At 69.9% G+C, this 54842-nt stretch carries 60 protein-coding genes and 1 tRNA gene (2 of these 61 cut by a window edge); 21 read left to right on the top strand and 40 right to left on the bottom strand.

The genetic code is table 11. The annotated features are described in order from the left end of the window. Nucleotides 1–2946: the 5' portion of a metallophosphoesterase gene (locus BLS25_RS09630; protein WP_074695353.1), read on the bottom strand. The gene continues 1503 nt to the left of window position 1, outside the view; 2946 of the gene's 4449 nt are visible here — the first part of the coding sequence; it begins with the start codon at nucleotides 2944–2946; its stop codon lies off the left edge, out of view. A gap of 168 nt (nucleotides 2947–3114) precedes the next feature. On the opposite strand from BLS25_RS09630, the gene BLS25_RS09625 reads away from it, so the two are divergent. Continuing rightward, a complete protein-coding gene (locus tag BLS25_RS09625) occupies nucleotides 3115–3546 on the top strand; it encodes a MarR family winged helix-turn-helix transcriptional regulator (protein ID WP_056224067.1) in 432 nt (143 codons plus the stop codon). 13 nt (nucleotides 3547–3559) lie between these two features. Here BLS25_RS09625 and BLS25_RS09620 read toward each other — a convergent pair whose 3' ends face one another. Further along, nucleotides 3560–5056: an L-serine ammonia-lyase, iron-sulfur-dependent, subunit alpha gene (locus tag BLS25_RS09620; protein ID WP_074695351.1), complete on the bottom strand. Its 1497-nt coding sequence runs from the start codon at nucleotides 5054–5056 to the stop codon at nucleotides 3560–3562. Nucleotides 5057–5207: 151 nt separating this feature from the next. On the opposite strand from BLS25_RS09620, the gene BLS25_RS09615 reads away from it, so the two are divergent. Further along, nucleotides 5208–5280: transfer RNA gene (locus BLS25_RS09615), tRNA-Arg, on the top strand. Nucleotides 5281–5377: 97 nt separating this feature from the next. Continuing rightward, entirely contained in the window at nucleotides 5378–5653 is a 276-nt protein-coding gene (locus tag BLS25_RS09610) for a hypothetical protein (protein WP_081349768.1), read from the top strand. 5 nt (nucleotides 5654–5658) lie between these two features. On the opposite strand, the gene BLS25_RS09605 is transcribed toward BLS25_RS09610, so the two are convergent. Further along, nucleotides 5659–6102 carry a hypothetical protein gene (locus BLS25_RS09605; protein ID WP_143017899.1) on the bottom strand — a complete coding sequence of 148 codons (444 nt, stop codon included), beginning with the start codon at nucleotides 6100–6102 and terminating at the stop codon, nucleotides 5659–5661. A 137-nt stretch (nucleotides 6103–6239) separates the two neighbouring features. Between BLS25_RS09605 and BLS25_RS09600 the strand changes: the two genes are divergently transcribed. Beyond that, nucleotides 6240–7094: a tyrosine-type recombinase/integrase gene (locus BLS25_RS09600; protein ID WP_074695345.1), complete on the top strand. Its 855-nt coding sequence runs from the start codon at nucleotides 6240–6242 to the stop codon at nucleotides 7092–7094. 12 nt (nucleotides 7095–7106) lie between these two features. Beyond that, complete coding sequence (locus BLS25_RS09595; protein WP_074695343.1) at nucleotides 7107–7301, top strand: hypothetical protein; 195 nt, start codon at nucleotides 7107–7109, stop codon at nucleotides 7299–7301. Between the two features lie 51 nt (nucleotides 7302–7352). Here the strand turns inward: BLS25_RS09595 and BLS25_RS09590 are convergent, their stop codons facing one another. The 19 genes from BLS25_RS09590 to BLS25_RS09500 form a co-directional block, all read right to left on the bottom strand. Then, nucleotides 7353–7709: a hypothetical protein gene (locus BLS25_RS09590; protein WP_074695341.1), complete on the bottom strand. Its 357-nt coding sequence runs from the start codon at nucleotides 7707–7709 to the stop codon at nucleotides 7353–7355. 41 nt (nucleotides 7710–7750) lie between these two features. Continuing rightward, nucleotides 7751–8467 (bottom strand): hypothetical protein, encoded by a 717-nt coding sequence (locus BLS25_RS09585; RefSeq protein WP_074695339.1) that lies wholly within the window; start codon nucleotides 8465–8467, stop codon nucleotides 7751–7753. Continuing rightward, on the bottom strand, nucleotides 8464–9348 hold the full coding sequence (locus BLS25_RS09580; protein ID WP_074695337.1) for a hypothetical protein: 885 nt from the start codon (nucleotides 9346–9348) through the stop codon (nucleotides 8464–8466). The genes BLS25_RS09585 and BLS25_RS09580 overlap by 4 nt, the downstream gene beginning before the upstream one ends. Next, nucleotides 9348–11045 (bottom strand): hypothetical protein, encoded by a 1698-nt coding sequence (locus BLS25_RS09575; RefSeq protein ID WP_074695335.1) that lies wholly within the window; start codon nucleotides 11043–11045, stop codon nucleotides 9348–9350. Before BLS25_RS09575 ends, BLS25_RS09580 begins: the two co-directional genes overlap by 1 nt. Continuing rightward, nucleotides 11042–11389, bottom strand: a complete 348-nt coding sequence (locus BLS25_RS09570) for a hypothetical protein (RefSeq protein ID WP_074695332.1) — start codon at nucleotides 11387–11389, stop codon at nucleotides 11042–11044. The genes BLS25_RS09575 and BLS25_RS09570 overlap by 4 nt, the downstream gene beginning before the upstream one ends. Next, entirely contained in the window at nucleotides 11389–12660 is a 1272-nt protein-coding gene (locus BLS25_RS09565; RefSeq protein ID WP_074695330.1) for a hypothetical protein, read from the bottom strand. Before BLS25_RS09565 ends, BLS25_RS09570 begins: the two co-directional genes overlap by 1 nt. Nucleotide 12661: 1 nt before the next feature. Continuing rightward, nucleotides 12662–13150, bottom strand: a complete 489-nt coding sequence (locus tag BLS25_RS09560) for a hypothetical protein (RefSeq protein ID WP_074695328.1) — start codon at nucleotides 13148–13150, stop codon at nucleotides 12662–12664. A 3-nt stretch (nucleotides 13151–13153) separates the two neighbouring features. After that, complete coding sequence (locus BLS25_RS09555; RefSeq protein WP_074695326.1) at nucleotides 13154–13555, bottom strand: hypothetical protein; 402 nt, start codon at nucleotides 13553–13555, stop codon at nucleotides 13154–13156. 5 nt (nucleotides 13556–13560) lie between these two features. Next, on the bottom strand, nucleotides 13561–13938 hold the full coding sequence (locus BLS25_RS09550) for a hypothetical protein (protein ID WP_074695324.1): 378 nt from the start codon (nucleotides 13936–13938) through the stop codon (nucleotides 13561–13563). Next, nucleotides 13931–14290, bottom strand: coding sequence for a phage gp6-like head-tail connector protein (locus BLS25_RS09545; RefSeq protein ID WP_074695322.1), 360 nt, complete (start codon nucleotides 14288–14290; stop codon nucleotides 13931–13933). Before BLS25_RS09545 ends, BLS25_RS09550 begins: the two co-directional genes overlap by 8 nt. An 18-nt stretch (nucleotides 14291–14308) precedes the next feature. Further along, nucleotides 14309–16066 carry a hypothetical protein gene (locus BLS25_RS09540; protein WP_074695320.1) on the bottom strand — a complete coding sequence of 586 codons (1758 nt, stop codon included), beginning with the start codon at nucleotides 16064–16066 and terminating at the stop codon, nucleotides 14309–14311. Further along, nucleotides 16066–16335, bottom strand: a complete 270-nt coding sequence (locus BLS25_RS09535) for an Acb2/Tad1 domain-containing protein (protein WP_074695318.1) — start codon at nucleotides 16333–16335, stop codon at nucleotides 16066–16068. Before BLS25_RS09535 ends, BLS25_RS09540 begins: the two co-directional genes overlap by 1 nt. Nucleotides 16336–16338: 3 nt before the next feature. Beyond that, nucleotides 16339–17406, bottom strand: a complete 1068-nt coding sequence (locus tag BLS25_RS09530) for a hypothetical protein (protein WP_074695316.1) — start codon at nucleotides 17404–17406, stop codon at nucleotides 16339–16341. Nucleotides 17407–17661: 255 nt separating this feature from the next. Further along, complete coding sequence (locus BLS25_RS09520) at nucleotides 17662–19287, bottom strand: hypothetical protein (RefSeq protein ID WP_074695312.1); 1626 nt, start codon at nucleotides 19285–19287, stop codon at nucleotides 17662–17664. A gap of 89 nt (nucleotides 19288–19376) precedes the next feature. After that, the gene (locus BLS25_RS09515; protein ID WP_074695310.1) at nucleotides 19377–19718 is read right to left on the bottom strand and encodes a hypothetical protein; all 342 of its coding nucleotides are present in this window, start codon (nucleotides 19716–19718) and stop codon (nucleotides 19377–19379) included. Continuing rightward, nucleotides 19715–19882, bottom strand: coding sequence for a hypothetical protein (locus BLS25_RS16920; RefSeq protein ID WP_176786348.1), 168 nt, complete (start codon nucleotides 19880–19882; stop codon nucleotides 19715–19717). The genes BLS25_RS09515 and BLS25_RS16920 overlap by 4 nt, the downstream gene beginning before the upstream one ends. Nucleotides 19883–19951: 69 nt before the next feature. After that, on the bottom strand, nucleotides 19952–20224 hold the full coding sequence (locus BLS25_RS09510) for a hypothetical protein (RefSeq protein WP_074695308.1): 273 nt from the start codon (nucleotides 20222–20224) through the stop codon (nucleotides 19952–19954). After that, nucleotides 20221–20403 (bottom strand): hypothetical protein, encoded by a 183-nt coding sequence (locus tag BLS25_RS09505; RefSeq protein WP_074695306.1) that lies wholly within the window; start codon nucleotides 20401–20403, stop codon nucleotides 20221–20223. The genes BLS25_RS09510 and BLS25_RS09505 overlap by 4 nt, the downstream gene beginning before the upstream one ends. A 130-nt stretch (nucleotides 20404–20533) precedes the next feature. Next, nucleotides 20534–21004, bottom strand: coding sequence for a helix-turn-helix domain-containing protein (locus BLS25_RS09500; protein ID WP_074695304.1), 471 nt, complete (start codon nucleotides 21002–21004; stop codon nucleotides 20534–20536). Between the two features lie 110 nt (nucleotides 21005–21114). Between BLS25_RS09500 and BLS25_RS09495 the strand changes: the two genes are divergently transcribed. Then, a complete protein-coding gene (locus BLS25_RS09495; protein WP_143017897.1) occupies nucleotides 21115–21417 on the top strand; it encodes a helix-turn-helix domain-containing protein in 303 nt (100 codons plus the stop codon). 117 nt (nucleotides 21418–21534) lie between these two features. On the opposite strand, the gene BLS25_RS09490 is transcribed toward BLS25_RS09495, so the two are convergent. Further along, the gene (locus BLS25_RS09490) at nucleotides 21535–22167 is read right to left on the bottom strand and encodes an asparagine synthase (protein ID WP_074695300.1); all 633 of its coding nucleotides are present in this window, start codon (nucleotides 22165–22167) and stop codon (nucleotides 21535–21537) included. 43 nt (nucleotides 22168–22210) lie between these two features. Continuing rightward, nucleotides 22211–22639, bottom strand: coding sequence for a YdeI/OmpD-associated family protein (locus BLS25_RS09485; RefSeq protein ID WP_056224227.1), 429 nt, complete (start codon nucleotides 22637–22639; stop codon nucleotides 22211–22213). Between the two features lie 252 nt (nucleotides 22640–22891). On the opposite strand from BLS25_RS09485, the gene BLS25_RS09480 reads away from it, so the two are divergent. From BLS25_RS09480 to BLS25_RS09465, 4 genes are all read left to right on the top strand, one after another. Further along, the gene (locus BLS25_RS09480) at nucleotides 22892–23302 is read left to right on the top strand and encodes a DUF4383 domain-containing protein (RefSeq protein WP_056224073.1); all 411 of its coding nucleotides are present in this window, start codon (nucleotides 22892–22894) and stop codon (nucleotides 23300–23302) included. Between the two features lie 2 nt (nucleotides 23303–23304). Continuing rightward, nucleotides 23305–23835, top strand: a complete 531-nt coding sequence (locus BLS25_RS09475) for a hypothetical protein (protein WP_074695298.1) — start codon at nucleotides 23305–23307, stop codon at nucleotides 23833–23835. 136 nt (nucleotides 23836–23971) lie between these two features. Then, a complete protein-coding gene (locus BLS25_RS09470; RefSeq protein WP_143017925.1) occupies nucleotides 23972–24814 on the top strand; it encodes an oxygenase MpaB family protein in 843 nt (280 codons plus the stop codon). Continuing rightward, entirely contained in the window at nucleotides 24811–25368 is a 558-nt protein-coding gene (locus tag BLS25_RS09465; RefSeq protein WP_056224077.1) for a DnaJ family domain-containing protein, read from the top strand. The genes BLS25_RS09470 and BLS25_RS09465 overlap by 4 nt, the downstream gene beginning before the upstream one ends. A gap of 24 nt (nucleotides 25369–25392) precedes the next feature. On the opposite strand, the gene BLS25_RS09460 is transcribed toward BLS25_RS09465, so the two are convergent. Both BLS25_RS09460 and BLS25_RS09455 read right to left on the bottom strand, forming a co-directional pair. After that, entirely contained in the window at nucleotides 25393–26226 is an 834-nt protein-coding gene (locus BLS25_RS09460; protein ID WP_081349766.1) for an HpcH/HpaI aldolase/citrate lyase family protein, read from the bottom strand. Continuing rightward, entirely contained in the window at nucleotides 26223–27677 is a 1455-nt protein-coding gene (locus BLS25_RS09455) for a cation:dicarboxylate symporter family transporter (protein ID WP_056224079.1), read from the bottom strand. Before BLS25_RS09455 ends, BLS25_RS09460 begins: the two co-directional genes overlap by 4 nt. Nucleotides 27678–27813: 136 nt before the next feature. On the opposite strand from BLS25_RS09455, the gene BLS25_RS09450 reads away from it, so the two are divergent. Continuing rightward, nucleotides 27814–29418 carry an ATP-binding protein gene (locus BLS25_RS09450; protein ID WP_074695296.1) on the top strand — a complete coding sequence of 535 codons (1605 nt, stop codon included), beginning with the start codon at nucleotides 27814–27816 and terminating at the stop codon, nucleotides 29416–29418. Next, complete coding sequence (locus BLS25_RS09445; RefSeq protein WP_074695294.1) at nucleotides 29415–30098, top strand: response regulator; 684 nt, start codon at nucleotides 29415–29417, stop codon at nucleotides 30096–30098. Before BLS25_RS09450 ends, BLS25_RS09445 begins: the two co-directional genes overlap by 4 nt. Before the next feature lie 27 nt (nucleotides 30099–30125). Here BLS25_RS09445 and ald read toward each other — a convergent pair whose 3' ends face one another. After that, nucleotides 30126–31211, bottom strand: a complete 1086-nt coding sequence (gene ald, locus BLS25_RS09440; protein WP_056224086.1) for an alanine dehydrogenase — start codon at nucleotides 31209–31211, stop codon at nucleotides 30126–30128. A 155-nt stretch (nucleotides 31212–31366) separates the two neighbouring features. On the opposite strand from ald, the gene BLS25_RS09435 reads away from it, so the two are divergent. After that, nucleotides 31367–31840 carry an Lrp/AsnC family transcriptional regulator gene (locus tag BLS25_RS09435; protein WP_056224088.1) on the top strand — a complete coding sequence of 158 codons (474 nt, stop codon included), beginning with the start codon at nucleotides 31367–31369 and terminating at the stop codon, nucleotides 31838–31840. 67 nt (nucleotides 31841–31907) lie between these two features. Here the strand turns inward: BLS25_RS09435 and BLS25_RS09430 are convergent, their stop codons facing one another. Continuing rightward, nucleotides 31908–32780, bottom strand: a complete 873-nt coding sequence (locus BLS25_RS09430; RefSeq protein WP_256335564.1) for an NAD(P)H-binding protein — start codon at nucleotides 32778–32780, stop codon at nucleotides 31908–31910. A 79-nt stretch (nucleotides 32781–32859) separates the two neighbouring features. Between BLS25_RS09430 and BLS25_RS09425 the strand changes: the two genes are divergently transcribed. Further along, nucleotides 32860–33582 carry a TetR/AcrR family transcriptional regulator gene (locus tag BLS25_RS09425; RefSeq protein WP_074695292.1) on the top strand — a complete coding sequence of 241 codons (723 nt, stop codon included), beginning with the start codon at nucleotides 32860–32862 and terminating at the stop codon, nucleotides 33580–33582. Between the two features lie 33 nt (nucleotides 33583–33615). On the opposite strand, the gene mmuM is transcribed toward BLS25_RS09425, so the two are convergent. The 3 genes from mmuM to BLS25_RS09410 form a co-directional block, all read right to left on the bottom strand. Beyond that, the gene (gene mmuM, locus BLS25_RS09420; RefSeq protein WP_074695290.1) at nucleotides 33616–34470 is read right to left on the bottom strand and encodes a homocysteine S-methyltransferase; all 855 of its coding nucleotides are present in this window, start codon (nucleotides 34468–34470) and stop codon (nucleotides 33616–33618) included. Continuing rightward, entirely contained in the window at nucleotides 34467–34973 is a 507-nt protein-coding gene (locus BLS25_RS09415) for a MarR family winged helix-turn-helix transcriptional regulator (RefSeq protein ID WP_074695288.1), read from the bottom strand. The genes mmuM and BLS25_RS09415 overlap by 4 nt, the downstream gene beginning before the upstream one ends. Nucleotides 34974–35130: 157 nt before the next feature. Further along, nucleotides 35131–36132 carry a LacI family DNA-binding transcriptional regulator gene (locus BLS25_RS09410; protein WP_074695286.1) on the bottom strand — a complete coding sequence of 334 codons (1002 nt, stop codon included), beginning with the start codon at nucleotides 36130–36132 and terminating at the stop codon, nucleotides 35131–35133. Nucleotides 36133–36306: 174 nt separating this feature from the next. On the opposite strand from BLS25_RS09410, the gene BLS25_RS09405 reads away from it, so the two are divergent. Genes BLS25_RS09405 through BLS25_RS09390 form a run of 4 tightly spaced genes read left to right on the top strand, consistent with a single transcriptional unit; the run spans nucleotide 36307 to nucleotide 41864 of the window. Further along, nucleotides 36307–37593, top strand: a complete 1287-nt coding sequence (locus tag BLS25_RS09405; RefSeq protein ID WP_074695284.1) for an extracellular solute-binding protein — start codon at nucleotides 36307–36309, stop codon at nucleotides 37591–37593. An 11-nt stretch (nucleotides 37594–37604) separates the two neighbouring features. Then, on the top strand, nucleotides 37605–38621 hold the full coding sequence (locus BLS25_RS09400) for a carbohydrate ABC transporter permease (RefSeq protein WP_074695282.1): 1017 nt from the start codon (nucleotides 37605–37607) through the stop codon (nucleotides 38619–38621). After that, nucleotides 38618–39502 carry a carbohydrate ABC transporter permease gene (locus BLS25_RS09395; protein ID WP_056224103.1) on the top strand — a complete coding sequence of 295 codons (885 nt, stop codon included), beginning with the start codon at nucleotides 38618–38620 and terminating at the stop codon, nucleotides 39500–39502. The genes BLS25_RS09400 and BLS25_RS09395 overlap by 4 nt, the downstream gene beginning before the upstream one ends. A 7-nt stretch (nucleotides 39503–39509) precedes the next feature. Beyond that, complete coding sequence (locus BLS25_RS09390; protein ID WP_074695280.1) at nucleotides 39510–41864, top strand: beta-xylosidase/alpha-l-arabinosidase; 2355 nt, start codon at nucleotides 39510–39512, stop codon at nucleotides 41862–41864. A gap of 86 nt (nucleotides 41865–41950) precedes the next feature. On the opposite strand, the gene BLS25_RS09385 is transcribed toward BLS25_RS09390, so the two are convergent. Together BLS25_RS09385 and BLS25_RS17275 are read right to left on the bottom strand one after the other, a co-directional pair. Further along, nucleotides 41951–42733, bottom strand: a complete 783-nt coding sequence (locus BLS25_RS09385; RefSeq protein WP_074695278.1) for an alpha/beta fold hydrolase — start codon at nucleotides 42731–42733, stop codon at nucleotides 41951–41953. A 308-nt stretch (nucleotides 42734–43041) separates the two neighbouring features. Then, nucleotides 43042–43533, bottom strand: a complete 492-nt coding sequence (locus BLS25_RS17275; RefSeq protein ID WP_176786347.1) for an amidohydrolase family protein — start codon at nucleotides 43531–43533, stop codon at nucleotides 43042–43044. On the opposite strand from BLS25_RS17275, the gene BLS25_RS09375 reads away from it, so the two are divergent. Further along, entirely contained in the window at nucleotides 43522–45099 is a 1578-nt protein-coding gene (locus tag BLS25_RS09375) for a deoxyguanosinetriphosphate triphosphohydrolase family protein (protein ID WP_081349764.1), read from the top strand. The two genes, BLS25_RS17275 and BLS25_RS09375, sit on opposite strands and share 12 nt — an antisense overlap. 185 nt (nucleotides 45100–45284) lie before the next feature. Continuing rightward, complete coding sequence (locus tag BLS25_RS09370; RefSeq protein WP_074695276.1) at nucleotides 45285–45884, top strand: hypothetical protein; 600 nt, start codon at nucleotides 45285–45287, stop codon at nucleotides 45882–45884. Nucleotides 45885–45975: 91 nt separating this feature from the next. On the opposite strand, the gene BLS25_RS09365 is transcribed toward BLS25_RS09370, so the two are convergent. The 5 genes from BLS25_RS09365 to BLS25_RS09345 form a co-directional block, all read right to left on the bottom strand. After that, a complete protein-coding gene (locus tag BLS25_RS09365; protein WP_074695781.1) occupies nucleotides 45976–47043 on the bottom strand; it encodes an SDR family oxidoreductase in 1068 nt (355 codons plus the stop codon). Between the two features lie 533 nt (nucleotides 47044–47576). Continuing rightward, the gene (araA, locus tag BLS25_RS09360) at nucleotides 47577–49088 is read right to left on the bottom strand and encodes an L-arabinose isomerase (RefSeq protein WP_074695274.1); all 1512 of its coding nucleotides are present in this window, start codon (nucleotides 49086–49088) and stop codon (nucleotides 47577–47579) included. A 17-nt stretch (nucleotides 49089–49105) separates the two neighbouring features. Further along, the gene (locus BLS25_RS09355; protein ID WP_074695272.1) at nucleotides 49106–50689 is read right to left on the bottom strand and encodes a xylulokinase; all 1584 of its coding nucleotides are present in this window, start codon (nucleotides 50687–50689) and stop codon (nucleotides 49106–49108) included. Further along, entirely contained in the window at nucleotides 50686–51402 is a 717-nt protein-coding gene (locus BLS25_RS09350) for an L-ribulose-5-phosphate 4-epimerase (RefSeq protein ID WP_074695270.1), read from the bottom strand. The genes BLS25_RS09355 and BLS25_RS09350 overlap by 4 nt, the downstream gene beginning before the upstream one ends. Nucleotides 51403–51592: 190 nt before the next feature. Continuing rightward, complete coding sequence (locus BLS25_RS09345; RefSeq protein WP_074695268.1) at nucleotides 51593–52561, bottom strand: LacI family DNA-binding transcriptional regulator; 969 nt, start codon at nucleotides 52559–52561, stop codon at nucleotides 51593–51595. Nucleotides 52562–52627: 66 nt separating this feature from the next. On the opposite strand from BLS25_RS09345, the gene BLS25_RS09340 reads away from it, so the two are divergent. Continuing rightward, nucleotides 52628–53365 carry a hypothetical protein gene (locus BLS25_RS09340; protein ID WP_081349762.1) on the top strand — a complete coding sequence of 246 codons (738 nt, stop codon included), beginning with the start codon at nucleotides 52628–52630 and terminating at the stop codon, nucleotides 53363–53365. Nucleotides 53366–53438: 73 nt separating this feature from the next. Here BLS25_RS09340 and BLS25_RS16915 read toward each other — a convergent pair whose 3' ends face one another. Together BLS25_RS16915 and xylB are read right to left on the bottom strand one after the other, a co-directional pair. Further along, the gene (locus BLS25_RS16915; RefSeq protein ID WP_176786346.1) at nucleotides 53439–53588 is read right to left on the bottom strand and encodes a hypothetical protein; all 150 of its coding nucleotides are present in this window, start codon (nucleotides 53586–53588) and stop codon (nucleotides 53439–53441) included. A 143-nt stretch (nucleotides 53589–53731) separates the two neighbouring features. Next, nucleotides 53732–54842 carry the 3' portion of a xylulokinase gene (gene xylB / locus BLS25_RS09335; RefSeq protein ID WP_074695266.1) on the bottom strand. 284 nt of this gene lie beyond the right edge of the window, so only the last 1111 of its 1395 coding nucleotides appear in the window; its start codon lies off the right edge, out of view; the stop codon is at nucleotides 53732–53734.

The following is a 54842-nucleotide window of genomic DNA, read 5'->3' as shown; positions in this document are numbered from 1 at the left end:
GTCGACCGGAACGACTCCGTCGAGCTCGAAGGCCTCGTCGGCGTTCCGGGTGACGTGTCGGTCGACTTCATCCCAGCCCGAACCGTCGCGACGCTGCACCGACAGCACGACCGTCGCCCCGGCGTTCGCTCGTCCCGACCACGTCGATCGCACGTCGGCGCCCGCGTCCGCGGCATCCACGCCCACCTCGAAGAGCTGGTACGGGAACGCCTCGGTGCTCGAGACGTCGTCGCTCAGACCGTCGACGGCGGCGAAGGTCTCGACCTGAGCGCGCGACAGCGTCTGCGGCTCCGAGCGATCGACCGAGGCGGCGTCGGCCACCGTGCCCGATCGCACCGCCACATCGCCGTCGGCCAGATCGAGTCGGCGACCTTCGAGGAAGGCGACGTCGAGCGCGTCCCCCTGCGGGTCCTCGACCTTCGCCTGCAGGGTGACCTCGCCGGCCGCGACCTCGGCGCCGTCGGCGGGGGTGAGCAGCCCCGCGGCCGGCTGCTCCGCGTAGGTTTCGAAGACGGCCGACCAGGTGGTGGTGTTGCCGACCCCGTCGGTCGCGACGATCTCGAGCCGGTGGTCGCCGGCCTCGAGGTCGAGCGACGACGTCTTCAGGGGAAGGGTGATCTCGCGGCCGTCGAGTCGAGCGACGGTCGAGGCGACCCCCGACCCGGCGTCGACGATCTGCGCGTCGATGTCGATCGGGCCGCGGTAAGCGGTGCCGTCGACGATGCGCGAGGTCACCACGGGCGCGGTGTTGTCGACGCGTACTGTGCGCGTGACCGTCTCGTCGCCGTCGGTGGCCGAGACGACCGCGTCGCCGTCAGCGCGGGAGGTGGTGTCCCAGGTGTGCGACACCGCCGAGTACGCGTCGTCGGGGATCGCGAAGCGTGCGTCGAAGAAGTCGAGCTTCCCGGCGCTGTCGCCCATCCTGAGCACCGCGGCCGGGTCGTCGTAACCCGCCGGGGTCAGGGTGCGACCGTCGGGGAGCACGAGACGCAGCCCCCGGATCTCGAAGTCGTCGTTGTTCTCGTCGGGGTCGATCTCGGGGGCCTTCTTCGTTCCGGCCCAGACACTCACGGTGAGGTCGTCGACCTCCGACAGGTAGCTCAGCGGCACGGGGGTCGAGATGGTCTCCCACCCTTCGGTGCCCTTGTCGAAGATCGTCAGCACGTCGTCCGCGATGCGCACGCCGTTCTTGAAGTAGTAGTTGACGTTCGTCGCCTCGAAGACGAAGGTGGGTCGCCCCTCGAGGCTGGGTGCCGTCGCGACCGCCGCCCCGTCGATGCTCAGACTCAGCGGACTCGGATACGCGTTCCCGGATGCCACGATCTCGGTCGTACCGTTGACGAAACGACCGTCGTCCACGTTGAGACGCACGGGGTCGTCGGAGGTGCCGGCGACGTCGACGCGGCGCTCCGTCGAAGTCTGAACGTTCGTGCCGTCGGTCGCCGTGACCGTGTAGGCGTACCAGTGCTTTCCGGTGAGGTCGACGGCCTTCACCGTGTGCCGGAAGACTCCGTCGCCCGCGTCGGTGAGGTTGACCCGCAACGCGGTGGTGTCGACGTCGTTGCGCAGTTCGAGCGTCGCCGTGCGGACCTCGTGGTCGTCGCTGATGGCGAGGTCGATGACGAAGTCGTCGCCGGGGGCGATCTGCGCCGCCGTTCGATCGGTGATCGTGGGCGCCGTCGTGTCGACGGGGGTGGCGACGGGGGCCGAACCCACCTGGTCGGGCTGGACGGTACCGGGGGTGGCGGGGGCCAGATCGACGAGGCGCTGCCGGGTCGCGTCTTCGGTCGCCGCGTAGCGGATCCCCTTGTCGGCCTGGGTGTCGTCGCGCCCGTCGAGGTTGTAGAAGGCGGCGCTGACCGGGTGGCCGGTGTTGGTGGACACCTGGATGCCGCGAGGACTGCTGTTCGCCATTCCCGCCGACGAGATCTCGACCAAGGACCGCCCGGCGACCAGGTCGGTGCCGAACTGGCGGTTGAAGTCGGCCGCGGTCAAGGCGTCGTTCGCGCCGTTCTTGATCCAGAACACGAGGGACCCGCGCCCCGGGATGACGACGTCGGAGGGAACGGCCGGCCACCGGCTGACCGTGCCCTCGACCGGGTAGAGGTAGTCGATCGCGTAGTCGGAGAAGTCGATGGGGGCGTCGGTGGCGTTGAAGACCTCGATGAACTCGTAGCCATCGGACCCGCCCACGTTCGCGGAGTCCGGAAGCAACTCGGTCACCTGCAGGGGCGCCCCCGCGGGCAGCGTCTCGCCGGGCGAGGTCGGCTCGGGGCTCGGCTCGGGCGACGGATCACCCCCCGGGCGCGTGACGGCCTCGGGCAGCACGGTCCCGGGCGAGGGAGCCGCGTTCACCGCGAGCACGTCCATCCGCTGCGCGGCGGGGTCCGACGGCAGCCGGAAGTGCGCGGCGAGGTCAACGCCGAACGCCCCGGTCGGGGCGTGCGACCATGACGAGAGCTCGCCGTGGTCGAGGACGCGGATCCCGCGGTTGCCCCCGTTCGCGAGCCCGGCCTGACCGGTGAGGCGGGCCACCTGCACGCCCTCGTCGACGCCGTGGCGCGCGCGGAACTCTTCGACCGTCCGGGCTGAGGTGTCGACCGCGCCCGAGGTGTAGCTCACCCACAGCAACGCCGTCTCACCCTTCGCGAGTGTGAGCGGCTCGGCGGTGAGGGCGACGTCGCGCGAGCGGTCGGCCGAATCGGCGTACGAATACGCGAAGGAGATCCCGGATGCCGCCAGGTCGACGGGCGCGTTCGAGACGTTGTGGATCTCGACGTATTCGAAGTCATCGGCACCGGTGTTGTCGGCGAGGATCTCGGTGACCACGATCTCGGCCGGTCCGGGCGCGGCGTGCGCGGCCGGGACGGCGAGGATCGGGACCGTGCCGGCGACGAGCATCGTCGACAGCGTTGCGGAAAGGAAACGGGTACGCGGAGAACGCATGGCGGAGCCACCTTCGTCTGGGGGGACACTCCGACCATAGGAAGCTCACCGTCCGCTCACATGAACGGCGACGGGAACGAAGATGACCGGCAGGTGACTCGTCCGTCCACCCGCGTGTGCTACCCGCGCGCGGGGCGCGAGGGACGCTGTCGGCCCTACGCTGAACCTATGACCGATCGCCGTCTCGCCGTGCAGGCCTGGGAGAGCCTTTTCCGCGCCCAGCACGAGGTCTTCGAGGACATCCGGTCGGATTTCGACAGCACCGAGCTGACCCAGGCGGAGTACGACGTGCTGCTCACCGTCACGCGCGCCCCGCGCATGACGGCACGCCTGCGCGATGTCACGGGCAACATGCTCATCAGCCAGCCGAGCGTGTCGCGCCTGGTCGAGCGCATGGTGTCACGGGGCCTGCTGACCAAATGCGCCGACCCCGAAGACGGCCGCGGCTCCCTCGTCACGGCCACCGAGAACGGCGCCGTGACGTTCCGCCGTATCGCCGCGGCGCACGGCCGGTCGATCGCCGAGCGCATGGCCCGGCTCGACGACGACGAACTCGCTCAGCTGCACTCCCTCACCGCGAAGCTGCGCGCGCAGGACTGATCGTCGGGTGCCCTCAGCACTCGATGACGTTCACCGCGAGACCGCCCTCGCTGGTCTCCTTGTACTTCGTCGACATGTCGATCCCCGTCTGACGCATCGTCTCGACGACGGCATCCAACGAGACGTAGTGGGAACCGTCGCCGCGCAGAGCGAGTCGGGCAGCCGTCACCGCGGTCGATGCCGCGATCGCGTTCCGCTCGATGCAGGGGATCTGCACGAGCCCACCGACGGGGTCGCACGTGAGACCGAGGTGATGTTCCATGGCGATCTCGGCGGCGTTCTCGATCTGCCGATTGGTCCCGCCCATGACCGCGGTCAGGCCGCCCGCCGCCATCGCGCACGCGGACCCGACCTCTGCCTGGCAGCCGCCCTCGGCGCCGGATATCGACGCATTCGCTTTGAAGAGCGAGCCGAGAGCCGTCGCGGTGAGGAGGAACCGGCGGATGCCGCGTCGACGGTTCGCCTCGGCCACGTCGCCGTCGTCCCACTCCGCGACCTCGCCGCGCGTCACCGCGTGACCGTCGTAGCCGAGCAGGGCGCTTCCGACGAGCTCGCCGTAGGGCGTGACGGCGTTGCCGGCTCCGAGACCCGAGTCAGCCAGGAAGCGCCACCAGTACATGGCGACCGCGGGGAGGATCCCCGCGGCACCGTTCGTGGGGGCGGTGACGACACGACCGCCGGCGGCATTCTCCTCGTTGACGGCGAGCGCGAACGCCCCGAGCCACTCCCCCGGGAGCTCGCGGTGCCCCTCGGCTTCGATGGCGTCCAGCTGCCCTCGGATGACCGCGGCCCGTCGCTTCACCTTCAGGATGCCGGGCAGCACGCCGTCGTTCTCGAGTCCGGCGTTCACGCACGCCGCCATGGCATCCCAGATGCGATCCAAGCCCGCCGCGATCTCTTCGTCGGAGCGCAGGGCCGCCTCGTTCAGCCGTGCGGCCTCGGCGATCGTGATGCCGCGCTCGTCGCACAGCTCGATCAGGGTCGCCGCGTCATCGAAGTCGAGAGGAACCGGCGCCGCCGCCACGCGCGCGGGCTCTCCTTCTCGCCGGATGAATCCCCCGCCGATCGAATAGAACGTGTCCTCCGCGATCACGGACCCCTCGCCGTCGCGCGCGACGAGCGTCATCGCGTTCGGGTGGCCGGGCAGGCGCGTGCGCGGCTCGAGCGCGATGTCGGCCTTCGCGAACGGGATCTCGTGTCGACCCGCGAGAGCGAGGCTCCGCCCCTCGGGCCAGTCGGACCACGCCCGCCGCACGGCATCCGGATCCACGGTCTCGGGGTCGAGGCCCTGCAGGCCCGCCACGACCGCGTCGGGGGTGCCGTGACCGATGCCGGTCGCTCCGAGGGAGCCGTACAGGGCGCACGAAACGGATGCCACCCGCTCGAGGACACCGTCGTCCTCGACTCGCGCGACGAACTGGAGGGCGGCCTTCATGGGGCCGACGGTGTGGGAGCTCGAGGGTCCGATCCCGATGGAGAACAGCTCGAACGCGGAGGTGTATGCGCTCATCCCGCCAGCGTACGTCCCCACCCCGACTCGACACCCTCCCGTCACCGACGCGCCACGCCCGGGATGCACGCCGTTCGGAGCCGATTAGACGTCTCCCATCGTCCCGGCTATGCTGGACCACGGCCTGCGCGCCGTTTCGCGCGGAGGCCCTGCGCCCGTAGCTCAATGGATAGAGCATCTGACTACGGATCAGAAGGTTAGGGGTTCGAGTCCCTTCGGGCGCACGTACTGTGTTGAGACAGTCGATGACCTCTTTGAGGACATCATGGGGTGTCAGGGTTTCCCTGACACCCTTTTCTCGTTCCCGTGCGAGGTGGCACGGTGACCCGTCGCAAGCGCGTTGAGCGCGAGACAGACGAATTTCTCGAAGCCGTCAACCGGATGATCCGACGCGCAGGCGTCCGAACCGCCGAAGCCGATGAGATCGAGCTGCGGCAACTCGTGGCCATGCGCGACACGCTCGAAGCGGCCATCGTGACTGCCGTGCGAGGCCAGCACGCGCGCCGCGGTTCGTGGGCCTACATCGGCATGGCGCTCGGGATCAAGCGACAGACAGCCCAGGAGCGCTACGCCGTACGAGAGAAGGTCATAGCTTGAGCAGTTCAAGCCCCGCGATTGACGAGGTGGTTCAGAAGCCCTCGCCGCACGTCGGCCGCAGACACCTCATAGCGGCTCTCGCTCTCTCGAGTTTGGATGGACGCCACGCGCCGCCTGCGGTCGTACCACATGAGGGTCAGCTCTTCACCCCGCTGAAAGCCGTTCACCATAGTGCGGTCATCGCGCTGCCAGTCAGAGCGCACGGGTCTGAATTCTTTACCGTCGGCGATCCGCGCAGAAACCCTCGGCGAGACGAATTGGCTGATCTGAACATCCCACGCGGTTCGCCACCCGCGGTAGGTAAGGGTCCAGTCCTCGTCACGCACATGCTCCAGTACCCACACCGCGCGGTTTCGCCGCGCGAAGTACCAAGTCACCGACGAGGTCACCAACAGCAGGATGACCTGACCGACGATGTCGGAGGCCAAACTTCCCCACCATTCCTCCACGCCTGGAGCCTATCTGGAGCGTGCCGTCGCCAGCGTGCCGTTATTCGACCGTGATGCAGACGAAGCCGCACGCAATCGAACACATGTTCTACTTTCCTGACTCGCCAATGTCAGACACAGGAATTACAGGGGGACCGGTGCGAGTCACTGAGGAGTGGGGGGACGCTATCGAAGCGTTTCTCTTGGGGCAGGTTGCAGCGGGCAAGGCGGCGTCGTCGCGAAAGTCGTGGGCGCAACACCTGGGGCACCTGGCGAAGAACGTCTACACCGGCCCGTGGGCCGTCACGACGGACGATGTCGCCGGATACATGGCGTCGATGAACTGGGCTCAAGAGACGCGCCGCGGTCGTCGGAACACGTTCGAGGCGTTCTACGCCTGGGCGGTCGCCACGGGTCGCACGCCGTCGAGTCCGGTCGATCACATTGCGCGCGTGAAGCCGTCCGACCCTCGCCCGAGGCCGGTGCCGGATTCGATCTACCTGGCGGCGCTCGCGCGCGCCGACGAGGACGAGCGGCTATGGATCGACCTGGCAGCGGAGCACGGCCTACGCCGCGCCGAGGTGGCCGTGATCGGGTCCCGCGACATCGTGCCGACGTTGCTCGGGCATGACCTGATCGTCCACAGCAAGGGAGGCAAGGTGCGCGAGGTGCCGCTGACTCGGGCCATGGCGGAGGCGCTGCTGGCGCGCGCCGAGGAGCAGGGTAAGGGCTACCTGTTCCGCGGCGAGGACGACGGCCACGTGTCCCCGCAGTGGGTTGGCAAGCGCGTCGCGAGGCTACTCGGCGACCCGTGGACCATGCATAAGCTGCGCCACCGTGCCGCTACGCGGTTCTGGGTCGCTGCCGAGGGTGACGCCTACGTGGTCGCCGACCTAATGGGCTGGGCGAATATCAACATGGTGAAGGTGTACGTCTATCTGCCGAACGATCGCAAGCGAGCCATCGTGGAGGGCGCGTCGAGAGTCGGCGCACGCCTGGCCCCGGTGACATGAAAGGATGCGCGCATGAGCAATGAGGACTACCTAGGGGCAATCGTCGTGTGGCTGATCGGCGTAGCAGTGTCGCTTGCCGCTCTCTACTGGATCGTTCGCGCGGCCATCGTGAGCGGCATGCGAGCACACGCCGTCGCCGTCGCGGATGGCACGGTGGATGCGGCGATCAAGGAGGCGAACCGCCGCAACGGCAAGCTCTCGGCGTAGCACCGAGGACGACGAAAGGGTGTCAGGGATAGCCTGACACCCTTTCTTGCGTCACGCGGTGGGCGGGAGCTGCTTGGCCAGTTCGACCTTCTCGACGTGGAGCGCCGCGATCTGCGCGTCCTTCTCCGCGATGATGCGGTCCCGCATGGCCAGGTTGCCGTTGGTCTGCCGCTGGACGACCTCGACCCGATCACCGAGCTTGCCGAGTCCGTAGATCGTGGTAATTGCCACAGTCAGGATGCCAGCGAAGGTCACGATGGTCTGAATGAAAGTGGCCGAGGCGTCGGGCCGGAACAGGTGCAGGAGCACCACGCCGACCACGCCGAGGACGACAATGAGGGCGATGGCGCCGAACGCGAGGTTCTTGGACAGCACGGGCTCTGCGGGCTTGGGGGTGGGATCGGTCATGACGTCCTTTCGGTCGCGCCGGGATCGGCGAGTGGTGAGGCTCACGGCTGAACCGAGATATCGGTGAAGCCGTCGAGGGACTGCGGGGGCTGGTTGATGAGCTCGCGGAATCCGAGGGCTCGGCGAATGTCGAGCTGTTCGCCGTTCCACAGGCGGGCCTTGGTGTTGTTGTCGAAGTCGACGGCCCAGTAGACCTGCCCGCCGGCACCGTCCGGGACGCTGTAGGTCACGGTCTTGTTGGCCTCTTCGCGGGCGTTCTGGCGGAGCGCGTCGAGGAAGGCGGCGGTCATGAGCTTCTGCAGTTCGGTGGGGTCCAACATGTCGTACCAGTCCTTCGGTGTGAGGGGTTCGGTTCCCGCGGTCGCGGGGGTGTTTCGGTGGTTGTCACGGCTGGGGAATCGCTCGAGGTGCCAGCGCTCTTTCAGCTCGCCGCCGCGGTAGACGGTCCAGTACCAGCCGTGGTCGTTCCAGGTCGGCATCTGGTCGGGTCGGGTGTCGTCGGTATCGACGGCGTTGCCCTCGCAGTGGACGGACTGATCCGCGGGGAGTGCGATGGGCGCCCATGGTCCGGTGCCGTTGAGGTAGCGGAGGTATCGGGCGTAGTTGGCATTAGCTTGCTCGGGCGAGCGCCAGGCCTCGTTCACGTCAGCGGGTCGCCCGAACGCGGCATCCACGCGGCGGAGGGATGCTGCGGCGTCGGGGGCGAGGCGTCCGCGTCCGTAGCCGATGTCTACGGCGTCCTCGAATGCGAGGGTCATGCGCCCTGCTCCAGTTGTGCGATGCGTTGGTGGGCCAGGTCGAGGCCAACGAGGGCGTTGGCGAGCTGCTCGTGAAGCTGTGCCGTCTGGGCGAGCAGGAGACCGATGAAGTCGATGGAGTCGGGCACCTGCTCCCCCGTGTCGTCCACGTCGCGGTAGACGACGAAACGGTCTTGGTCGGGGTGCTGTGACATCTGCTCGGCGATGTAGCCGTAGTGCCACTTGCCGTCGCCGGGCATGATGCCGTCGGAGCGCATCTGGTAGCGCTGGAGAGCGGGCCAGATGTCGCCGAGAGCTTCGGGCTCGAAGGCGCTGATGTACTTCTTGTAGCGCTGCGAGGACGAACCTCGGCAGAGTCGCCCGTCACCGTTGATGTAGGCGACCTGCCAGCTCGCGGTGGCTGCGGTGGAGTTCGGGAGGAACAGGTTCCCTGTCATCGTGTCCCCGCCCTTGGCCACACGTCCGTCCGCGTTGCTGCTCGCGTTGCTGGCGGCGGTCAGGGCGGCGTCCGTGTCGCCCTTGGATGCCAGGGTGATGTCCGTCTGGTCCACGCGAACGACGGGGCGGGCGGCGCCGTCGCTGTAGTACATGCCGAGTTGGTGCGCGGGGTTGGTTTCAATCTGTGCGACGGCGAACGGCTGCGCCAGGGCGTTGATGGATGCTCGCTTTCCGACCTCGCTGGCAGGTGCCACGTCGAGGTTGGCGCGCGCCTGCGCGGCGGTGGTCGCGCCGGTTCCGCCCTTGCTGACGGGCGTGACGGTGGCCGTCCGCTGGGCGATGTAGTCGCGGGTCTTGTTGATCTCTTCGTACCCGAGGCGGCGGTCTGCGGTGCCGGGCACCACGTCCATTCCTGCCGCGAGGGCGTCGTCTCCGGTGGCCATTAGATTGCCTCTCCTGTCCAGGACCCGCCCGTGGGCTGGTCGGTCCATTTGCTACCGGAGGGGATGAGGACCCATGCGGCGGCGGGGGTGTCGGTGGTGCGGGTGGTCACGGTCATTTCGTCGCGGTCGAAGCTGAAATCGACGCGGCTGGTCTGGCCGGTTTGGATGGGGGCGCCTTCGAGGACGACGGTGATGGCCTGTTCGGCTTGCGCTCGCCAGTCGGCGACGGCGGCGGCGGTGACCTCGCGCCCGCGGCCTTGCGCCCGCCTGACGGCGTATTGGCTGAATCCGGGGCCGGGGTAGGGCATCTCCCGTTCGAAGGTGCGGAGGCGGCTGTAGCCCGCCATGGCGTAGGTGTCGCGGCGTTCTTGCCGGTCGCCGTTTCGATCGGTCCACCGGTAGACGGTGACGGCGGCGTCGAACCAGGATTCCCCGTCGCGGGAAATGCTGTCGTCGGCGTCGATGAGGTTGACGCCGTGGCGGATGGCGAGGGCGCCGGGGGCGGCGTATCCCTCCGCTCGAAGCGACCATGTGCGGGTCTCGTCGCACACGAGGCGCAGACCGAGGGCTTGCACGAGCGAGGCCAGGAGGCGGAGCCCGGACTGTCCGGCTTTCCACAGGAGGGCTTCGGGGTCGCGGCTGATGAGCGCGCGGCGGCGGGTGATGCTCAGCCCAGCGGCGCCGTTCCAGGTGTAGAGGTAGCCGGTGGTGCCTGGTGTGTTGCCGTCGAAGTAGGCAAGGTCGGTGGGATCGCCGGTGTACTCGCTGAGTCGGAAGTCAGACCAGAGGACGGACTGGTCGTTGTTGAAGCCGTGGTAGGCGCGGACGATGATGTGCGTGGTTCCGATGGGGAACCCGACGCGCATCGACACGTCGGCGGTGGTGTTCGCGGCGGAGGTTCCGTAGGCGTCGGCGAGGGGCCAGTAGGTGACGCCGCCGTTGGTGCTGTAGAACACGCGGAGGCGTCCCGCGTTAGCAGACGGCAGGGCGATGCCGGTGGTGCGCTGGCGGGCGCGCAGGAGGTAGTTCCGTCCGGCCATGCCGGGGGCCGCGAAGGCGGTGTCGATGTAGGAGTCGGTGTTGGCCGTGCCACGGAGGTTGAATGCGGTCTGGTTACTGTTCGCGGCCCAGGCCTGGACAGTGGCGCGGGTGAAGGTGTTGAGGTTGGTTGCATTCCATCCGGTGAGGTCAACCGCGGCGGCGGGGTTGATCATCTCGTTCGTGGCGTCGGCGTAGACGGAGACGGCCTGGTCGGGCCCTGCGGCGAGTGTCGCGCCGGGGATGGCCTTTCCCAAGACGTAGGCGACTATCGAGCGAAGGGAGCCCTGGCGGGTGAACAGTGCCTCATCGTCGGCGAGCGGTGCGTGGTCGAGCACGAGAGCTTCGTCTGACGAGACGGGGAGCCCAATGGTCCCGTCGCGGAACGCGATCACACGGTCCCGGAGCGTGAGGTTGAACACGCGAGTTTGCGTCACGCCGTCGATGACGCTGGTGGCCGTGATGAGGATGCGCGGCGGCGGGGAGGTACGGACGTCGAGCGCGGCGAGCGTGACGGTTCCCGGCATGGCGACCTGAATGGTTCCAGTGACGAACGGCGCGCGCGAGGTGTCGAGGGTCACTCCTCCACCGCGGATCGACAGGTCTCGGTTGGGAGTTCCGACGACGACGGCGGTGTAGGTGTGGGTGGAGACGGTCACGGGACCTCCTCGAAGTCCACGCGCACGGCGTAGCGACCGTCGCCGGCGACCTCGCGTCCGTGGCGGCGGACGACGAATCGCATGTTCACGGTGGTTCGCTCGGTGTGGGTGAGGGTCCACACGGCGGCGGCGCCGAGACTCACGCGGGCGGCGTTGGCGAGGGCGTCGGTGGCGAAGTCGAGTGTCATGGTGCCCTTGCGCATTCCTGCCGGGCGCAATGTGATGTCGTCTTCGGTGCGTCCGAGGATGTCGTGAAGGATCGACCCGCCGTCTTGGTCGGCGGTGTAGTTCGAGAGGGCCGCGGGGGTGAGCGTGGCGACGGAGCTGGCGATGGTTGCGGGCATTAGTACCACGTGGTCCCGCCTGCGCCACCGGGCGCTACAGCCGTGCGGACGTTGCCGATCTTGTCGCCGGGCTTCCAGTTGCGCCAGGCGGAGTCGTCGATGTTGACGCGCACCATGGCGGTGCGGGCTTGGGTGGCGGCGTTGATGTCGCCCTTGAACCGGGACACGTCGTCGGTTGCTCGCCCGGTGTCGGCGTCGATGACAACCTGCTTTCCGTCCGGCAGCTCGTAGAGCTTGTTGCCGAACTGATCGGTGGCGGTCTCGGCGAGGCCCGCTTTGCGGATGGCCTCCTGGTAGTAGCCGCTCACCACGTCGTTCGCGATTTCGGTCTTGCGGGCGTTCTCCTCGGTGACGGCGTTGATGTCGCCCCACCGATCGCTCACCTTCTCCAGGCCCTTCACGGCAAGTTCGGAGTCGGCGGCGTTGCGGAGGATGTTGGCGAGTCCGTCGCCCGCGCCGCTCTTGGACTGAGCCTCATCGAGTAGCGCGTTGATGCGCTCCTGGACGCGCTGCTGCTGTTCGAGGTCGCCCGCGTTGGCGCGGATCACGTCGCCCACGTCCATGCCGAGGGTGTTGGCGTCCTCCTGGATTTGCTTCCACTCGTCGGCGCGCTCGGTGTTGAACATGAGGTCCTGCGCCTCGGCGATGTACTGAGAAACGTCGAGGTAGCGGCGACCCTCCTGGGCGGCCTCCTGGTAGGCACCGGCGAGCCGGTCGCGGAGCCGGTCGGCCTGTTCGCCCTGTTTCTCCAGCTCGGAAGTGACGAGGCCGAGGCCCACGGCTCCCGCGGCGAGAGCTGCGGCACCGGCGATGCCCGCGGGACCGGCGCTCGCGAGGGTGGCAGCGAGCCCGCCGAGGGTGTCCTGGCCGACCTGGCCGAGGTCGCTCATGTCGCCGCGGATGCTAGAGACTGCCTCGCCGAGGTTCGACCCGATTTCCTGGGTGACCTCTTGCGCGCCCTCGCGGACCTTGCCGAATCCGGCGCGCCCGGAGTCGCCCACGGAATCGGCGCCTTCCTTGGCCTCGCGGTAGGCGCGCTTGAAGTCCTTCTCGATGGCCTTAGCGGTGCGGTCGGTCTCGTCGGCGAGCTTGGCAGTCTGGCGCTGCGCGTCCCGAAGGTCGTTCTCGAGCTGGTCGGGTCCGCGAACCTCGGCGAGGTTTTTTAGCGCCTTCTCAGCGTCCTTCACCGGCTCGATGACGCCGGACTTGATGCCCTTTTCGAAGGCCCCGGTCTCCGACGCAATCGGAATTTCGATGGGGTTGCGGGCCACGTCAAAGCCTCTCGATCTTCTCGTAGACGGTTCGGTAAGCGGTCTGAATCCACAGGGATGCCACACGGGCGATGACCTTGGCGGCGGCGGGGTAGGCGACCTTGCCCCCGCGGCGGGGAGGCCCGAAGGTGGGGCCGAGGCGGCGCTTGTACGGCTTGCCCGCGCGGCTGCGGGTGAGGATTTTTTGGTCGGCGTTGGCACCGAACTCGGTGGCCTTGGCGATGGCTGAAACGGGCGTCCCGGAGGACAGGCGGCCAACTCCACCGGCTCGGAGCGTGACGTTGGATTGGGTGACGCCGACCGTGCCGGACTTGGCGAGGGCGAATTGTCGGCGGTCCTCGGCGTTGTCGTTCAGCTCCTCGCGCCACATGTCCACGGCGGGTCCCTTGGTGCGGGTGCCGATCTCTCGCTTCACGTCGGTCGGGAGGCCCCGCATGACCGTGGCGAGCACGGCCAGCGGGGACCCGTCGATGAGGAGCGAGATTCGCATGTGTCAGGCGATGGTGGGCTGTCCGCTGACGGGGAGCGTCACGGTGCTCTTGGCGACGGAGCCGCCCGCGCCGCCGATGGACGCCGGGATGATGAGAAGGTTGAGCGTGAACGTCTTCGAGGTGGCCCCGGCCTGGGGCTTGTACGTCGCCGACTTGATCTGACCGGCGTTGGCGATGAGGTACTGCGAGAAGGACGACGCGGTGGCGAGGTCCTGCACGATGCTCAGGGCGAGCGCCCACACGGGGATTCCGGCGATCTGCTGGACGCCCCCGCCGATGTCGTTGATGACGGTGGTGGGCGTGGTGGGGGTGAGCACGGCGGAGTCGATGGCGAGGGTGTACTCGTCGGTGCCGATGCTGAGTGTTCCAGCCGGGTAGTAACCGGTGTTGGTGATCTTGGGCATGGTGCTTACTCCTGGTGTGAGGCGGTCGGGAAGGAGACGGTGACGACCCACGCGAGGTATTCGGACAGCTCGCGTTTGTTGGTCTCCGACCATGCGAGGTCGGGGGCGGGGTCGATGGCGCGGACGAACTCGCGGACGGCGGGGTCCAGGTAGTCCTCCGCTTTCGCGAAGTCCGTGAGGGGCGACACGAGCGCGATGTCGAAGCCGTCGAGCATGGCCCCTTGGGGCATGCCGTCGTGGGTGATGCGCGTGTAGTCGATGAAGACGGTGGGTGCCGAGAGCGTGCCGATGGCGCGGACGGTGTAGGGCTTGACGTTTGCCCGGAAGTCGGCGGGGAGCATGGGCGTGATGAGCGCGGCGAGGCGTGTGCGTGCGTTACCCAATGTCGGGCTTCCCGTCCTCGGGGCGGATGATGCCGCGGATGGTCTTATCCATGGGGCGAGGGGTGAAGACGTACGAACCGTCCCCGATGTCCCCGGCGCTGGTGACCCGTCCGGCGTTCCACAGGTTGGTGGCCTGCATGAGCTGCGCGAGCGCGTACCGCGCCGGGTAGACGGGCTGGCCGGTCTCGGGGTCCAGGAGAGCGGTGGGAGCGTAGGCGATGACCTGTTCCTTGGCGGTGTCGAGGAGCTGTTCGAGAACGTCAAGGTTCTCGATCGGTGCGTCCCCCCACGCGGCGCGGAGGCGCGTACGCTCCGCGTCGGTTTCCGTGGTGTACCACTTGGCGTTGGCCATGTCCTACGCTCCCGACGCTCAGGCGGCTTTGGTGCCGACGAAGGCGAAGGATTCCGGGCGGACGTTGAACGTCTCCAGGTATCCGACGTTGGCGCGGTCCACGCCGCCGCGGGCGATGTCGAGCGCTTCGAGGCTGATGGGCGTGGTGCCCTGCTCCTTGAACTCGATGCCGCCCTTGGCTCCGGCGACCACCTGCGGGTCGGTGGTCTTCGTGCCGGGGAAGTAGGCCTGGGGAGCCTTCTTGACGACGACCTTGCCGCTGGCCGCGTCCACGCCCGCCTCGCCGTTACCGACGCTGACCGAGAGCTGAACGAACTCGGGCAGGAGGTCCTTCGGGGTGTAGATGAGCTGCGCCCAGGCGACGGGGTTGACGACGGCGAAGGTGGGGGTGTCGTCAGCGTCGGTGACGGCTTCGATGGCCTGGATGAGCTGCACCGCGGCGGGGTAGTACGCGCTGTTTGCGGGAGTGCCGGCGGGCAGGGCGTTGGGTGCGATGGTGCGCGAGAGCGCAACGCCGTCGCCCTGGGAGGCGATCTTGAAGATGTCGGACAGTGCGTCGCGGTCGGTGACGCGGGCGTAGCTGTCGATTACGAGCTTGATCAGCTCTTCGATGACATCGGCTCCGCCTTCGAGGTCGAACCACTCTCGGGCGATGTCGGCTCCCCAGCCGTACTTGCGGAGGGTGCTGGCGCGGGTGGCGGTGGTGGCGGAGCCGGACGGGATGTCGGCCTTGTTGCCCGCCCAGGACTGGACGAGTTCGGCTCCGGCGTTCATGGTGTAGCCCTTGCGTCCGCCGAGCTGGATGCCGCCGAAGGTGTGGGTGCCGAGGTCGATGTACTTCTGCTGGTAGCGGCGGCCCTGCCAGAGCTTGCCAACCCAGGCAGGCTGGAGGATGCCGGAGCCCGCGGTGGTGAGCCCGCCCGCGGTGTCGTACTTGATGTCGGCCAGGGCGGCGAGGAGGGTCTCGGCGTCCTGGACCGCGCCGGGGACCTTGGCCTTGATGGCGTGGATGGCGGCGAACACGGTCCCGAGGTCGATGTCTGCGGCCTTCACGAGGCCATTGGAGCCGCGCGGTGCGGAGCCGAGGAAGGTGGCCGGGACGGTGATGAGGGGCGATTCGATGGCGCTGGCGTTCAACGTCGTCTCCTTTTCTGCGGGCTTGTCGTCGGGGTTGGGCTCGTCTGCCTCGTCAGCGTCGGAGAGTTTGGTGACCGTGGTGGTACTGGTGGTTTCCTCGACGCGGGACCACTTGACGCCCTGGTCGTCGGTGAACTGCGTGACGTACCGGCTGGAGCTGGCGGCGTCCGGTGCGGTGTACGAGTCCGAGGAGGGGGTGTCCTCCGCGGCGAGAAGGGTCGCGCCCTCAAAGGCGGGGCGTTCGACCTGGGCGGCGGCGAAGAGGTTCGCGCCGGGCAGGGCCTTGCCGCCCTGGATGCGGACGTTGGCGACCTCTGCGGAGAGGTTCTTGCGCTTACCGCTTTTACCGTCCGCGTAGGCCTGGCGTCCCGCGGGGGTGTCGGCGTACTTGAACGTGCCGAAAGTTCCCTCGTCCTGCTCCCAGGCGTTGACGAAGCCGCCGACAACGCTCTCGCGGCGGTGCTCGATGTTGAGGGACATGCCGGTGAAGTCGGTGGGAATGGTCACGTCGCCCTTGGCGAAGGTGAACATGCCGAGGTTGGAGCGGCACTGCACGCCGTACGGGATGAGCAGTCCGGTTGCGGTCATGTCGGCATCCGAGAATGTCAGCGTGCCCGCGTCGATGATGACAGGTTCCATTACGCGAACACCGCCTTGTTGGCCCACATGAGCGCCTCTTCGAGCGCGGTGAGCGCGAGAGAGCGTTCGCGGCTGTTCGGGAGCATCACGATCTGCTCCGCGGCCAGGGCGAGGGCATACGCGTTGGCTCGGATGACTGCGGCCTGGTCGCCTGTCACCGGCTCGGTCTCGGTGAGGAACCGGGAGGCCAGCTCGGGCGGAAGCTGCGGAACCGCGACAGGCGGGGTTTCAGTCTCGGTGGAGTCGGCGGGCTTGCTGGTGTTTGCCATGGGTCAGTCCTCGCTTGTCTGGGGTGTGGTCGGATTGGGAGCGGTGAGGTAGCGGGATGCGTCCACGCGGATCGATTCGCCAGAGGGGCACACGTCGTCCAGGGAGAGCCGGTCGTCGATGGCGGAGGCGTACTTGTCGAGGCCGAAGTCCCAGAGTTCGTTGCGGTCGGCGCCATTGTTGACGCCGGAGTACTTGATGTCAGTTCCGCCGCCCTGGCGGGAGCCTTCGAGCATTGACGCGGGGATGCCCGCGTGGTTGGCGATGTCGAGGCGTACGCCGTTGCGAGCCGACTCGAACAGGCCGACCTCGACGGCACCGGAGTAGTTCGGCTTGGCGTACTCGGGACGCATGGACACGGCGCCGTTCTTGGCCTGGCGGTTCTTGATGTAGGTCTGACGGAACGACTCGCGCTCCTCCTTGCCCCAGGCGTTCCAGTACTCCTTGGACAGCTCGATGTCCGTGGCCGGGATCGGGTTCTCCACGCGGTCGAGGTAGGCGGCTTCAATGAACCGCGCGGCGATGAGCGAGTCGCGGGCGTCGGTGAGCATGCCGCGGGAGCCGTAGCCGAGCGGAATGGCGATGACCAGTTCGCGGTACTGGGCGGGCACGAGCTGCTCGTCTACGTCGATGCGTCCGGCTTCGTTGACAGACCACGCGCCGAAGGGGACGTGCAGCGCGTCGGTGGGCTTGCCGGGGCTGTCCATGGTGAAGCCGATTGCGGCCCAGCCGTGGATAAACAGGTCGGAGGTGACGCCCCAGCGGAGCTGGCGGGGGCCGGTACCGGTGCGGGAGTTGACGAGCCACTCGGGCTGTACGGCGACCTCGGTGTCTTTGTCGTACTGCCGCCACGGGAGGCGGGAGAGGACGGAGCAGTGAATGTCGTGTGCCCGCTTGACGGCGGGGATGCGGAGGGCGGTGTCGCGAGTGACGGTCTTCGGCGCCTCGTGCTCGGGCCACAGGTCTCGGGCGACGACCTCCACTAGGTTGTCCTGGGGAGCGAACGGGGTCACGAGCGGCAGCGCCGCCCGTGACCCGTACGTCTTGTCGATGTTCCGCCCGAAGATTCCCACGTTTCAAACCATGCGGACGTTTAGTCACATCTCACTAATGGCGACCTCCCGGGCGCGAGCGCGACGCACGTCGCGGGCGTGGCGTTGACGGCGGTCGTCGCCGTGCTCCCGCTCCTCGTGCGCGCATGCACTGTCCCAGGCATCGTCCTTGTGAAATCGGAAGGACCGCCACCACGGGTGGTCCTCGCAAGACACGACGATGGATACGGGCGAGCAGTCGAGTTTGATGGGGCTGGTGTTCACGATGCGAGGTCCTTAGAACGAGTCGTCGGCGGAGGCGATGGGCGTGGTGTCTTCGAGCCAGTGGAGGGCCAGCGCTGCGGCCTCCAGGGGCGTCACGTCGAAATCGGGATCATCTTTCGGCGCCCCGAATCGCCAGGTGCCGTAGTTGCCGAAGGCCTGGCGGGTGGCGCGGGAGGCGGCGGCGTTGAGCTGGTCGTGTCCGAAGATCACGAGGGACCCGTTCTCGAGTCCTTTCATGAGGGCGACGGCGGATCGGGGAATGTCGTTCGTGATGCTGGGGCGGAGGATCGGTGTGGGCTGAGCCAGGGCGATTTCCTTCTCCACGATGTCCTCGGTGTAGCCGCGCTTGTCGTAGCCGAGGGTCAAGCCGGGGCGCCTGCGAAGGCGTTCGATGACCTCGCGCGCGAGGCCGTGCGTGCCCTGTTGCCAGTGCCACAGCGCGAGGGCGCGGCGCTTGGGTTTCTCGCGCACGCCTTCGAGTTCGAACGCCTCGCCCACGAGGTCGTTCAGCTCCTCGTACTCCCACGCGATGGCGAGGGATGCCGCGTGCCCGAGGTGGTGGACCTTCAGCGCGACGGAGCAGCGGGCGGGCAGCTCGGCGGGGAACGGCTCGGTGGTCGGCTTCCAGAGGGCGGGCGGGATCATGGCGTCAGCGGCACCCTCGAAGCCGAACTGTCCGCCGTACTCAATCAGGAAGTCGTCCAGGCTCACCTTGTCGAACGATCGTTTGACGGCGCCGATGGGGGTGGTGAAGGACACGCCGGGGTGCGTGCGCTCGATCCATTCGCGCATGCGACCTCCGGTGGCTCCGGTGAGCGGGTGCGGCAGCTCGGGCTCCCAGGAGGCGAGCTGCTCGCGGTCGGTGCTCTCGGGGATGCCGTGCCAGAGCACGTTGGCGTCGGGGTCGTGGAGGGCTCGCCAGAGGAGATTGCCGGTGCGCCACTTGGCGCCGGTCCCGGCGATGACGAACTGGGCGCCGACCTTGGTGTCCATGGTGGGGATAACGGCGCGCTCGACGTCCTGGCCCTGGTCGAGGTCGGCCTCGGCGCCCTCGTCACCGAATGCGAAGTCAAAGCCACCGGAGCGGAAGCCCTCACCGTTGGGCGTGTAGACGTTGAGGAACGAGCCGGTGTCGCGGAACTCCAGGTGCTCGGTGCCCTTCCCGACGTTGATCTTGATGGGGCTGACCCGCTCGTCGGGGTACAGGCGGCGGAGATGCGCCACGATGTCCTTGCGGAACCGCTCGCCCGCTTTGGCGCCGGTCGTGAACATCGTCCAGCCGACCTGGTAGTCCTCGCGGTGGTAGCAACGCCCGAGCATGATGGCTTGCACTGCGGTCGTCTTGGTGGATCGGCGGGACTCGTCAATGGCGTTCATGAACACGCCCGCGGCGAGGAGATCGGCCACCATGAGCTGCATCGGCGACGGCCCCTTGCCGCCGTCGCCCGCTCGCTCTCGGTGGTCAAGGCGGAGCAGTCGCGCGCCTTCGATGAACTCGCCGCGGGTCTGCTCGGTGGTGACGAGCTGGGGGTTGCTGATCAGGTGGAGGCCGTCGAGGCGGGAGCGCCATTCGAGCCAGTTCGCCTCGGACCACAGGTCGGCGAGCAGGGGGGGAGCCCCGGTGATGAGGGTGGTCATGGTGGTCGGTCTGGCCTCTCAGGTCAGGGGGAGGAATCGGAGTTGGAGCCGTAGGCGGGGGTGCGCGCGCCGGCCAAAAAAGTCGGTCGTCACCACGGCGCGAGCCCGCTCCGCGTCGGCGTCGAGCGGAGGTCACGGCGGGGTTGGCGCGTCGGTCGGGGCTGTCTGTCGCGGCGTCGGGCGTTGGTGATGGCGGCACCTCGGCGCCCGCCCTCGCTGCGGTTGCACGGTCGGCACTCGGGCGCGAGGTTGTCGCGTCCGTGCCCGCCGTCCGGGTCGAGGTGGCCCACATCGAAGGGCTGGCCCGGTTCGATGGGGCACCCTCGACGCCAGCACCGCACCTCGGTTCCGAAGCGCCAGGCCTGCCGGACCTGAGCGCGGACGAGCTTGGCGTTGGCCAGGTACTCGGGGTCGGAGTGCTTGCCGGTCATGCCGTCGCCTCGGGCCAGGTGTCGAACGTGGACTGAGCGACGTTGCGGATGTGCCCGTTGCTCTTGCACTGGACGACCGCTACGACGTAGCGACCCGGGCCGGTGAACTCCCTGATCTGCTCCCACCACTCACCGCTGGGCGCAACCCGGATCATGCTCGCCACCAGCCCTTGCGGATGACGAGCACGGCGAGCAGGAGACCGACGATGAGACCCGGGATGGCCGGGATGGAATCAGGCGCGAGCACGGCGGTCAACCTCTCGCTCGATCGTTTCCGAGTGGTCGGCGATCATCCTCCGACCCGCGTCGATGAACGCCCACGCGGCGTCGAGATAGTCGTCGCCTTCCTGGATCAGGCGCGTTCGAGCGCTGTCGAGGTCGATGGCGATGTTCAGCAGTCCGTACGCGGGGCGCTGGATGCCGAGTTCGCGCGCGTTCAGACCTCGTTCCCGAGCAGTGGCCACCAGGTCGGACAAGGCGCGCGCGGCGGCAATCGTGGTGCTCATGCTTCGATCAACGTCTCGTCGGCGCGTGCATCGCGCATCGGGATGCTCGTTCCCCACATCACGTCTTGGTGCTCACGGTGGGCTGCGGCGATGGCTTCGCGCATGCTCTCCGCCAGCACCAAGACGTACTGCGTCGGGTGCGAGGCGGTGCTGTGCGAGTTGAGCTTGTAGAGCTTCATTGGTCGTCTCCCTGTTCTGTGGGTCGAGGCCTGGTCACGTCTCCGCCGTGCCAGAGGTGGCGACCGTCGTCGCGGACGGTGCATCCCGAGCACCACCCGCTTACGGGGTCGAAATCGTGGACGTGTGCGCTCATCGGTCTTCCTCGACCTCTTGCGCGGTTACCAAGGTGAGAGCCCTAGGAGAGTCTTGGTAAGTAGGTTCTTGGGCGGTTCTTAGTGCGACACCAGTTGTCACCCCTGGGCGCCGGTTTTTGTCACCCCTGAATCGGCTAGGGGTGACTGAGTTGTCACCCCTGGATTCGGTGTAGACGAGGGCCGTCGTGAGCACGTCGTAGACGGTCGGGCGGTAGCGCGAGTCGAGGTGTTGGACGTAGCGCTGATCACCCTCGCGAATGAGGTCGGCGGCGAGGAGTTCGCGAAGGGCTCGCTGGACGGTGCGCTCGGAGCATTCGAGGACATCGGCGATGGTCGAGACGTGAGGGTAAGCGCCGTATCCGAGGCCGTCCGTGCGGTCGGCGAGCTGGAGGAGGACACGGAAGGGCGTACCGTTGCAGCGGCTGAGCGGCAGGTTTGCCGCCCATATGTACGCTTCGAGGCTCACGCTTCACTCCGATTCGGTCTAGTCACGAGCACGAAGCTAGGCCGAATCGGAGTAACACGCCGGGATTGATTGCACACGGCGTGTCGCCAAATTGGAGTAGTGTGGCGCGCATGAACGCCGACGCCATCACCGGACAGAAGGTCCGTGACATCATGCGCGAACGCCGAATCTCGCAGGAGGCGTTGGCATCCGTGCTCGCCTCGACGCAGAAGTCGGTAAGCCGGAAGCTCTCGGGTGACCGGTCCTGGATGCTGGACGAACTGCTAGCCGTCGCGGCATTCTTCGAGGTCGCCGTGACCGATCTGTTGCCCGGAGCTGGCTATGAGCCGGTTCCCGCGGGCCGTGGCCGGGTCGGCGCGACTACAGATCAGAAGGTTAGGGGTTCGAGTCCCTTCGGGCGCACACTGTGTTGAGACAGTAAGAAGAGCCCCGGCGTGAGGAAACTCCGCCGGGGCTTTTTCTCTGCCCGGATGCCGGTGGCCTCTGCGGCAACTGGCTCGGGAACGCACGGCCCACGCGACGGCGACGGGTCAGCGCGCGGCGGACTTTTTTTTCTTGCCGCTCTTGCCCGCGTCCGGTGCGTCGCTCGGCGCCTCCGCTTCGTCGGCGGCGTCCCGTTCCTTCGCCCGCCGCTTCGCCTGTGAGGCGAGGCGGGCCAGATCGACCATGCGCAGGGCGTCCATCCGCGCCTTGCGCATCTGGGCGTACTCGGGATCGGCATCCGCCGTCATTCCCTCGACGTCGAGTCGTTGGCTGAGGTTCGCCTCGACATCGCCCCACGCGGCGATCCGCGCATCGCCGACCAGCACCTTGACCCGTTCGGGGTCGTCGGCGAGCGCGCGCAGTTCCTTCGCGACGCCGCGGGACTGCTTCGCGCGACGGCGGAGGTTGCGCGTGTCGCGGTCACGGTAGTCGTGGGTGCCGGACGAATCCGAGAACCGCCCCCACGCGCGTTTACGCTGGTGGGTCACGCGCTCGGCGGCCTGGTCCTGCTCGTCGGCGAGGGAGCGCAGCGTCTCGCGCGCCAGCTCGGCGAAGACCTCGCCATCGAACTGACCACCGCGGGCGATCGTGTCGACGAGGATGCGGTTGCGCACGGCGAGCCGAGCCGCGGCTGTCGCGATCGACAGTCCCTCGGCGATGGCCTCTTTCGTGCGCCCCACGTGACCTCCCCGTCCAGGCTATCGCCCGGGAAGCGTCAATCGCTCAGGACAGCTTCGCGACGATCGCGTCGATACGGCGCGAGCGGGTGTCGGCCGCCTTCGCCGCCTCGACATTGGTCACGTGCGCCTTCCGCGCGCTCGGCGAAAGCGCGTCGAAGGCGTCGCGCGCACCGGCCGCAGCGAGCGCTGCGGCAAGGTCCTCGGGCACCTCGACCGAGCGGGGCTCGGTGTCGAGGGTGAGATCGACGGATATGGGATCCCCTCCGGACAGACCGGTGCTCGCCCGTTTGTCGGACGAGAAGGGGATCAGCGACTTACCGCCCATCGAGCCGACCGTGCTGCGGTACGTGAAGCCGTTCACCTCGACGACCACCGCGGCGCGCTTTCCGCCCCCGAGGGCGTCGAGCACCTCGGCGGGGACCTCGATCCCGGTGTTGTTGCCCATCTGCGACAGGGTCGTTTCGAAACGCATGGCCAGAGTGTGGCAGATGCGGGGATAGGTGAACAGCACGGGAAATGCAATCCCCTCGATCCGGTCGACGCCGATCCTTATGGTCGAATCTGTTGCGGAGGGCCTCGGAGAGTACTCGGGGGCCTTCTGTCGTTTCCGGATGCATACCGGAGAACGGCCCGTGCGCGCAAAGGCCAATCCGAATCGAGCATTGTCTCCGAAGATGGGGTGAAGCGACCGGACGGTCGCTGCCAACAATCTGGGAGGTTCATCATGAGCTCGTCACCCAACCGTCTCGTGGCCACCGTCTTCGGCGCTGTCTACCTTCTGGTCGGTCTGCTCGGCTTCGCCGTCACCGGCGGCGTCGGTTTCATCGCCACGCAGGGCGGTCTGCTCCTCGGCATCTTCGAGGTCAACCCGCTCCACAACATCGCGCACCTCCTGATCGGTGCCGCGCTGCTCGTCTCGGGTCTCGCCAACGCGCGTGCCGCCAAGGGCGTCAACACGACCGTCGGAGCCGTCTACCTGCTCCTCGGCATCGTGGGCTTCTTCCTCGTCGGCACGGGGGCCAACATCCTCGCGCTCAACACGCCCGACCACTTCCTGCACCTCGCCAGCGCCGTCGTGCTGCTGGGTGTCGGTCTCGGCACCGAGCGCAACGTCCCCCGCACCGCGGCGGTCTGACGATGACCGCCGCGACCTTCGTGCGGTCGTGGCCCTCCGTATCCGCCTGGGGGGCCGGCCTCACCACCGCCGCCCTCGGCGCGGGTGCGATCATCCGTCCCAATTCCGGGGCCGTCGCGAGCGGCCTCGGGATCGGGATGGTGATCCTCGGTCTCGCCTCACTCGCGTGGGGCGCGGCCACCCTGTCCACGGGACGACTCGTCGTTCCGCGGACGGCTCTGGCGGGAGCGCTCGGCGCCCTCGCCCTCACGGCAGCCCTGATGTTCGCCGCGCCCGCTCACACGAGCATCGTCGGCGTCGCCGCGGCATCCCTCCTGCTCGTCGTCGTGGGCGCCTCGGCGGCCCTGCACCTGCGCCGCACCGCCCGGGATTCGAGTGCGCCGCGCACCGCTCAACCGATGAGCGTCGTCGGCCTACTGGTGGCGGCCGCCGTCATCGCCGTCGTCGTCACCCCCGCTCTGGGGGCGACGCAGAACGCCGTCCTCCTCCGCGACGACGGAACGGTCCCCGTCATCTCGCACGAGGGACACTGACCCCGCCAGCGGAGCCCGCCCGCTCAGACGGTGGCACGCTGGAAGGGTGACGATCGACGCTTCGAGACCCGTGCCCGGCTGGATCCAGTCGCTGCGCGGGAAGATCCTCGTCGCCCTGGCGGGAGACCCCACCGGCATGGCGCCCTACGTGCGCGCCATCGCCGACGGCGACGACACCGGATACTTCGTCGAGAACGGCCCCGCGTGGACCGTGCACGCCGGAATGGGGACCCTGGTCGCCGGCATCCGGGCCCTGCTCCTGCAGGCACTGCACCCCGGCGCCCTGGCGGGCGTGCACGACTGGTCGCGGTATCGCGAGGATCCGATCGGCCGTCTCACCGGAACCGTCCGGTGGGTCATCACCCTGACGTACGGATCGAAGACCCAGGCGGATGCCGAAACCGCGCGCGTCGGCCGATTCCACCGACGCGTGAAGGGCGAATACCGGGCCGGCGACGGTTCGGAACGCGCCTACACCGCTGAGGCGGCGGATCTGGTGCGATGGGTGCACCTCGCCTTCACCGACGCGTTCCTGGCGGGTCACGAGGTGTCGCGCTTGCCCATCCCCGGCGGGCCCGACGCGTACGTCGCCGACTGGGCGACGGCCGGCCGCCTCATGCGGGTCGTGGACCCGCCCCTGACCCGTGCCGCCCTGCGCGCCGAGATCGACGGCTTCGCCGACCGTGGCGAGTTGCGCGGCGACGAGCGCGTCGCCGACGTCGTGCGCTTTCTGCGCAAGCCGCCGTTCCGCGGCCTCATGGGCCTGTCGTACCGCGTGCTGTTCGCCGCGGCGGTGGCGACCATCCCCCGCCGGTATCGGAAGATGCTCGGGGTGCGGCGCTGGCCCCTCCCTGTCCTGACGCTCACGCGCGTCATCTTGCGCGTCACCGAACGGGCTCTCGGATCCGGCCCCCGCGCCCAGGACATGGCGCGGCAGCGACTGGCGCGGTTGAAGCGTGAGGGGCGGGAGGCGGCGTGAGCGACGACGCCCGTCAGGCCGCCGAGCGCTACCGCCTGGACCGACAGCTCCGCGACGCCGGCCTCGAGCCGGAACCCGCCGAGCACGAGGGTCCCGCGCGGGGCTCGACCGCCGCGGAGCGCGCCGCTTTCGTCGAGACCTCGATCCAGCAGGCCATCCGACGCGGCGAGTTCGACAACCTTCCGGGCGCGGGCAAGCCTCTCCCCGATCTGGGCGGCTCCCACGACCCGGACTGGTGGATCCGTCGCAAGATCGAGACCGAACAGCTGACCGGCCTGGGCCCACCCGCTCTGACCCTGCGGGTCGAGCACGCCGAGATGGCCGAGCGGCTGGATGCCATCGCACACGAACCCGAGGTGCGCGAGGCGGTCGAAGACTTCAACCGCCGCGTGATCGAAGCGCGGCGGCAGCTCCAGGGCGGCCCGCCCGTCGTGACCCCGACGGTCGACGTGGATGCCCAGGTGGAGGCGTGGATCGAGCGGCGGAGGGCACGTCTGGAAGCGGCCGCGGTGGCCGCGCCGGCGCGGCGTCGGCGGTGGTTCCGGCGGGGCTGACCGCGGGAGCGTCCCGTACGTCCGTCAGAGAGCCGCGAGCGCCTCGGCGCGCTCGATGAGCGCCCGCGCCCGCGCCAACGTGGGGGCGTACGACCCGTCGACCGGCCCCTCGGGCGTCGTGGAGAGCAGCGCCCGAGCGGCGTCGACGTCGGCGGGAGCGGGGGTGAAACCCGCGTGAGCGCCGGGGACGGCGGCATCCCGAAGAGCGAGCGTGCCGGTGAAACCCATCGCGACCGCGTGCACCGCGGCATCCTTCGCCTGCTCGATCGGCCCGCACGGGCCGTCGATCGGCCCGGCGATCCCCGCCGCGGCCGACGCCACCACGAGTTGCGCCCGCGGCCACGACAACGCGATGCGGTCGGCCGCCATGCCCGTGTCGCGCCGGAAGTCGCCGGTCCCGAAGGCCAGGCGACGAGTCGCGGGGTGGGCGGCGATGGCGGGAGCGGCCAGGAGCGCCGCGGCCGACTCGACCATCGCGACGATCGAGGTGCCGGAGGGGAGGGATGCCGCGATATGCGCCACGTCGTCGGGCCCGGCGCACATGGCCAGCACGACACCGGCGAGGCGATCGTCGAGCTCTCGGCCGAGGGCGAGGTCGGCCTCTCCGTCGCGGGTTCCCGCGGCACTGATACGCATCCAGACCGGCGCCTCGGCTGCCGCGCGGCGCACCCGCTCGCGGCCCTCGTCCTTCCGGCCGGCGGGGAGCCCGTCCTCGAGGTCGAGCACGAGCACGTCGGCCGCGGTCTCGAGCCCGCCCGCCAGCGGCGAGCGCAGCATCCAGGTGCGCGCGAGGTCGACACGCGCCGGGGCGGGGGCGGCCGAAGCCGCCCCCGCCGAGGTGTGGTGCGTCAGAGTCACGAGCGACCCCGTGCCGCGGCCTCCGCCTCGGCCTGAGCGCGGAAGGCGTCGAGCGACTGCGTGTCGACGGTGGCCGCGGGGCCCGCGCCGACCTGGGCGGACGCCTGCTCCTTGGCATCCGCCGCGGGAGTGGCCGAGTGGTCGTGTCCGGTGAGGATCGTCTCGTCGAACGGGATGTTGCCGGCGAGCACCTCGCGGACGCGCTGTCCGTCGTACTCCTTCGTCCAGACGCCGATGAGCATCGTGGCCACCGCGTTGCCCGTGAAGTTGGTGACGGCGCGGGCCTCGGACATGAAGCGGTCGATGCCGACGATGACACCGACACCGTCGACCAGGTCGGGGCGGTAGGCCGACAGACCACCGGCGAGGGTGGCGAGGCCGGCACCGGTGACACCGGCGGCGCCCTTCGACGCGATGATCATGAAGATCATGAGGCCGATCTGCTCACCGATCGACATGGGCGAACCCATCGCGGTGGCGATGAAGAGCGAGGCCATCGTCAGGTAGATCGCGGTGCCGTCGAGGTTGAACGAGTAGCCCGTCGGGACCGTGATGCCGACGACCGGCTTCGAGACACCCAGGTGCTCCATCTTGGCGATGAGGCGGGGAAGAGCGGCCTCGGACGACGAGGTGCCGACGATCAGCAGGTACTCGCGGCCCAGGTACTTCATCAGCGTGAAGATGTTGACGCGCGTCACGACGTACAGGAGCGTGCCCAGCACCACCGCGATGAAGAGGAAGCACGTGAGGTAGAAGGCGCCCATCAGGATGCCGAGGCTGATCACGGCCTGGAAACCGGTCTTGCCGACGACCGCGGCGATGGCGCCGAAGGCTCCGATCGGCGCGAGCCAGAGGATCATGCCGAGGATGCGGAAGACGAGCACCTGGAAGTTGCGAATGCCCTCGACCATACGCGCCCCGCGCTCGCCCATGCCCTGCAGGGCGAAGCCGACGAGAAGGGCGATGAACAGCACCTGGAGGATGCTGCCGCCGGTGAACGCCGAGAAGAACGTCGTGGGGATGATGCCCAGGATGAACTCCTGGGTCGAGGTCGCCTCGGCGGCGGGTGCGTCGTACTGAGCGCCGGCGATGTTCAGGCCCTCGCCCGGGTGGATGATGTTGCCGACGACGAGGCCGATGATCAGGGCGAACGACGACATGACCAGGAAGTAGACCATCGCCAGGCCACCGATCTTGCCGACCGTGGAGGCCTTCGCGATCGAGCCGATGCCCACGACGATCGTGCAGAAGATGACCGGGGCGATCATCATCTTGATGAGGCTGACGAAGCCCTTCCCGACCGGCTCGAGGGCCGTGGCGAACTGCGGGGCGACGAGGCCCACGATGACACCGGCGACGACCGCGACGATGACGGAGATGTAGAGCCAGTGATTGCGGTCGATCTTCTTGCGAGGCCGACCGTCGCGTGTGGTGCGGAGTGAGAGTGCCATGAGCGACTTCCCCTTTTCTAACGCCTTCGTTGAGTCCGGCGGGGGCGCCGGTCGATGTCATGACTTTGATCGACGCGGGACGTGCGGGCGATTTGTGGTCGTATTGTTCACGGCAAGCGCGACGAAGGGCGGGGTGATGAGACTGAGCGTGGGTGGACGCCTGGCATTGGTGTCCCTCGGCGTCGTGATCCTGGTCGCCGGCGTCCTGGCGGCGTTGTTGTCGGTGCAGCTGAGCGATTCCGGACAGCGCGAGGCCGAGAAGGTCACGCGTTCGGTGGCCGAGACGCTGGCGCACGAGCCCGACGTGGCGGCTCTCGTGGTGCAGCGCGACTCCGCTGCGCTGCAGCCGATGGTCGAGCAGATCCTCCCCGACGCCGACCTGTCGTTCGTCACGATCATGACCCCCGACGGCATCCGCCTCACCCACCGCAACCGGTCCGAGATCGGCCAGCAGTACATCGGCTCGCGAACCGAAGCCCTCGCCGGCCAGACGTTCACCGAGGTCTACGAGGGCACTCTCGGTCCCTCGGTGCGCACCATCGTCCCCATCCGCGACGGCGGCGACGAGAACGGCGACATCGTGGGCCTCGTCGCCGTCGGGGTCACGCTCGGCGCCGTGCAGCAGGACCTCGCCGCTCGCGCACCACTGATCGTGCTGGCATCCGCCGCCATCGTCGGGATGGGGGTTCTCGGCGCCCTCTACGTCCGCCGCAGTGCCCGACGCGTGACCGGTTCGTACACGCCCGCCGAACTGTCGCGCCTCGTCGAGAGCTACGAGACGGTGCTGCACTCCCTCCGCGAGGGTCTCGTGGTCACCGATCGCTCCGGACGCATCGTGCTCTACAACGACGAAGCCGCTGACCTTCTGGGCCTTCCTCCCGCCTCCAGCGGGCAGGTCTCACTCGATCCGCGCGCGGTCGACATGGATGCCGGCCTCGCCGAGGCCATCGCGAGCGGTCGGCGCATGGTCGAGGAGACCGTCGTGAACGGAGAGCGGGTGCTGCTGGTCAACCAGGAGGAAGCACGTGATCTCGCGGGGCGTCGCGCGCCCGAGCGCGGCCGAGTCATGACGCTGCGCGACCGCTCGGAGCTGCAGGCACTGCTCGGTGAGCTCGAGGGGGTCCGGACCCTCAGCGACACCCTCCGTTCCCAGACCCACGAGCACGGCAACCGGCTGCATGCCCTGCTGGCGCTGCTCGAACTCGGACGCATCGACGAGGCCCGCCGATTGATCGTGGCCTCGACCGGCGAACGGCAAGAGCTCGCCGATCGCCTCGTCTCGGACGATGACGACGCCGTGGTCGTCGCCCTCCTGCTCGGCAAGCTCGACGAGGCGTCCGAACGCGGAGTGCGCCTCGACCTCGACGTCGCCGAGCCCACGCCCGCACTCCCCCTCGCCGCGGCCGAGGCGGTCACCGTGGTGGGCAACCTTGTCGACAACGCCCTGGATGCCGCAGCGGCAGGCGCCGAACCCCGATGGGTGCGCGCGACCCTCCGCGAAGGCGGTGGCGACGTGGTGCTCGACGTCTCGGACAGCGGGGCCGGTTTCGACCCGTCGCTGCCCGACCCGTTCGCCTTCGGGGCGTCGACCAAGCCTGCGCACGCCCCCGGTGGCCGGGGCGTGGGCCTCGCCCTCGTGCGCGATATCGTCGCCGCCCACGGTGGAACCCTGCAGGTCGTGGCGGACCCCACCACCGTCCGCGTCTTCCTTCCCGCCGTCGCCGAGGCGGTGGTCTCGTGATCCGCGTGCTGGTCGTGGACGACGACGCCCTCGCCCTCGAACTCCACAGCGCGTACGTCGAGCGATTACCGGGCTTCGAGGTCGTGGGGCAGGCCGCGGGGGCGCGCGCCGCTGTCACCGCGCTGGCCGATCCCGACCGGCGGATCGATCTCGTCCTGCTCGACATGACGATGCCCGACGGCTCGGGTCTCGACGTGGCACGCCGGCTGCGCGCCACCGGATCGCGCGTCGACATCATCGCCGTGACAGCCGTGCGCGACGCCGCGACCGTGAGGGCGGCCGTGTCGATCGGGGTCGTGCAGTACCTGATCAAGCCGTTCGCGTTCGCGGCGTTCCGGGAGCGGCTGGAAGCGTACCGTTCCTACGTCGAGGGACTGGACCGCGCGGCGGGCGACGCAACTCAGTCGGAGGTCGACGCCCTGCTCGGGTCGCTGCGCACCGTGACCGCACCGGGGCTGCCGAAGGGCCTCAGCGACGAGACGCTGCAGGCCGTCGCCGAGAGGGTGCGCACCGCCGCGGGCGCGGTGTCGTCGACCGAGGTCGGTGAGAGCGAGGGCATGTCGCGCGTGACCGCGCGCCGGTATCTCGAGCACCTCGCCGACGTGGGTCGCGTCCGCCGTGTGCCGCGCTACGGCGGACAGGGCCGCCCCGAGATCACCTACGCCTGGGTGCGCGGCTGACGGCCGGGCGTCCGCACGCCCACCGGCTCAGAGGTCGAAGGCGGCGCGGACGCCCTCGTTCACGACCACGCCGGCGCGCACGTTCAGGCCCTTGGCGAGGGCGGGATCGGCGGATGCCGCGGCCTCCCAGCCCTGCTCGGCGATGCGCGTGATGTACGGCAGGGTGGCGTTCGACAGCGCCCGCGTCGAGGTGTGCGGCACCGCGCCCGGCATGTTCGCCACGCAGTAGTACAGCGCCTCGTGCACGCGGAAGGTGGGCGCGTCGTGCGTGGTCGGACGCGAGCCCTCGAAGCAGCCGCCCTGGTCGATCGCGATGTCGACGAGCACCGAGCCCGGCTTCATCGCGGCCACCATGTCGTCGGTGACGAGTTTGGGGGCGGCGGCGCCGGGGATGAGCACCGAGCCGATCACGAGGTCGGCGTCGGCGAGCTGCTCGGCGATCTCGAGGCGAGTCGAGGCGCGGGTCTCGACCGCGCCGCCGAAGCGCTCCTCGAGCTGACGGAGCTTGGGCAGCGAGATGTCGATCACCGTGACGCGGGCACCGAGTCCGAGGGCGTTGGCCGCGGCGTGCTCGCCCGCGACGCCGCCGCCGATCACGACGACCTTCGCCCTCGGGGTGCCGGGGACGCCGCCGGGGAGCAGCCCGCGCCCGCCCGAGGCGCGCAGCAGGTGGTGCGCGCCCTCGATGATCGACAGCCGACCGGCGACCTCGCTCATCGGCGCCAGGAGCGGCAGCGCGCGGTCGGCGGTCTGCACCGTCTCGTAAGCCACGGCCGTGGTACCGGCGGCCATGAGGGCGTCGGTCAGCGGCCGGTCGGCCGCGAGGTGCAGGTACGTGAAGAGCGTGAGGTCGCGGCGCAGGAATCCGTACTCGGATGCGATGGGCTCTTTGACCTTCACCAGCAGTTCGGCGCGCGCCCAGGTCTCTTCGGCGGTGTCGACGATCTCGGCCCCGGCCGCGCGGTACTGCTCATCGGAGAAGCCGCTGCCCTCACCCGCACCCGCCTGCACGAAGACCTCGTGACCACGATGGACGAGCGAATCGACCCCCGCGGGCGTCATGGCGACGCGGTTCTCGTTGTTCTTGATCTCGGTCGGCACGGACACGCGCATGGGTTCCTCCTCGAGCGGATGAGCGTTGCCGAGAGGATCGCAGAAAAGAGTGTTTCTGTGGTGTTTCTCCGCAGATTCTTCGGTTCTTGCGGCTTGCCTGGCGATATCATCGGCTAAATGACCCCCACTGTGCTCGACGACGCGAAGGATCTACGGTGGCCGACGACGACCTGCACCCCCTCGACGCGCGCACCATCGAGCTGCTGTCGGCCGACGCGCGGATGACGAACGCCGCCCTCGCCGAGGAGCTCGGGGTCGCGGCATCCACCGCCCATGCCCGCCTGCGGGGCCTCGTCGACCGCGGGCTCATCACCGGGTTCCACGCCGCCGTCGACCAGAGTCGCCTCGGCCGCGGACTGCAGGCGATCGTCGGGGTGACCCTGCGCCCGGGGCAGCGACAGGAGAGCATCCGCGCGTTCGCGCACGAGATCCGCCGCCACCCCGACGTGATCCAGCTGTTCTTCCTCGGGGGCGCCGACGACTTCCTCGTGCACATCGCCGTCGACGATTCGTCGGCCGTGCGCCGCTTCGTCGTCGACCACCTCTCGGCCCGACACAGCGTCGCCTCGACGCGCACGAGCATCATCTTCGAGTACCACCGCAACGCCCTCGCGGCGGATTTCGACTGACCACACCCCCGCGTGAGGGGTCAGGAATCGTCGCTTCGAGGCGCCCCAGGCGACAACGTCTGACCCCTCACGCGGACGGCGAGCCTACGAACGACTCCACGACGCTCCTCGCCGTGACGGGCTCACGCCCGAGGAGGTCCGGGAGCGTCGGGGCGGTTCCGCCGAAGAAGCCACCGGACACCGCGCGGAAGAACCCCAGAGTGAACGGGACCGCAGCCTCGGGTTGGCCGGCTGCGATCGCCCTGCGCGCCCACTCGCCCTCGTCGACCACCTCGAAGCCCACGTCGCGGTGGGCCGCCTCTCCCGCCCAGCGCGCGAGGTCGGCGAAACGGGGTGCGTCGGCCGCCGTGAGCGTCACGGGCCCCTGAGGCAGTTCGTCGCTCAGGAGGAGAACCGCAGCAGCCTCGGCTGCGTCTTCGCGCGAGGTCCATGACACCGGCCCGTCGGCGGGCACCGCCACGACGCCCGACTCGCGCCACGGCCCGAGCATCCACTCGAGCGAGTGCGCGTAGAACCCGTTGCGCAGCGCCGTCCACCGCAGGCCCGAGTCGGCGAGCAGCGCCTCGGTCGCCGCGTGGTCGCGCGCGGGACCGAAGGGGGAGGCCGCGTGGGCACCCTGGTGGCTCGTGTACAGCACGTGACCGACCTCGGCGATCCGCGCGGCGTCGACGGCCGCGGCGTGCAGGGCGACGGCGTCGGCGCCCCGATCGTTCGACGAGACGAGGAGCAACCGATCGGCACCTTCGAACGCCGACGGGAGACTCGTCGGGTCCGCGTAGTCGCCGCGACGAACCGCCACTCCGCGCTCGGCGAATCGCCCGGCGCGAGAGGGATCGCGGACGACGAGAGTGAGGTCCGCGGGGCCGACGGTCTGCAGCAGGTGGTCGACCGTCCGGCCGTTCAGGGCGCCCGTTGCGCCGGTGATGGTGATCATCGTCATGCTCCTTTTGTTATCGACGGAAACAGTGGGAAGCTAACAGCGATTACCGCTGATAACAAGTGTTTGTTATCGTCGAACCATGACTCCTCCGGCGCCCCGAGACGACGTGCGTGAGCGGATCGTGGGAGCCGCGGCGGAGATCCTCCGCACCGAAGGGTCGGCGGGCGTCACGACGCGGGCGGTAGCCGAACGCGCGGGCGTTCAGGCTCCGACGATTTACCGCCTGTTCGGCGACAAGGACGGCCTGCTCGACGCGGTCGCCGAGCACGCGATGGCCCTCTTCAGCGCGTCGAAGACCTCCGCCCTGACGTCTGCCCCCGCCTCGACGGATCCGGTGGGCGAACTCCGCGAAGCGTGGGGCGAGACGGTGCGGTTCGGCCTCGACAACGCCGACCTCTACGTCATCCTCAGCGACCCGCGCCGCGGCCGGGATTCCCCCGCCCTCGCGAACGGCGTCCGCGCGCTCGAGGAGCGAGTGCGCCGCGTGGCCGCGGCGGGGCTCTTACGCGTCGCCGAGGCTCGCGCCGTCGCGCTGATCCACGCCGCCGGCACGGGCGCCATTCTGTCGCTCCTCGAACAGCCGATCGGCGAGCGCGACCCCGAACTGGCGACCACTCTGCTCGACGCCGTCCTCGATCGAATTCTCATCGAGCAGGAAGAGTCCGCGGCAGAGGAGATGCCCGCCGCGCATCGCGCCGCCGCCATCACCCTGCGCGCAGTCACCGACGACCTCACCGCCCTCTCAGTCCCCGAGCGCGCTCTGCTCGCCGAATGGCTCGACCGAATCATCGACAGTCACTGACGCGACGTCGGGAACGGGCGGCGCGAGCGGATCTCAGCGCACCGCGGCCGCGATCGCGGCGATGTCGGCGGGCGTCGACCGGCAGCAACCGCCGACCAGACGCGCGCCGGCGGCGACCCACGCGGGCGCGTCGTCGGCGAGCGGGGCGGCGCCGCCGTGCCAGGTGCGGCTTGCGGCATCCCAGGTCTCGCCCGTGTTCGGGTAGACCACCAGCGGCAGGCCCGGGGCGTCTTCGAGCGCGGGCAGTACCGAGCCGGGAGCGCAGCAGTTGACGCCCACGGCGACGACACCGGGGGCGGATGCCGCTTCGCGCAGTGCCGCGGCGAGCGCCCCGCTCCCCGCGAAACCGGTGCTGTCGGCCGAGAGGCTGACGAAAGCGGGCATGTCGAGCGCGGCGAGCTCGAGCGCGAGGGCCTCCACCTCTAGCGGCGAGGGAATGGTCTCGATCGCGAGGACGTCGGCTCCGGCATCCGCGAGCACGTGCAGGCGTCGGCGGTGAGCCTCGCGCAGCTCGGCGAGCGAGAGCCCGTACGCGCCGGTGTACTCGCTGCCGTCGGCGCGGAGCGCTCCGACCGGGCCGACGGATGCCGCGACCACCGCCGCGCCGGCCTCTCGCGCCACGGCCACCGCACGGTGCAGCAGCGCCTCGACCTCGGCATCCGGAATCCGTCCGGCGAAACCGATCTGGTACGACGCGGTGATCACGACCTCGGCGCCCGCGGCGACGAACTCGGCGTGGGCGGCGCGCACCTCGTCGGGGTCGTCACGCAGCACTCGCGCCGACCAGAGATCGCTCGTGACGTCGTTTCCGCGCGCCTCGAGCAGCGTGCCGAGGCCGCCATCGAGGATGACGGGGCGCTCGGTCAGAGCGGTGGCGAGGTCGATCACGCCTCGTGCGTCTCGCCGGCGGCGAGGACGCGCAGGGCACTCGCGAGGAGGGCCTGGTCCTGTCGGCTGACATCGCGCAGGGCGTCGGCCTCGAGGCGGACGAGCTCGGTCATCGCGGCATCCACCCGCTCGATGCCCTCGGCGGTGATCGCGACGAGGATCGCACGACCGTCGGAGGGGTTGGGGCGTCGGTTCACGAGGCCGCGCTCGGCGAGCTTGTCGAGGCGGTTGGTCATCGCTGCGCTGCCGATCATGGTGGCGGTGATCAGGCGCGTGGCGCTGAGCTCGGTGCCCGCGCGCCGGAGCACCGCGAGCACGTCGAACTCCCACACGGCGATGTCGGCACTCGCGAAGGCTTTCGCGCGGAGCTTCGACAGGTGGAAGGCCGCGCGACGCAGGCGCGACATCACGTCGAGGGGTGTCAGGTCGACCTCGGGCAGCAGCTGCGACCAGGCGTCGATGAGGAGGTCGACCTCGTCGTCTTTACTGCTCGCGGTAGGCATTCTTCGACGGTACCGGAGCCGGGGGGTGTCGCGGCGCGCGACGGGCGGTGCGGACGCGGCGAACGAGCGTCGAGCGTCGGTGGGTCCGGACGGTTCGAGACGTGTCCGCACGTTGCGGAAAAGACGCCGGATGCCGGCGTCCCCCGCCCCGCCTGCTTCAGCGCACGCGCGGGGGCGCCGTCGTCCCGCGCGCGACGAGGCGGGTCCGCAGTTCGATGTGCGTCTCGGGCAAAGTGTCACCGGCGAGGAGCGTCAGCACCATCCGCACGGCCTCGGCGCCGAGGCGCTTCATCGGCTGGCGGACGGTGGTCAGGGCCGGTTGGGCGCGCGCGGCCTCGGGGACGTCGTCGAAACCGACCACCGACAGGTCGTCGGGCACGGTCAGTCCGCGCGCGCCGGCGACCTCGATGATGGACAACGCCGACAGGTCGTTCGCCGCGAACACCGCCGTAGGCGGATCGTCGAGCGAGAGCATGGCCTCGGCGGCCTCGCGGGCGACGTCCTGGGCGTAGCGGCCGACGCCGACGAGAGCGGGGTCGAAGGCGATGCCGGCGGCCGCGAGTCCCGCGCGGTACCCCGAGGCGCGGGCGCCCGCCGAGCGCAGGTCGGGACGCCCCGCGATGAACCCGATGCGGCGGTGACCGAGCTGCGCCAGGTAGTGCACCGCCTGCTGCGCACCGGTGTAGCTGTCGGACTCGACGGTCGGCACATCACCTCGGCCCGTGTGCGGGTCGATCGCGACGATCGGCACCTCGCCCGAGACGTTGACGACCGTGGGGGTGACGATGATCGCCGCATCGATGAGCGTTCCGCTCAGGCGGCTGAGCGAGCGACGCTCCCACCCTTCGCCGTCGCGACGGGCACCGGTGTACGCGAGCAGGTCGTACCCGGTGTCGGACAGGGCTCCCCCGACGCCCTTGAGGATCTCGGCCGAGAACGGCTCGATGTCGGCCACGAGTACGCCGATCACGCCGGTGCGGCGCGAGCGCATGCTGCTCGCGACGAGGCTGGATTCGTAGCCGAGGGTCTTCACCGCGTCGAGCACGCGGCTCACCGTCTCGGGCGAGACGCCGTAGCGACCGTTCACCGCTTTCGACACCGTGGCCACCGAGACCCCGGCCGCCGCGGCGACGTCGTGAATGGTCGGGCGCCTCGTCATGGCATCCGACCCTAGCGTGGAAATCATTTTCGAAAACGTTTGACGACCCCTCCGCCCGCGGGCGACACTGCTGACACCTCGGGAGCAGCAGACCCCGAGAAGCGCATGAACGGCGGAGCAGCCGAACACCGACGCGTCCCACGGCGCACCTCGACGAAGAGAAACGGGAATCACATGAACACGCGCAAGATCCTCGCCGGAGCGGCCCTCGCCGTGGCCGGCACCCTCGCTCTCGGCGGGTGCGCCGCAGGCGGCGGCAGCGGCCAGAACGCCGACGGCAGCGTCACCCTGACGCTCTGGCACAACTCCACCACCGGCGACGGCAAGAAGTACTGGGAAGACACCGCCGCCGCCTTCGAAGCGGCGAATCCGGGCGTCACCATCGAGATCCAGGCCGTGCAGAACGAGGAGATGGACGGCAAGCTCCAGACCGCCCTCAACTCGGGCGACGCCCCCGACCTGTTCATGGCCCGCGGCGGCGGCAAGCTCGCCGACATCGTCACCGCCGGCCAGGCGATGGACCTGACCGACAAGATCTCGGCCGACGCCAAGACCGCGCTGGGCTCCTCGCTGTCGGCGTTCGAGATCGACGGCAAGAATTACGGCATGCCCGTCGCTGTGCTCCCCTCGGGCATCTTCACCTCTCAAGACCTGCTCACCGCCGCCGGCGTCACCGCGGCGCCGAAGACCATCGACGAGCTCGAGGCGGCCAACGCCAAGATCAAGGCGACCGGTGTGGCCCCGATCGCCGTCGGCGCGAAGGACGCCTGGCCCGCCGCCCACTGGTACTACAACTTCGCACTGCGCGCCTGCTCGAAGGACGTGCTCGACTCCGCCGCCGCGAGCCGCAGCTTCGACGACCCGTGCTGGCTGAAGGCCGGCGAAGACCTGCAGTCCTTCCTCGCCACCCAGCCCTTCAACGACGGCTTCCTCACCACCGCCGCCCAGCAGGGCGCCGGTTCGTCGGCGGGCCTGCTGGCCAACCATCAGGCCGCCATGGAGCTCATGGGCGCGTGGGACCCGGGCGTGATCGCCTCGCTGACCCCCGACGAGCAGCCCCTGGCCGACCTCGGCTGGTTCCCCTTCCCCGAGGTCTCGGGCGGAGACGGCGAGCCGGGCGCCATGATGGGCGGCGTCGACGGCTACTCGTGCTGGGTCAACGCTCCCGCGCAGTGCACCGACTTCTTGAACTTCCTCGTGAACAAGGAGAACCAGGAGGCCTACGCGAAGGCGTTCCAGACCCTCCCCGCCTCGAGCGAGGCCGAGGGAGCGGTGACGACGCCCGCGCTGAAGTCGGTGCTCGAGGCCTACTCGAAGGCTCCCTACGTCTCGGTGTGGCTCGACACCCTCTACGGCCAGAACGTCGGCAACGCGCTGAACGTCGCCGTCGTCGACATGTTCGCCGGCAAGGGTTCGCCGCAGGGCATCGTCGACGCCGTCAACGCCGCCGCCTCCCGCTGAGGACACCGCTCATGACGACGCAGCTCGCCGCCTCGGCGACCGACGCCGCCGGGTCTCGCCGCCCGGCCGGGGAGGGTGCGCAGCGCACCCCCTCAGCCGGGCGGCCGCCCGCGCGGCGACGGCTCGAGAACTGGCGCATCCGCGGCGAACTCGCGATCCTCCTGGGGCCCGCCCTGGTGGTCTTCGTGTCGTTCGTCATCCTCCCCGTCGCCCTGGCCGCGTACTACGGCTTCTACAAGTGGTCTGGCTTCGGCACTCCGGTCGACTTCGTCGGCATCCGCAACTACGTCACGATCCTCACCGACCCCGCGTTCCACGAGGCCCTCGGCCACAACGCGTTCATCGTGGGCGGCTCTCTCGTCCTGCAGGGGCCCCTCGCCCTCGGACTCGCGCTGCTGCTGAACCGCAAGATGCGGGCGCAGTCGCTCATCCGCGTGCTGATCTTCGTGCCCTACGTCATCTCGGAGGTCGTGGTCGGTCTCGGCTGGGGCCTCATGCTGCAGTCGGGCGGAGCGCTGAACGGGGCTCTCGAGAAGATCGGGCTCGGCGCCCTCCGCGCCGACTGGATCTCCGACCCGGCGCTCGCCATCTGGACGCTGCTGATCATCATCACGTGGAAATACATCGGCTTCGCGGTGATCCTGTTCCTCGCCGGGCTCCAGGGCATTCCCGAAGAGCTCAGCGAGGCCGCGGCCATCGACGGCGCCTCGTACTGGCAGATCCAGCGCCACATCGTGCTGCCGCTGATGGGTCCGACCATCCGCATCTGGGCGTTCCTGTCGATCATCGGCTCGCTGCAACTGTTCGACCTCGTCTGGATCATCTGGGGCCAGTACGTCGCGTCGACCGCCGGCACCTCGACCATGGCCACCTACATGGTCGCCAACGGCCGCAACGCGGGCAGCTTCGGCTACGGCAGCGCCGTGGCCGTGGTCATGTTCCTCATCTCGCTCGCCGTCGCCCTCGTCTACCAGCGCTTCGTGCTGCGGCGCGACACCGCCGGCGCCCTCACCGGAGGCACCAAATGACCGCTACCGCCACGCTCGTGGCCCCCAAGGCCCCGCGCTCGTCGCTGCGCTCCCCCGCCGGGGCGAAGCGCTCCACCTCGGTGCTCGTCGGCTTCGTCGCCCTGCTGCTGATCGGCATGATGCTGGCCCCCGTGGTCTACATCATCCTCGGCGGCTTCCGCTCGAACGCCGAGATCACCGTCGACCCGGCGGGCTTCCCGACCACCTGGAACTGGCAGAACTACGCCGACGTGCTCGGCAGCCCCATCTTCTGGGGCCAGGTCGGCAACTCCGCCATCGCGGCGATCGCCACGACGGTCTTCGTCGTCGCGTTGGGTCTGATGGCGGCCTACGCCCTGGCGCGCTACCGTTTCCGCGGTCGCGGCGCGGTGTTCGCGCTGTTCACCGCGGGCCTGATGTTCCCGATGACCGTGGCCATCACGCCGCTGTACATCCTCGTTCGCAACCTCGGCCTGATGAACTCGCTCGCGGGCGTCATCGTTCCGCAGATCGCGTTCGCCCTGCCGCTGACGATCATCATCCTGTCGCCGTTCCTCGCGGCGATCCCGAGCGAGCTACAGGAGGCCGCCTCGATTGACGGGCTCGGGCGGCTCGGCTTCTTCTGGCGCATGGTGCTGCCCCTCGCCGTCCCCGCGGTCGTGACCGTCGGCATCCTGGCCTTCGTCAACAGCTGGAACTCGTACATGCTGCCGCTGTTCATCCTCAACAACGAGGCCGCCTTCACGCTGCCTCTCGGCACACAGGCCTTCGCCTCGCAGTACTCCGTCGACACCGCGCGGGTCCTGGCATTCACTTCGCTGTCGATGATCCCCGCTCTGCTGTTCTTCAGTGTCTTCGAGCGTCGGATCGTCGGCGGCCTCACCGGCGCCGTGAAGGGCTGACCCCACCATGACCATCCAGAACACCGACGTCGGTGCTGCCCGGGTATCCGGAACGTCCCCCCGCGTGCGAGCGCTCGTGGCCGAGATGACCCTCGACGAGAAGCTCGCGCAGCTCGTCGGGTACTGGGTCGACCAGGGCGACGAGGTCGTCGCCCCCCTCTCGGGCGAGAAGGTCACCACCACCGCCTACGCCGATGCCACGGTGCACGGCCTCGGCCACCTGACCCGTGTCTACGGCACGCGACCGGTCGACCCGGTCGAGCGCGCCCAGTGGCTGTGGGGCGAACAGCGTCGCCTGCAGACCGAGACGCGCCTCGGCATCCCCGCGCTCGTGCACGAAGAATGCCTCACCGGATTCGCGGCGTGGAAGGCGGCGACCTTCCCCACACCCCTGGCCTGGGGGGCGTCTTTCGATCCGGATGCCGTCGAGCTCATGGCATCCGCGATCGGTCGCTCGATGCGCGAGGTCGGTGTGCATCAGGGGCTCGCTCCGGTGCTCGACGTGGTGCGCGACGCCCGGTGGGGACGCGTCGACGAGTGCATCGCCGAAGACCCGTACGTGGTCGGCACGATCGGCACGGCGTACGTCCGCGGGCTCCAGGAGGCGGGCGTGCACGCGACACTGAAGCACTTCGTCGGATACTCCGCCTCGCGCGCCGGGCGCAATCACGCCCCCGTGTCGGCCGGGCAGCGCGAACTGCAGGACGTCTTCCTCCCCCCGTTCGAGATGGCCGTGCGCGACGGCGGCGTGCGCAGCGTCATGAACTCCTACACCGAGATCGACGGGGTGCCCGTCGCATCGAGCCCCGAGCTGCTGACCGACCTCCTCCGCCGCCGGTGGGGGTTCGACGGCACGGTCGTGTCGGACTACTTCGCCGTGGAGTTCCTCCGCTCGATGCACGGGATCGCCGCCGACCGCGGCGAGGCCGCACAGCTTGCCCTCGAGGCCGGGATCGACGTCGAGCTTCCGGGGCCCGACGCCTACCCGTATCTGGCCGAGCGGGTGGCATCCGGCGCCCTTCCCGAGTCCGTGGTCGACCGGGCGGTCGCGCGCGTGCTCGCCGAGAAGGAAGACCTCGGGCTGCTGGATGCCGACTTCTCCGAGGCCCCGACCACGGTCGACCTCGACGACGCCGAGCATCGCGCCCTCGCGCGTCGACTCGCCGAGGAATCGGCCGTGCTGCTGCGCAACGACGGCGTCCTTCCCCTCGCAGCCGGAACGCGGATCGCCGTCATCGGACCGAACGGCGACAGCGCCGAGGCGCTGATGGGCTGCTATTCGTTCGCCAACCACGTGCTCGCGCACCACCCCGGAACCCCGATGGGCTTCGAGATCCCGACGGTCCGCGAGGCACTCGTCGAGCTGTTCGGCGAGGTCTCCTACACCCGCGGATGCGAGGTCGAGGGGACGGAGCTCTCGGGTCTGGAGGCCGCGGTGTCCGCCGCCCGCGACGCCGAGGTCGCGATCGTTGTCGTCGGCGACCGGTCCGGGCTCTTCGGACGCGGAACGGTCGGCGAGGGCAACGACGCCGACTCGCTGGAACTGCCGGGCGTGCAGCGACAGCTCGTCGAGGCCGTCGTCGCGACCGGCACGCCCGTCGTGCTCGTGCTGCTGACCGGTCGACCCTACGCCCTGGGCTGGGCGCTCGATGTCGCCGCGGGACCGGCAGCGGTGCTGCAGGCGTTCTTCCCCGGCGAGGAGGGCGGGCCCGCGCTGGCCGCGCTGCTCGCCGGAGACGCCACCCCCTCGGGGCGTCTGCCCGTCTCGCTCCCCCGCTCCGCCGGTGCGCAGCCCTACTCCTACCTCCACCCCCTGCTGGGCGGGCCGTCAGGCGTCACGAGCACCGACCCCACCCCCGTGCGCCCGTTCGGATTCGGGTTGTCGTACACGACGTTCGAGAGGGGGGAGCTACGGGTGGACGGAGTCACGGCGACCCACGCGCGCCGCGACGCCGGTGTGCCGGCATCCGGAATCTCCGCCGAGGCGCGCGCCGGCGATGCGCTCACCGTCTCGGCTCGCGTAACGAACACCGGAGCCGTGTGCGGCGCCGACGTCGTGCAGATCTACGCGCATCGTGCTGTTGCGACCGTCACGCGCCCCGTCGCGCAGCTCGTGGCGTACGCGCGTGTGGAACTCGATCCCGGCGAGAGCGCCGACGTGCGCTTCACCGTGCCCGCATCGCGTCTTGCCTACAGCGATCGTGCGCTGCGACGTGTGGTTGAGGCGGGCGAGGTGGAGCTACGGCTCGGGCCGTCGTGCGCGGCGGTCGACGAGTCGGTGACGCTGCGGATCACCGGGCCGGCGTACGAGGTGGGCATCGATGACGCGCGGATCGTCGAGGTGGACGTGCGGAGGGGGTGAGGCCGGGTTCGGCGCGAAACCGAGCACGACGTTTCGCGCCGAACCCGGAAACCCGGCTGCCGGTGACGGTCGCGCAGTCCTCTGTATCAGCTGGTGCGGTCGAGGATGAGTTGCGTCGCTTCGCGGGGGGCGTCCCATTGCGGGAAATGGCCGCACCGTTCGAACCAGTGGAGCGAGGCGTCGGGGAACAGTCGCGTGGCGCGATCGGCCTGTTTCGGCACCGTCACGAGATCGCGCCGACCCCACCCGATGGTGACCCGGCCGGGTGCCGTGCCTGCGGGGGCGCCCTGTTGCAGCGGGCCTTTCGTGAGGGCGTCCATGGCGTCTCCGACCGAGGGGGAATCGGCCAGTCCGCGCACGTCCGCCAGCACGGTTTCCCGCGAAAGAGCCCAGGGTCGCGTTGACAGCTGCGCCAGGAGCAGCGTCCGCCCGACGGGGTTGCCGAGCAGGGCCGGCAGCGTGCCGCGCAATGCTCGGACCAGCGCGATCGACGGCCGCAGCGTGGCGGCGAAGACGGCACGCTCACGGGGACTCCAGAAGCCGCCGGGGTCCAACGCCACGGTGTCTGCGCCGACTCCCCTCCGCGCGAGCTCGAGCACGATTCGGCCGCCCATCGACTGCCCGACGGTGGAGACCGCATCCAGCCCCTGCTCGCGGATGAAGTCCGCGACGGAGTCGGTCAACGTGGCGATGGAAACGTCACCGGACAGCGGCGGTGTCTGACCGAACCCCGGCAGATCGACGGCGATGACCTCACGGTGCCGGGCCAGGTCGTCGAGGACCGGGGCCCAGGATCGCCAGCCCGCGCCCAAGCCGTGCACCAGCAGCAGCGGGCTGCCCGTCCCTCGTCGAATATGGTTCAGCGTCACACTCGCAACGTTAAGCCGGGCGCCTTCTCGAGTACACGGCGGCCCGGATGATTGCGGCGGTCGGCACGGAGGCGTATAAGCGGGGAGTGCGCGAGCCGATGAAGCTCCGAGATGCGCTCGATCATGCTCGCGTCACGGCCGGCGCACAGCGCGTGGTCGACGTCGAGGTGCGGCGAGATTGACTCTCGGCGCAGCGGAGAACCACCGCTCGAACGTCCAGAACACCCGGACGGATTCTCGGGCCCTCCGGGTGTTCTGGACTCTGGGCCGGCCCCGGGCGGGGCGGCGACCTCAGCCGGCGGGACCGCTCAGGACGTCGACGGCGGCGGCGAAACCGACCACGTCCTCGATGATCGTGCCCCGTATGGCCACGGCAGGCAGGTCGTCGGGGGCGGGGCGAAAAGGTCGCCCTGGAACACGGTGAAGCTTGCGCTGCGCCCGGGGGCGATCGCCCCCTCGTCCACCCCGGCAGTCTGCGCCGCAGAGAGCGTGTACGCCGTGAGGGCCTCTGCCCGTGTCAGCCGCTGCGACGGCCCCACCGCGCCCATGTCGACCGCGCCCACCCGCCGTCGCATCTCAGCGATCGCGATGATCTCCCGCGGGTCGAAGGGCCCGATGGGCCAGTCGGAACCGATGGCCACGATGGTTCCGGCGTCGAGGAGATCTTCGAGTGCGACAGTGCGGGCGAGTCGAATGTAACACCGGCGATCGCGGTCGTCTCCGGCACTGCCGACGACCCGGCGCCGCGTTAGCGTTGACCCACGCCATCGACGCCGCGAGAGGACCGGATGACGCTGCACGACGAGACCACGCCCCCCGAAGCCGCTGCGCTCGCGCACCCTGCGTCCGGTGGGCCCGACGCCGGCTCGCGCCACGACCGCGCCGTCGGCAACCTCGCCTCGCGCGTCTACCCCGACGGCGACGACGCCCGAACCGACCCGTGGTCGATCGATCTGGAGCGCATCCAGTTCTCGCCGTACTTCTCGCGCCTGTCCGCCGTGACGCAGGTCGTGTCGCCCTCGATCGGCGGGGCCCCCGTGCACAACCGCCTCACCCACACGCTCAAGGTCAGCGCGATCGCCCGCGTCGTCGCCCTACAGCTGAACACCCGCTCCCGGCGGGCCGGTGAGGGCGACGTCTGCAACGCCACCGTCGTCGAGGCGGCCGCCTACGCGCACGACCTCGGCCACCCGCCCTTCGGCCACCTCGGCGAGTCCACCCTCGACCGTCTCGCGCGAGAAGAACTCGGCCTCCCCGACGGCTTCGAGGGCAACGCCCAGACCTATCGCATCCTCACCGCCCTCGACGTGGTCGAGAACGCCCCGCGCGGGCTCAATCTCACCGCGGCCGTCCGCGCGGCCTCGGCGAAGTACCCGTGGGCACCGTCGGTCGACCCCGCCGACGTCGAACGGATCGGCCCGCCCCGCGGCATCCGTCGCTCCCCCGACGGCGCGTACCGCGTACACAAGTACTCGGCCTACGACCTCGACCTCGCCGATCTCGTCGAAGCCCGGCAGGGAGTGGATGCCGAGCCCCTCCGCCAGAGCGTCGAAGGCGCGGTGATGGACCTCGCCGACGACATCGCCTACTCGGTGCACGACGTGGACGATTTCTACCGCGCGGGGATCCTCGACCACGCCCCCATCGCCGCCGAGTTCCGCGGGTGGCTGGACGACGTCCTCGTGTGGCGCGATCGCGATGACGCCGAGGTCCGTGCCGAGCTCATGCCCGGCGCCGGCCTCGAGCGCCTGCGCCGCAAGATGCGCCGCGACGACCCCTGGATCGCCGACGACGAGGCCTTCCTCGCCGCCGTCAGCGACGTGGATGCCGAGATGGTGACCGACCTGCTGGCGCGCCCGTTCGACGGGTCGCTGACGGCGGAGCGTCGCCTCGCCGCCTTCACCGATCGCTGGATCCGCCGGTTCCAGGAGTCGGCGGACCTCCGTCCCCTCGACACCCCGCGCGCGGGGCCCGTCGTGCTGTCGCCCTGGGCGTGGCACCACGTCGAGGTGTTGAAGTTCGTGCACAAGAGGTTCGTGCTCAGCCGCCCCGACCTCGCCATCCAGCAGCGCGGCATGAGCCGCATCCTGGCCCGGTCGGTGCGCGCGCTCGGCGAGTGGCTCGACGACGACCTCGACCGCGCCCGCACCCCTCGGCGGCTGCGCGAGCTCATCGCCCTGGCCCGCGAGCAGTACGCGTCCCTTCCCGTCGAGCGTCGCCCCTCGGACGCCGAGGCCGAGAAGCTCGCGCGATCCCGCGGAATCGTGGACTACGTGGCATCCCTCACCGATTCGCAGGCGTTCGCCCTGTCGGAGGCGATCTCGGGTCGCGCCGACCGTCTGTGGGCGCTGGGGCAGCGGCTGTAGGCCGGTTCGGGGCGCGTTCGTCCGTTCGGGGCGGGAAATTTAGGCCCCGAACGGAAAGATGCGCCCCAAACCGCTAAACGGCACCTTCGCGTGGCGTCCGGAGGGTTGAGCGCCGCCGGGTCCCTTGTCACCATGAGGAGATGTGGTCGACACACCCCGATCCCGGTAACCCGTGGCCTCACGACATGGTGATCTCCATCGAAGACCGCCCGCACGCGGCCGACGAGATGCTCTGGGTGCGAGAGGCGTACGGCCTCGACGTCGAGGGAGATGTCCCGCCGCTGCTGACGGACACTCCCGCACCGGCGGCCCGTGAGCTGACCGAGGCGGAACGCTCCCGATGGGCGGCCGTCTGGCCCTCGCTATGGCGGCGCATCATCGAGCACGCGGGGCGGCCGACCGATCATGCCGCGATGGAGCGGCTCATGGACCGGGACCTCCCCACCGAGCAGCGGGAGACTCTGCTCTCGCAAGTCGTGGGCCCGTCGTGGCGCAGCGAGTTCGGCGAGGACGTGTTCGAGGACCCCTCGTACCGCGAGTGGCAGGAACGCTCGTTCGAAGCTGCCCGATCGGCCGCTCCGAGACCGCTCGACGAGCATCCGGAGCGCCGCGATCTCGAGGCTCTGGTCCCCGCCTGGCGACGTGGACTCGAGCGCATCGTCGTCCTCGCCTGCCGCGGTCCGTACGTGCGGACGCTGGGGCCGAACGCCCTGTTGGTCACGGCCGAGATCCGCGAAGAATCGAGGACGTACCGGACGGCATTGGCATCTTTCGTTGCGGAGTGAGGGCCCTACGGTTCCGGATGCCGTGGCATCAGGAACCATAGGGCGCGACCCCGTGTCACCGCCGACGGATGGGTCGCCCCGTCGCTCCTCCTCAGGGGATGAGCCGCGCCGCGCGGTACCGCTCGAAGAGCTTCGTGAACGAGTCGCGCGTGCGGTGGTGCTCGGTGAACCCCGAGAGGCGGCTCTTCGACATATCGGTCATCACCTCGATGTCGCGCCCGAGATCGGCATCGGTGTGCCACCACGAGGCGACGCGCGTGATGTCGGGTTCGACGAGTCCGTGCTGCTCGACGATCTCGGCCCACACCGGCGCCGCATCGGCCATCTGCTGTTCGAACGGGCGCGGGGCCGTGTCGAAGCCCTCCGCCTCGACGCCGAGGTCTGCCGCGATGCGCGGCCACATCCAGCGCCACCGGAAGACGTCGCCGTTCGCGGTGTTGAACGCCTCGTCAGCGCCCTCGGGGTGCGTCGCCGCCCAGACCATCTGGCTCGCGAGCAGGTCGGCGTCGGTCACATCCGTGAGGCCGTTCCACTGGGTCTCGCTGCCGGGGAAGACGAGCGGCCGGCCCGTGTGCCGGCTGATCGCGGCGGCGACGGCGATCGTGAGCCCCATGTTCATCGCGTTGCCGACGGCATGGCCGAGAACCGTGTGCGAACGGTGGACCGACCACGTGAAGCCCTGACGGCGGGCGGCGGCGAACAGCTCGTCCTCCTGCGCGTAGTAGAAGTTGTCGACGTCGAGTCGCGGCTCGTCCTCGTGGAACGGGGTGTCGGGCATCTCGCCCTGGCCGTACGCCTCGAACGGCCCGAGGTAGTGCTTGAGCCCGGTCATCAGGGCGACATGACGCACCGGAGCGTCGGAGAGCGCCGCGAGCAGGTCACGGACCATACCGCCGTTGACGGCGATGTTCTCGGCCTCCGTGTCCTGCCGCGACCATGCGGTGAAGAAGACGTGGGTGACGGGCAGGTCGCCCAGCGCTGCGTGCAACGACTCGGGCGAGCGCAGGTCGGCCGACCGCCATCCGACACCCGGACGCTCCGCACCGGGCCGACGGGAAAGGCCGGTCACCGCCCATCCCTCGTCGGAGAGTCGGTCGATCAGCGCGCCGCCGGCGATACCGGTGGCGCCGACCACGAGGGCATGTGCGGAGTCAGTCAAAACGGGGTTCCCATCGGTCGAGGTGAACGAACGGAAACCGTGCAAGGTCGAACGGTATTCCTCGGCCGGGTTCCGGCCCGGCGCCGACCACAGGTTCCTCCGTGCCCCGGATGCCACGGCGTCCATGCCCCGAAAAACGCTGGCTGGACACCCCGCCAGCCGCACAACCTGGGACACCCCCCACCGAAATGGGGACACGCCGCTGAGCACCGGATGCCGCGGCATCCATGTCCCAAAAATCGCTGGCAGGACAGCCCGCCAGCCGCACAATCTGGGACACCCCCCCACCGAAATGGGGACATGCCCCTCAGCACCGGATGCCGCGGCATCCATGTCCCGACAAATGCAGACTGAGCCGGCCACACCAAAAAGTGCCCCGGATCCGGGGCGGCCCACCGCCACCACGGATCCGGGGCACGGTCCGCTCGCCGAGGCGGTAAGGGGCACCTCGGCGAGCGGGGCGCGTCCCGAGCGAACGGGAGGCGCACGCGCCGCGTCACCCCGGGGCAGTGCGGCACCCGGGGTGACGGGTCTTACAGGCCCTGGGCCAGGCGGTAGTACGCCTGGTTCCAGCGCAGCTCGCTCTGGAAACCGCGGACCGTGGTGTCGTCGTCGATCACGACGAGCTCGGTCTTGGCGATCTCGGCGAAGTCGCGGAACACCTCGATGCCCACGGCCGTCGTCATGACGGTGTGGTGGGCGGCGCCGGCGGCGAGCCAGCAGCCGGCCGAGGTCGCGAAGTCGGGGGCGGGCTTCCACACCGCGCGGCCCACAGGGAGCTTCGGCAGGTCGGGCGCGTCGACGTTCTCGACGACGTTCGCCACCAGACGGAAGCGGTCGCGCATGTCGCTCATCGCGACGACCAGCGCGGGGCCCGCGTCGGCGGTGAAGACCAGGCGCACCGGGTCGTCCTTGCCGCCGATGCCCAGCTCGTGGATCTCGAGGCGGGGCTTCTTCGTGGTCAGCGAGGGCGAGACCTCGAGCATGTGCGCTCCGAGGATGCGCTCGGAGCCGGGGACGAGGTCGTAGGTGTAGTCCTCCATGAGCGAGGCCCCACCGGGGAGGCCCGCACCCATGACGTTCGCGACGCGCACGAGGATCGCCGTCTTCCAGTCGCCTTCGGCGCCGAAGCCGTAGCCCTCGGCCATGAGGCGCTGCACCGCGAGACCGGGCAACTGCTTCAGCGCGCCGAGGTCTTCGAACGAGGTGGTGAAGGCACCGAAGCCGCCCTCCTCGAGGAACGAACGCAGGCCCAACTCGATCGCCGCACCGTCGCGCAGCGACTGGTGACGCGCGCCGCCGGGGAGCAGTTCGTCGACGACGTCGTAGCTGTCGACGTACTCCTGCACGAGGGCGTCGATGTCGGCATCCGATGCCTTCTCCACAGCCTCGACGAGCTCGTTGACGCCCCACGTGTTGACCTGCACGCCGAAGCGCAGCTCGGCCTCGGTCTTGTCGCCCTCGGTGACGGCGACGTAGCGCATGTTGTCGCCGAAGCGCGCGAGCTTGAGGGTGCGGGCGGCGGTCCAGCCGGCGGCGGCGCGCTCCCAGTCCTCGATCTGCTGGCGTACGGCCGGGTTCGACACGTGGCCGACGACCGTCTTGCGCGAGACGCCGAGGCGCGTCTGGATGTACCCGAACTCGCGGTCGCCGTGGGCGGCCTGGTTGAGGTTCATGAAGTCGAAGTCGATGTCGTTCCACGGCAGCTCCACGTTGGCCTGCGTGTGCAGGTGCAGCAGCGGCTTCTGCAGGGCGTCGAGGCCGGCGATCCACATCTTCGCGGGGCTGAAGGTGTGCATCCAGGCGATGACGCCGATGACGTCGTCGCGGCCGTTGATCTCGAGCGCCATGCGGCGGATGCTGTCGGAGTCCTTCAGCACGGGCTTCCAGACGACCTTCACCGGCAGGCCGGCGAGGCCCTCGACGACCGCCTGCGACTGCTCGGCGACCTGCTTGAGCGTCTCTTCGCCGTAAAGGTTCTGGCTGCCGGTGACGAACCAGACCTCGTAGCCGTCGAGGTCGTTCTTGAGCTTCGTGCGCGTCATGTTTGTTCCTGTCGTTTTCAGAGGGATGCCACGGCGGCGGCCTCGACGGCGAGGCCTGCGCGGTAACGGTCGAGGTAGGACGAGAAGCCGGCCACGTCGGCGGGCTCGGGATCGGCGGTGACGATCGGGGCGGTGGCGAACACCGTTTCGCGCAGCCACTGGTCGAGGTCGCGGCCGGAGTCATCGGCGACGTAGGCGGCCAGTACGGCCATGCCCCACGCCCCACCCTCGGACGCCGTCTCGGCGACCGCGACGGGTGCGTCGAGGGCGGCGGCGAGGAAGCGCTGGGCGACGCCCGCCGTGCGGAACATGCCGCCGTGCGCGTACATCTTGTCGAGCTGCACACCCTCGCCGTGGAGCACGTCCATGCCGAGTGCGAGGGTTCCGAACACGCCGTACAGCTGCGCGCGCATGAAGTTCGGCAGCGTCAGACGGCTGTCGGGGGTGCGCACGACCAGCGGTCGGCCCTCGTCGAGACCCGCGATGGGCTCGCCCGCGAGGTGGTTGTAGGCGAGCAGCCCGCCGGCGTCGGCCTCGCCGTTCAGCGCCGCCTCGAAGAGCGCCGCGTAGGTGGCATCCGGGGTCACCGGGGTGCCGGCGGCGGCGGCGAACGCGGTGAACATGTTCGCCCACGCGGCCAGCTCGCTCGCGCCGTTGTTGCAGTGCACCATCGCGACCGCATCTCCCACGGGCGTCGTGACCAGGTCGAGCTCGTGGTGCACCTCGGTGAGCGGGCGTTCGAGCACGACCATCGCGAAGATGCTCGTGCCGGCGCTGACGTTTCCGGTGCGGGGAGCCACGGCGCAGGTCGCGACCATGCCGGTGCCCGCGTCGCCCTCGGGAGGAGCGAACGGGATGCCGGGGCGCAGGGTTCCGCTCGGGTCGAGCAGCGTCGCACCGGCATCGGTCAGCGCGCCGGCGGCGGTGCCCGCCACGAGCACGCGCGGCAGCAGGTCGTTCAGCGCGGGCACCCGGCCCGCGGCGCGCGCGTCGTAGCGCGCGACGAGCTCGGCGTCGTAGTCGCGGGTGGAGGAATCGATGGGGAACATGCCCGAGGCATCGCCCACGCCGAGCACCTTCTCACCGGTGAGCTTCCAGTGCACGTACCCGGCGAGGGTGGTGAGGAAGCGGATCTCGGGCACGTGCGGCTCGGCGTCGACGACGGCCTGGTGCAGGTGCGCGATCGACCAGCGGAGCGGGATGTTCACGCCCAGCAGCTCGGTGAGCTCGGTCGCCGCGACACCGGTGTTGGTGTTACGCCACGTGCGGAAGGGCGCGAGCAGCTCGCCGTCGGCGTCGAACGCGAGGTAGCCGTGCATCATGGCCGACACACCCATCGCGGCGTAGCGCTCGGGGGTGACGCCGTACTGCTTCCGCACGTCGGCGACGAGCTCGGCGTAGGCGGCCTGGAGGCCCGACCACACGGCATCCAGCGAATACGTCCAGAGCTTGTCGGCGTAGACGTTCTCCCACTCGTGGGAGCCGGTGGCGAGCACCTCGGCGTCGGGGCCGATCAGGCACGCCTTGATGCGGGTGGAGCCGAGCTCGATGCCGAGGCTGGCGCGGCCCTCTTCGAGCAGTGCGGTGGTGTGGGCGGTCATCGGCGGTCGTCCGTGCTCTGTCCGTAGACGTTCTGGTAGCGGTTGTAGAGGGCGTCGATCTTGTCCTGCGGGATCGGGATGAGCGGGCCCGCCTCACGCGCGATGTGCACGGTGCGGGCGACGTCTTCGAGCATGACGGCGGCCTTGACGGCGTCCTTCGCGTTCGTGCCGATCGTGAAGGGACCGTGGTTCTGCATGATCACGCCGCGCGAGCGGTGTCCGCGCAGGGTCTCGACGATGCCACGGCCGATCGAGTCGTCGCCGATGATCGCGAACGGGCCGACCGGGATGGGTCCGCCGAACTCGTCGGCCATCGCGGTGATGACGCAGGGGATCTCCTCGCCGCGGGCGGCCCAGGCGACGCCGTAGGTGGAGTGCGTGTGCACGACCCCGCCGACCTCGGGCATGTTCCGGTACACGTAGGCGTGCGCCGCCGTGTCGCTCGAGGGGCTGCGCTCGGAGCCGGGCGTGCCGGGGATCGCGTTGCCGTCGAGGTCGCAGAGGATCATGTTCTCGGCAGCCAGGTCGTCGTACGAGACGCCGGAGGGCTTGATGACGAACAGGTCGGCGCCGGGCACGCGACCCGAGACGTTGCCGCCGGTCCAGACGATGAGGTTGTAGCGCACGAGCTCGGCGTGCAGTTTCGCGACGTCGGCGCGGACGGCGTCGATCGCCTCCTGCACCTCGGGCGCGAACGTGGCGGCATCGGACACGCGTGTCTCCTTCGACGGGTTCGGGTGGGGCCGGTTCGATGTTACCGGTAACATCGCGTCTTCGCGAGGGGCGGATGCCGGTGGCCGGGCTGACCCGCGCCGAGATCACGCGCAATCGCCGAGATGACCCACGATGGGGGCGAAAGGCCGGTCATCTCGACGACAGACGGTCACCTCGACGGGGAGACCCTCAGCGCGGCGGGGCCGTCGAGTCGCGCACGACCAGCACCGGTGCGGCCGGAGACGCCGAGGCGTCGCCGAGCACGGCGGCGACCGCGTGCGCGGCCTCGCCCTCGACGTCGAGGCGGACGGTCGTGAGCGCGGGGGTGTAGAACGCGGCATCCGGATTGTCGTCGAATCCCGCGATCGACACATCGGCTGGCACCGCGAGCCCTCGGGCGGTGAGCCCCGCGATGAGCCCGAGGGCCATCTGGTCGTTCGCGACGGCGACGGCCGTGGCCCCGTCTCGCACGAGGTCGGCGACAGCCCCGGCGAGGGCGAAGCCGGACGCCGCGCTCCAATCCCCCTCCGCGCGACCGACGAGGGCGAGGTCGAGGCGCGCCACGGCGTCCGCCACCCCCGCCGTTCGGGCGAGGGCTTCGCGCCAGTCGGAGGGGCCGGCGACCTCGACCACCCGGCGGTGCCCGAGCTCGGCGAGATGGGTCACGGCGAGGGCGGCCGCGTCGCGCTGGCGGGCCCCGGACTCGCCGTACAGCGGCACGATGGGCACGTCGTATCCCTCGAGCGGAGTGGCCCCGTGCGCCGCGACCAGCACGATCCCGTCGACGCCCTGATCGAGCAGGTGCCGCACCGCGGCGTCGATGTCGGCGGGGTCGTCGGAGTCGGTGTACGCCGTCGAGATCCACCGCCCGCGGGTCCGGGCCGCCCGCTCCAGAGCGGCGATGCCGGCCGAGGGCCCGTGGAGCACCGCATCGGATGCCACGACCCCCACCGTGCGCGTCAAGCTCGTGCCCAGCGCTCGCGCGGCGTTGTTGACGCGGTAGTCGAGGTCGGCGACCGCGGCGAGCACGCGCTCGCGCGTGCTGTCGCGGATGCCCGCGTAGCCGTTGAGCACGCGCGAGACGGTCTGCGTCGAGACCCCCGCGGCGGCGGCCACCTCGCGCACGCCGATGCGCTTGCCCCCGACCTCGCCGCTCATGGTCCCTCACAGTAGCGGCGCGCAACCCCCTCGGCCGACCGCGCCCGGGTGGGGTGCGATGGCGCGATGACCCCGGGCACCGGCATCCCCCGTCTCTCGTCGACTCCCGTGGCGCGAGCGTTCGGCGCGGTTCTGAGCGGAGCGTTCGCGGTCGGACGGCGACTGCGCCACCCCCGCCCGATCCATCCGCGCGGGGCGGTGTTGAGCGGGCACGTGCGATGGATTCCGGATGCCGAGCCCTCGGGCATCGCGTGGATCGATCGCACCCCCGATGGGCCGGTGCCGGTGGTCGCTCGTGTGTCCCGGTCGATCGGCCTGCCCGCGCCGCTGCCCGACATCGTGGGGCTCGCGCTTCGCGTCGAGGCGGACGGGGAGCCCGCCGACATCGAACTCGCCTCGACCGGGTGGACGGTTCCGGCGCGGTTCGCTCTGCGCGCGCATCGCCGCGTCGAGCGCGCGCGCTTCGGCACGCTCTTCCCCTACCGCGGAACGCGCGGGCCCGTCCTGGTGGGCGCGCGGACACGGAGGGGACGTCCGGCGGCGACCGACCCGCGAGAGCTCAGAGCCGCGGACGAACGCACGTGGTCGCTCACCCTGGGGCATGCCACGGCGCTCGGGGCGTGGCATCCTTTCGCCGTCGTCGACCTGCGTCTCGACGATGATCAGGACGACACCGGGTTGCGGTTCGATGCGGTCCGGCATCCGTTGCCCGGCTCTCACGCCTACGCCTGGGTGCGGGCCGCGCGGCAGCCGTCCTACGCTCGCGTGCAGCCGGCGCACCCGGAGGTGAGGATGCCACGCTGAGCGGCGAGATCGCTCGATCCCCCTGCGTCGGCACAGACCTCGACCTCGGAGCCACGCGGCGGTCGGAGCCCCCTCAGCCGGCCGCGGCCGGGACGTATCTCGGCACCCCGTCGACCTCCCCCTCGCGCAGCCAGGTCAGCCCCTCGGCCTCGATGAGATCGTCGACCGCGTCGATCTCGATGTCGCGCGAGAAGGTGGGCGCGTGCAGGTGGATGCGAGTCATGCGCGCACGCTAAGCCGCAGCAGGTTCGAGCGCCAGACCGTTGACCGCGCGGGAGCGCTCCCGCAGACGAGAGTCCGCCGACGCCCCCCTTACAAGACGTCGACGGACCCGGTCCTACTCTGGCCCGCTCGCGGGCGAGAAATCTACTGTTCCGAGGCGCGGAGTGCGGCGATCACGTCGTAGCGCTCGCGGATCTCGGGTCGGTGGTCGGGTTCGACCGTGCGGGTCATCGCGACCGTCCAGTCGACGGGCCCGCCCGCGAGCACCCCCGCCGCCTGGCGGGCCGCACCGAGCGCGACGTACTCCCCCGCGGCGGGGACGACGATCTCGGCGTCGAACACCTGCGCGGCGATGCGGGCCACTCCCTCGTTCGCCGCTGCGCCGCCGATGAGCAGCACGCGGTGCACCTCGACACCCTGCGCCTGGATCGCCTCGAGCCCGACGGCGAGACCGCTCAGCATGCCCTCGATGGCCGCGCGCGCGAAATTCGGGCGGTTCGTGGATGCCAGGGTCAGGCCGGTCAGCGAGGCCTGCGCGTGCGGCAGGTTGGGCGTGCGCTCACCTTCGAACCACGGCACGAGCACCACGCCGCCGGCACCGGGCTCGGCCTCGAGGGCCAGGGCACCGAGCTCGTCGTGGGACACGCCGAGGAGTCCCGCGAAGGCGTCGAGCACCCGGGCGGCGTTGAGGGTGGCCACGAGCGGCAGGAAGCGCCCCGTGGCGTCGGCGAAGCCGGCCACCGCGCCCGTCGCGTCGCGGGCCGGGGCGTCGGTGACGGCGAACACGGTGCCCGAGGTGCCGAGCGAGACGACCACGTCGCCCACGCCCGCGCCGAGACCGAGTGCTGCGCCGGCATTGTCTCCCGCGCCGGGGCCGACGAGCGCGCCCCCTGGCAGCGTTCCGGCGCTCTCCCACGGGCCGAGCACGCGCGGCAGCACGGCGTCGCGTCCCAGGGCACGGCGGAACAGGTCGAGGTCGTAGCCATCGGCGCCCCAGTAGGCGGTGCCCGAGGCGTCGGACCGGTCGGTGACGAGCTCCTCGAGAACAACGTTGCCCGGGCCGAACCCGCGCAGACGCCAGGTCAGCCAGTCGTGCGGCAGGGCCACGGCGGCGACGCGCGCGGCGTTGTCGGGCTCGGCGTCTCGCAACCAGCGGAGCTTGGTGCCCGTGAACGAGGCGACCGGCACGGCTCCCGTGCGCTCGGCGAACGCCTCGGCGCCCACCTCGTCGATGAGGTCGCGCGCGGCCTGCGCC

The sequence above is a fragment of the Microbacterium testaceum StLB037 genome, from assembly GCF_900104345.1.
In the GTDB taxonomy this organism is placed as follows: domain Bacteria; phylum Actinomycetota; class Actinomycetes; order Actinomycetales; family Microbacteriaceae; genus Microbacterium; species Microbacterium testaceum_A.
The sequence above is the reverse complement of the archived record's forward strand: the minus strand, read 5'-3'. Positions and strand labels throughout refer to the sequence as shown.

Bases quoted from the DNA above. Each gene is read 5' to 3' on its own strand.
- BLS25_RS09480 (WP_056224073.1), top strand. From the start codon at position 22,892: ATGAGCTCGTCACCCAACCGTCTCGTGGCCACCGTCTTCGGCGCTGTC.
- BLS25_RS09555 (WP_074695326.1), bottom strand. From the start codon at position 13,555: ATGCCCAAGATCACCAACACCGGTTACTACCCGGCTGGAACACTCAGC.
- BLS25_RS09580 (WP_074695337.1), bottom strand. From the start codon at position 9,348: ATGGCCACCGGAGACGACGCCCTCGCGGCAGGAATGGACGTGGTGCCC.
- BLS25_RS09370 (WP_074695276.1), top strand. From the start codon at position 45,285: ATGGTGATCTCCATCGAAGACCGCCCGCACGCGGCCGACGAGATGCTC.
- BLS25_RS09625 (WP_056224067.1), top strand. From the start codon at position 3,115: ATGACCGATCGCCGTCTCGCCGTGCAGGCCTGGGAGAGCCTTTTCCGC.
- BLS25_RS09485 (WP_056224227.1), bottom strand. From the start codon at position 22,639: ATGCGTTTCGAAACGACCCTGTCGCAGATGGGCAACAACACCGGGATC.
- BLS25_RS09515 (WP_074695310.1), bottom strand. From the start codon at position 19,718: ATGACCGGCAAGCACTCCGACCCCGAGTACCTGGCCAACGCCAAGCTC.
- BLS25_RS09510 (WP_074695308.1), bottom strand. From the start codon at position 20,224: ATGAGCACCACGATTGCCGCCGCGCGCGCCTTGTCCGACCTGGTGGCC.
- BLS25_RS09585 (WP_074695339.1), bottom strand. From the start codon at position 8,467: ATGACCCTCGCATTCGAGGACGCCGTAGACATCGGCTACGGACGCGGA.
- BLS25_RS09390 (WP_074695280.1), top strand. From the start codon at position 39,510: ATGACCATCCAGAACACCGACGTCGGTGCTGCCCGGGTATCCGGAACG.
- BLS25_RS09400 (WP_074695282.1), top strand. From the start codon at position 37,605: ATGACGACGCAGCTCGCCGCCTCGGCGACCGACGCCGCCGGGTCTCGC.
- BLS25_RS09405 (WP_074695284.1), top strand. From the start codon at position 36,307: ATGAACACGCGCAAGATCCTCGCCGGAGCGGCCCTCGCCGTGGCCGGC.
- BLS25_RS09450 (WP_074695296.1), top strand. From the start codon at position 27,814: ATGAGACTGAGCGTGGGTGGACGCCTGGCATTGGTGTCCCTCGGCGTC.
- BLS25_RS09345 (WP_074695268.1), bottom strand. From the start codon at position 52,561: ATGAGCGGCGAGGTCGGGGGCAAGCGCATCGGCGTGCGCGAGGTGGCC.
- BLS25_RS09520 (WP_074695312.1), bottom strand. From the start codon at position 19,287: ATGACCACCCTCATCACCGGGGCTCCCCCCCTGCTCGCCGACCTGTGG.
- BLS25_RS16915 (WP_176786346.1), bottom strand. From the start codon at position 53,588: ATGACTCGCATCCACCTGCACGCGCCCACCTTCTCGCGCGACATCGAG.
- BLS25_RS09470 (WP_143017925.1), top strand. From the start codon at position 23,972: ATGGCGCCCTACGTGCGCGCCATCGCCGACGGCGACGACACCGGATAC.
- BLS25_RS09475 (WP_074695298.1), top strand. From the start codon at position 23,305: ATGACCGCCGCGACCTTCGTGCGGTCGTGGCCCTCCGTATCCGCCTGG.
- BLS25_RS09425 (WP_074695292.1), top strand. From the start codon at position 32,860: ATGACTCCTCCGGCGCCCCGAGACGACGTGCGTGAGCGGATCGTGGGA.
- BLS25_RS09560 (WP_074695328.1), bottom strand. From the start codon at position 13,150: ATGCGAATCTCGCTCCTCATCGACGGGTCCCCGCTGGCCGTGCTCGCC.
- BLS25_RS09455 (WP_056224079.1), bottom strand. From the start codon at position 27,677: ATGGCACTCTCACTCCGCACCACACGCGACGGTCGGCCTCGCAAGAAG.
- BLS25_RS09340 (WP_081349762.1), top strand. From the start codon at position 52,628: ATGACCCCGGGCACCGGCATCCCCCGTCTCTCGTCGACTCCCGTGGCG.
- BLS25_RS09590 (WP_074695341.1), bottom strand. From the start codon at position 7,709: ATGACCGATCCCACCCCCAAGCCCGCAGAGCCCGTGCTGTCCAAGAAC.
- BLS25_RS09415 (WP_074695288.1), bottom strand. From the start codon at position 34,973: ATGCCTACCGCGAGCAGTAAAGACGACGAGGTCGACCTCCTCATCGAC.
- BLS25_RS09430 (WP_256335564.1), bottom strand. From the start codon at position 32,780: ATGACGATGATCACCATCACCGGCGCAACGGGCGCCCTGAACGGCCGG.
- BLS25_RS09495 (WP_143017897.1), top strand. From the start codon at position 21,115: ATGAACGCCGACGCCATCACCGGACAGAAGGTCCGTGACATCATGCGC.
- BLS25_RS09620 (WP_074695351.1), bottom strand. From the start codon at position 5,056: ATGAGCGCATACACCTCCGCGTTCGAGCTGTTCTCCATCGGGATCGGA.
- ald (WP_056224086.1), bottom strand. From the start codon at position 31,211: ATGCGCGTGTCCGTGCCGACCGAGATCAAGAACAACGAGAACCGCGTC.
- BLS25_RS09570 (WP_074695332.1), bottom strand. From the start codon at position 11,389: ATGCCCGCAACCATCGCCAGCTCCGTCGCCACGCTCACCCCCGCGGCC.
- BLS25_RS09410 (WP_074695286.1), bottom strand. From the start codon at position 36,132: ATGACGAGGCGCCCGACCATTCACGACGTCGCCGCGGCGGCCGGGGTC.
- BLS25_RS09355 (WP_074695272.1), bottom strand. From the start codon at position 50,689: ATGACCGCCCACACCACCGCACTGCTCGAAGAGGGCCGCGCCAGCCTC.
- BLS25_RS09395 (WP_056224103.1), top strand. From the start codon at position 38,618: ATGACCGCTACCGCCACGCTCGTGGCCCCCAAGGCCCCGCGCTCGTCG.
- BLS25_RS09375 (WP_081349764.1), top strand. From the start codon at position 43,522: ATGACGCTGCACGACGAGACCACGCCCCCCGAAGCCGCTGCGCTCGCG.
- BLS25_RS09545 (WP_074695322.1), bottom strand. From the start codon at position 14,290: ATGGCCAACGCCAAGTGGTACACCACGGAAACCGACGCGGAGCGTACG.
- BLS25_RS09535 (WP_074695318.1), bottom strand. From the start codon at position 16,335: ATGGCAAACACCAGCAAGCCCGCCGACTCCACCGAGACTGAAACCCCG.
- BLS25_RS09540 (WP_074695320.1), bottom strand. From the start codon at position 16,066: ATGGAACCTGTCATCATCGACGCGGGCACGCTGACATTCTCGGATGCC.
- BLS25_RS09505 (WP_074695306.1), bottom strand. From the start codon at position 20,403: ATGAAGCTCTACAAGCTCAACTCGCACAGCACCGCCTCGCACCCGACG.
- araA (WP_074695274.1), bottom strand. From the start codon at position 49,088: ATGACGCGCACGAAGCTCAAGAACGACCTCGACGGCTACGAGGTCTGG.
- BLS25_RS09595 (WP_074695343.1), top strand. From the start codon at position 7,107: ATGAGCAATGAGGACTACCTAGGGGCAATCGTCGTGTGGCTGATCGGC.